This window comes from Rhodococcus sp. NPDC056960 (assembly GCF_042674125.1).
Taxonomy (GTDB): Bacteria; Actinomycetota; Actinomycetes; order Mycobacteriales; family Mycobacteriaceae; genus Rhodococcus_F.
On the sequence record NZ_JBHURF010000005.1, the window covers coordinates 228,553 to 269,005 of the forward strand.

General features: G+C 68.2%; 39 protein-coding genes (1 of these 39 cut by a window edge). 9 read left to right on the forward strand and 30 right to left on the reverse strand.

From position 1 onward, the window contains the following. Together ACFTWF_RS10080 and ACFTWF_RS10085 are read left to right on the forward strand one after the other, a co-directional pair. Nucleotides 1-21 carry the end of a hypothetical protein gene (locus ACFTWF_RS10080; protein WP_378461056.1) on the forward strand. 162 nt of this gene lie to the left of the window's left edge, so 21 of the gene's 183 nt are visible here — the last part of the coding sequence; its start codon lies beyond the left edge, outside the window; its stop codon occupies nt 19-21. Nucleotides 22-59: 38 nt separating this feature from the next. After that, a complete protein-coding gene (locus tag ACFTWF_RS10085; protein ID WP_378461174.1) occupies nt 60-290 on the forward strand; it encodes an ankyrin repeat domain-containing protein in 231 nt (76 codons plus the stop codon). Between the two features lie 10 nt (nt 291-300). Here the strand turns inward: ACFTWF_RS10085 and ACFTWF_RS10090 are convergent, their stop codons facing one another. The 19 genes from ACFTWF_RS10090 to mftA form a co-directional block, all read right to left on the reverse strand. Further along, the gene (locus ACFTWF_RS10090; protein WP_378461057.1) at nt 301-1,938 is read right to left on the reverse strand and encodes an AMP-binding protein; all 1,638 of its coding nucleotides are present in this window, start codon (nt 1,936-1,938) and stop codon (nt 301-303) included. 161 nt (nt 1,939-2,099) lie between these two features. Further along, a complete protein-coding gene (locus tag ACFTWF_RS10095) occupies nt 2,100-3,440 on the reverse strand; it encodes an MFS transporter (protein WP_378461058.1) in 1,341 nt (446 codons plus the stop codon). A 120-nt stretch (nt 3,441-3,560) separates the two neighbouring features. After that, a complete protein-coding gene (locus ACFTWF_RS10100; protein WP_378461059.1) occupies nt 3,561-4,106 on the reverse strand; it encodes a hypothetical protein in 546 nt (181 codons plus the stop codon). 78 nt (nt 4,107-4,184) lie between these two features. After that, nucleotides 4,185-4,952: an ethanolamine ammonia-lyase subunit EutC gene (gene eutC, locus ACFTWF_RS10105; RefSeq protein WP_378461060.1), complete on the reverse strand. Its 768-nt coding sequence runs from the start codon at nt 4,950-4,952 to the stop codon at nt 4,185-4,187. Further along, complete coding sequence (locus ACFTWF_RS10110; protein WP_185728836.1) at nt 4,949-6,361, reverse strand: ethanolamine ammonia-lyase subunit EutB; 1,413 nt, start codon at nt 6,359-6,361, stop codon at nt 4,949-4,951. The genes eutC and ACFTWF_RS10110 overlap by 4 nt, the downstream gene beginning before the upstream one ends. Continuing rightward, nucleotides 6,358-7,812 (reverse strand): ethanolamine permease, encoded by a 1,455-nt coding sequence (gene eat, locus ACFTWF_RS10115; protein WP_378461061.1) that lies wholly within the window; start codon nt 7,810-7,812, stop codon nt 6,358-6,360. The genes ACFTWF_RS10110 and eat overlap by 4 nt, the downstream gene beginning before the upstream one ends. 153 nt (nt 7,813-7,965) lie before the next feature. Continuing rightward, a complete protein-coding gene (locus tag ACFTWF_RS10120; RefSeq protein WP_378461062.1) occupies nt 7,966-8,508 on the reverse strand; it encodes a DUF779 domain-containing protein in 543 nt (180 codons plus the stop codon). Further along, nucleotides 8,508-10,031: an aldehyde dehydrogenase gene (gene adh / locus ACFTWF_RS10125; RefSeq protein WP_005239499.1), complete on the reverse strand. Its 1,524-nt coding sequence runs from the start codon at nt 10,029-10,031 to the stop codon at nt 8,508-8,510. Before adh ends, ACFTWF_RS10120 begins: the two co-directional genes overlap by 1 nt. A 78-nt stretch (nt 10,032-10,109) precedes the next feature. Then, the gene (locus ACFTWF_RS10130) at nt 10,110-11,426 is read right to left on the reverse strand and encodes a transcriptional regulator (protein WP_378461063.1); all 1,317 of its coding nucleotides are present in this window, start codon (nt 11,424-11,426) and stop codon (nt 10,110-10,112) included. 84 nt (nt 11,427-11,510) lie between these two features. Then, entirely contained in the window at nt 11,511-12,983 is a 1,473-nt protein-coding gene (mftG, locus tag ACFTWF_RS10135) for a mycofactocin system GMC family oxidoreductase MftG (protein WP_378461064.1), read from the reverse strand. Then, nucleotides 12,983-14,383: a mycofactocin biosynthesis glycosyltransferase MftF gene (gene mftF / locus ACFTWF_RS10140; RefSeq protein WP_378461065.1), complete on the reverse strand. Its 1,401-nt coding sequence runs from the start codon at nt 14,381-14,383 to the stop codon at nt 12,983-12,985. The genes mftG and mftF overlap by 1 nt, the downstream gene beginning before the upstream one ends. Before the next feature lie 106 nt (nt 14,384-14,489). After that, entirely contained in the window at nt 14,490-15,182 is a 693-nt protein-coding gene (gene mftE, locus ACFTWF_RS10145) for a mycofactocin biosynthesis peptidyl-dipeptidase MftE (RefSeq protein ID WP_378461066.1), read from the reverse strand. 59 nt (nt 15,183-15,241) lie between these two features. Further along, a complete protein-coding gene (locus tag ACFTWF_RS10150) occupies nt 15,242-17,200 on the reverse strand; it encodes a mycofactocin system FadH/OYE family oxidoreductase 2 (protein WP_378461067.1) in 1,959 nt (652 codons plus the stop codon). Continuing rightward, complete coding sequence (locus ACFTWF_RS10155) at nt 17,197-18,009, reverse strand: mycofactocin-coupled SDR family oxidoreductase (protein WP_378461068.1); 813 nt, start codon at nt 18,007-18,009, stop codon at nt 17,197-17,199. The genes ACFTWF_RS10150 and ACFTWF_RS10155 overlap by 4 nt, the downstream gene beginning before the upstream one ends. Before the next feature lie 9 nt (nt 18,010-18,018). Further along, the gene (locus tag ACFTWF_RS10160) at nt 18,019-19,986 is read right to left on the reverse strand and encodes a mycofactocin system FadH/OYE family oxidoreductase 1 (RefSeq protein WP_378461069.1); all 1,968 of its coding nucleotides are present in this window, start codon (nt 19,984-19,986) and stop codon (nt 18,019-18,021) included. A 16-nt stretch (nt 19,987-20,002) separates the two neighbouring features. Next, on the reverse strand, nt 20,003-21,184 hold the full coding sequence (gene mftD / locus ACFTWF_RS10165) for a pre-mycofactocin synthase MftD (protein ID WP_185728826.1): 1,182 nt from the start codon (nt 21,182-21,184) through the stop codon (nt 20,003-20,005). A 31-nt stretch (nt 21,185-21,215) separates the two neighbouring features. Further along, on the reverse strand, nt 21,216-22,433 hold the full coding sequence (gene mftC / locus ACFTWF_RS10170; protein WP_378461070.1) for a mycofactocin radical SAM maturase: 1,218 nt from the start codon (nt 22,431-22,433) through the stop codon (nt 21,216-21,218). A gap of 36 nt (nt 22,434-22,469) precedes the next feature. Next, nucleotides 22,470-22,772, reverse strand: a complete 303-nt coding sequence (gene mftB / locus ACFTWF_RS10175) for a mycofactocin biosynthesis chaperone MftB (RefSeq protein ID WP_378461071.1) — start codon at nt 22,770-22,772, stop codon at nt 22,470-22,472. A 2-nt stretch (nt 22,773-22,774) separates the two neighbouring features. After that, a complete protein-coding gene (gene mftA / locus ACFTWF_RS10180) occupies nt 22,775-22,870 on the reverse strand; it encodes a mycofactocin precursor MftA (RefSeq protein ID WP_005573048.1) in 96 nt (31 codons plus the stop codon). Between the two features lie 133 nt (nt 22,871-23,003). Here mftA and mftR point away from each other — a divergent pair, with 133 nt between their 5' ends. Together mftR and mftM are read left to right on the forward strand one after the other, a co-directional pair. Beyond that, complete coding sequence (gene mftR, locus ACFTWF_RS10185) at nt 23,004-23,627, forward strand: mycofactocin system transcriptional regulator (RefSeq protein ID WP_378461072.1); 624 nt, start codon at nt 23,004-23,006, stop codon at nt 23,625-23,627. 29 nt (nt 23,628-23,656) lie between these two features. Then, entirely contained in the window at nt 23,657-24,481 is an 825-nt protein-coding gene (gene mftM, locus ACFTWF_RS10190) for a mycofactocin oligosaccharide methyltransferase MftM (protein WP_378461073.1), read from the forward strand. Nucleotides 24,482-24,486: 5 nt separating this feature from the next. Here the strand turns inward: mftM and ACFTWF_RS10195 are convergent, their stop codons facing one another. From ACFTWF_RS10195 to ACFTWF_RS10205, 3 genes are all read right to left on the reverse strand, one after another. Further along, nucleotides 24,487-25,839 carry an HNH endonuclease gene (locus ACFTWF_RS10195; protein WP_378461074.1) on the reverse strand — a complete coding sequence of 451 codons (1,353 nt, stop codon included), beginning with the start codon at nt 25,837-25,839 and terminating at the stop codon, nt 24,487-24,489. A gap of 870 nt (nt 25,840-26,709) precedes the next feature. Beyond that, entirely contained in the window at nt 26,710-27,231 is a 522-nt protein-coding gene (locus ACFTWF_RS10200; RefSeq protein ID WP_378461075.1) for an SRPBCC domain-containing protein, read from the reverse strand. Next, nucleotides 27,228-27,530, reverse strand: coding sequence for an ArsR/SmtB family transcription factor (locus tag ACFTWF_RS10205; RefSeq protein WP_378461076.1), 303 nt, complete (start codon nt 27,528-27,530; stop codon nt 27,228-27,230). Before ACFTWF_RS10205 ends, ACFTWF_RS10200 begins: the two co-directional genes overlap by 4 nt. Before the next feature lie 136 nt (nt 27,531-27,666). Between ACFTWF_RS10205 and ACFTWF_RS10210 the strand changes: the two genes are divergently transcribed. From ACFTWF_RS10210 to ACFTWF_RS10220, 3 genes are read left to right on the forward strand one after another with little or no spacing between them, the layout of a single operon-like run. Next, nucleotides 27,667-28,557 (forward strand): alpha/beta fold hydrolase, encoded by an 891-nt coding sequence (locus ACFTWF_RS10210; protein ID WP_378461077.1) that lies wholly within the window; start codon nt 27,667-27,669, stop codon nt 28,555-28,557. Between the two features lie 58 nt (nt 28,558-28,615). Next, nucleotides 28,616-28,945 carry an ArsR/SmtB family transcription factor gene (locus ACFTWF_RS10215; RefSeq protein ID WP_378461078.1) on the forward strand — a complete coding sequence of 110 codons (330 nt, stop codon included), beginning with the start codon at nt 28,616-28,618 and terminating at the stop codon, nt 28,943-28,945. Continuing rightward, nucleotides 28,945-29,631 (forward strand): cation transporter, encoded by a 687-nt coding sequence (locus ACFTWF_RS10220; protein ID WP_378461079.1) that lies wholly within the window; start codon nt 28,945-28,947, stop codon nt 29,629-29,631. Before ACFTWF_RS10215 ends, ACFTWF_RS10220 begins: the two co-directional genes overlap by 1 nt. Nucleotides 29,632-29,635: 4 nt before the next feature. Here the strand turns inward: ACFTWF_RS10220 and ACFTWF_RS10225 are convergent, their stop codons facing one another. From ACFTWF_RS10225 to mdo, 6 genes are all read right to left on the reverse strand, one after another. Further along, a complete protein-coding gene (locus ACFTWF_RS10225; RefSeq protein WP_378461080.1) occupies nt 29,636-30,322 on the reverse strand; it encodes a response regulator in 687 nt (228 codons plus the stop codon). Further along, entirely contained in the window at nt 30,319-31,659 is a 1,341-nt protein-coding gene (locus ACFTWF_RS10230) for a histidine kinase (RefSeq protein WP_378461081.1), read from the reverse strand. Before ACFTWF_RS10230 ends, ACFTWF_RS10225 begins: the two co-directional genes overlap by 4 nt. A 4-nt stretch (nt 31,660-31,663) precedes the next feature. Further along, nucleotides 31,664-32,851, reverse strand: a complete 1,188-nt coding sequence (locus ACFTWF_RS10235) for an iron-containing alcohol dehydrogenase (RefSeq protein ID WP_378461082.1) — start codon at nt 32,849-32,851, stop codon at nt 31,664-31,666. 138 nt (nt 32,852-32,989) lie between these two features. Further along, nucleotides 32,990-34,528 carry a VWA domain-containing protein gene (locus tag ACFTWF_RS10240; RefSeq protein WP_378461083.1) on the reverse strand — a complete coding sequence of 513 codons (1,539 nt, stop codon included), beginning with the start codon at nt 34,526-34,528 and terminating at the stop codon, nt 32,990-32,992. Between the two features lie 2 nt (nt 34,529-34,530). After that, on the reverse strand, nt 34,531-35,637 hold the full coding sequence (locus ACFTWF_RS10245) for an AAA family ATPase (protein WP_378461084.1): 1,107 nt from the start codon (nt 35,635-35,637) through the stop codon (nt 34,531-34,533). Between the two features lie 105 nt (nt 35,638-35,742). Continuing rightward, nucleotides 35,743-37,014 carry an NDMA-dependent methanol dehydrogenase gene (gene mdo / locus ACFTWF_RS10250; RefSeq protein WP_095860959.1) on the reverse strand — a complete coding sequence of 424 codons (1,272 nt, stop codon included), beginning with the start codon at nt 37,012-37,014 and terminating at the stop codon, nt 35,743-35,745. A gap of 323 nt (nt 37,015-37,337) precedes the next feature. On the opposite strand from mdo, the gene ACFTWF_RS10255 reads away from it, so the two are divergent. Then, a complete protein-coding gene (locus tag ACFTWF_RS10255) occupies nt 37,338-38,393 on the forward strand; it encodes a 2Fe-2S iron-sulfur cluster-binding protein (protein WP_378461085.1) in 1,056 nt (351 codons plus the stop codon). Nucleotides 38,394-38,399: 6 nt separating this feature from the next. Here ACFTWF_RS10255 and ACFTWF_RS10260 read toward each other — a convergent pair whose 3' ends face one another. Then, on the reverse strand, nt 38,400-38,996 hold the full coding sequence (locus ACFTWF_RS10260) for a CHAP domain-containing protein (RefSeq protein WP_378461086.1): 597 nt from the start codon (nt 38,994-38,996) through the stop codon (nt 38,400-38,402). A 25-nt stretch (nt 38,997-39,021) separates the two neighbouring features. Further along, nucleotides 39,022-39,750, reverse strand: coding sequence for a DNA alkylation repair protein (locus tag ACFTWF_RS10265; protein ID WP_378461087.1), 729 nt, complete (start codon nt 39,748-39,750; stop codon nt 39,022-39,024). A gap of 173 nt (nt 39,751-39,923) precedes the next feature. On the opposite strand from ACFTWF_RS10265, the gene ACFTWF_RS10270 reads away from it, so the two are divergent. Then, a complete protein-coding gene (locus ACFTWF_RS10270) occupies nt 39,924-40,289 on the forward strand; it encodes an SPW repeat protein (protein WP_378461088.1) in 366 nt (121 codons plus the stop codon). Nucleotides 40,290-40,453: the final 164 nt, after the last annotated feature.

The following is a 40,453-nucleotide window of genomic DNA, read 5'->3' on the forward strand; positions in this document are numbered from 1 at the left end:
CTGATCCCGGCGGCGCGCTGATCCCGGCGGCCGAGCACGGCAACGTCGAGTCCGTGCGGATGCTGGTCGAGGCGGGTGTGCCGGTGAACCACGTCAACGATCCGGGCTGGACGGCACTCCTCGAGGCGGTGGTCTACGGCGACGGCTCCGACCGCTACCAGGACGTCGTCCGCCTGCTCCTCGGCGCGGGCGCCGATCCGGCCATCGAGGATGCCGACGGCCGGACGGCCCTGCAGCACGCGGAGCGACGCGGCCAGCACGCCGTCGCGGCGCTGCTACGGACCAGCTGACGGGGGCGGGTCAGGTGCGCCCGATCAGGTCGAGGGACTGCTCGCGCATCTCGACCTTGCGTACCTTGCCCGTCACGGTCATCGGGAACTCGTCGACGACATGCACGTACCTCGGGATCTTGTAGTGGGCGAGTTTGCCGGTGCAGAATTCGCGCACCTTCGCCGCGTCCAGGGGTTCGGTGTCCTCCTTCATCCGCACCCACACCATCAGTTCCTCCCCGTACTTCGGGTCGGGCACCCCGATCACCTGCGCGTCGAGGACGTCCGGATGGGTATACAGGAATTCCTCGATCTCCCGCGGGTAGACGTTCTCCCCACCGCGGATCACCATGTCCTTGATCCGCCCGGTGATCGCGACGTACCCGTCGGAATCCATCACCCCGATGTCGCCGGTGTGCATCCACCGGCCCGCGTCGATCGCCTCCGCCGTCTTCTCCGGGTTGTTCCAGTACCCGAGCATCACCGAGTACCCGCGGGTGCACAGCTCCCCCGGCTCACCCCGCGGAACGGTCAATCCCGTTGCCGGATCGACGATCTTGACCTCGAGGTGCGGGCCCACCCGGCCGACCGTCGACACCCGCTGATCGATGGTGTCGTCGAAACGGGTCTGCAGCGACACCGGCGACGTCTCGGTCATCCCGTAGCAGATGGCGACCTCCGCCATCCCCATCAGCTCGATGACGTGCTTCATCACCTCCACCGGGCACGGCGATCCGGCCATGATCCCGGTCCGCAGACTCGACAGGTCGTAGGAGTCGAAGTCGTGGTCGGCGAGTTCGGCGATGAACATCGTCGGCACCCCGTACAGCGACGTGCACTTCTCCGCCTCGACGGCCAGTAGTGTCGCCTTCGGGTCGAACGACGGCCCCGGAATCACCATGGTGGCACCGTGACTGGTGCACGCGAGGTTGCCCATGACCATGCCGAAGCAGTGGTAGAACGGCACCGGGATGCACACCCGGTCCTGCTCGGTGTAGTGGCACAACTCGCCGACGAAGTACCCGTTGTTGAGGATGTTGTGGTGACTGAGCGTCGCCCCCTTCGGGAACCCGGTTGTCCCCGAGGTGTATTGGATGTTGATCGGGTCGTCGGGTGACAGCGCGGCCTGCGCCGCCGGCAGCCGGGCCGGGTCCGCGGCGCGGGCGGCCGCACCGTCCGACGCCAGCCTGCTCCACTCCGCACTTCCGAGCAGCACGACCATCTCGAGGTCGGGGCACTGCGGCCGCACCTCCTCGATCATCGCCGCGTAGTCCGACGACTTGAACTGCGGAGCCGACGCCAGCAGCCGGATCCCGGCCTGGTCGAGCACGTACCTCAATTCGTGCGCCCGGTAGGCGGGGTTGATGTTGACCAGGATCGCGCCGATCTTCGCGGTCGCGTACTGGATCAGCGTCCACTCCGGGCAGTTCGGCGCCCAGATCCCGACCCGGTCGCCCTTCCCGATGCCCCGCTCGAGCAACCCCGTCGCCACGGCGTCGACGTCCCGCTTCAGTTCGGCGTACGTCCACCGCCGCCCCGACGGCCGGTCGACGAGGGCGTCACGATCGGCGTGGGCCGCCACCGCCCGGTCGAAGTTGTCTCCGATGGTCTCACCGAGCATCGGGGCGTCCCACACGCCGTGGGTGTAGCTGGGAAGCGGGGTCGTCATCACTCTTCCTCTCCAGGAGCCTGTTCAGGCGCCTACGGGACGGGCAGACCGGAAGGCCCTTCCGCGGTCGAACTTACTCTTGGTTGTTGTGATCCAGGGCATACTGCACGGCGAGGGGTGCCGGTAACTGTGCGAAGTCCGGACACCCCTCGCCTGCGCCGTCAGAGCGCGTCGTCTTTCGTTTCCACCAGGGCCTTCGTGCACACCAGGCTCACCACGCCGAGGACGGCGAGCAGCACACCGATCGCGGCGCTGCCGTACGCGGACGCCAGGGGCGCGGCGATCAGCGGCGGCACCGCGCCGCCGAGCACACCGGCGAGGTTGTAGCCGAGACCCGCACCGGTGTAGCGGTACCGCGTCTGGAACATCTCCGGGAGCAGGGCGCCGCAGGGACCGTAGGCGATTCCGAAGATGGCGAGCGTGATCATCACACCGACCGTGAACGCGACGGGCGAACCCGTGTCGAGCAGCGGGAACAGCACGAGCGCCCACACGACGGCCAGGCCGCAGGAGATCATGATGACCCGTCGACGTCCGATCCGGTCCGAGTACAGCGCGGAGACGACGATGGTGAATCCGAAGACCACCGCCGAGGCGATCCCGACCGTCAGCACGAACGGGCGGCTGAACCCGAGGGTCTTCGTGCCGTAGCTGGTGAGAAACGCCGTGCCCATGTAGAAGAACGCGAACAGGGTGGCCAGCGCACCGGCCGAGAGGAGGATCTCCTTGGTCTGGAACCGCCAGGCGTCCATCAGCGGGAGGGTCCGCGGGGCCGCGCCGGCCCGGTCGGCCTGCTGAGCGGCACGGAACACCGGCGTCTCTTCGATCGCCAGCCGCATGTAGAGGCCGATTCCGACGAGGACTGCACTGAACAGGAAGGGAATCCGCCACCCGTAGTCGAGAAAGACCTCGTTGGTGTCGCCGAGCAGGCTGCCGGTGACGAGGAACGTGGCACTGGAGAGGATGAAGGCCACTGCGGGCCCGAGTTGCGGGAACATCGCGTAGAGGCCGCGTTTGCCCGGCGGTGCGTACTCCGCCGTCAGCAGCGTGGCGCCTGCCCATTCGCCGCCGACGGCGAATCCCTGCCCGAAACGCAGCAGCACCAGCAGGATCGGGGCCGCGACCCCGATCGTCGCCGCCCCGGGCAGCAACCCGATCAGGAAGGTCGAGACGCCCATCAGGATGAGCGTCGAGATCAGGGTCTTCTTGCGTCCGATCCGGTCACCGTAGTGCCCGAACAGCATGGCGCCCACCGGCCTGGCGACGAAGGCCACGGCGAATGTCGCGAAGGAGGCGACGGTGCCCGCGGTGGAGCCGAGGGCGGGGAAGAACACCGTGGGGAACACCAGGGCTGCGGCGGTGCCGTAGATGAAGAAGTCGTAGAACTCGATGGTCGTGCCGATGCCACTGGCAATGGCGACCTTGCGGACGCTGGTACCGCCCTGTCGCACCGGCGTGGGGGCGTGGGGGGCGCCCGCACCCGAGTTGGAGACTGTGGTCACTCGATTCCTCCGTGGTCCGTGGGGAACGCCCTGGTGGGCGTATCCCGGATGAGAGGAAAAGTAGTGATCCGGCTCACTGCGTCACCACCCCCGAATAGGGGGGTGGTGACGCGGCTCACGTCACTCGGTGGCGCCGGACGCGCCGATCAGCTCCCTGCGCAGCTCGGTCCACACGGTGGCGTACGAGTCGATCACCGGTTCCGAGATCCACTTCGCCTCCCCTGCAGCGACTTTCGCGAGAGCGTCGGCAAACAGGTCCTGGTAGCGGGACAGCCGGGGCACGAACGCCGACAGGTCGTCGAACACGACGGATGCGCGGCGGTCCAGATCGGCCAGCTGATCGGCGTCGGCCGTGTCGATCAGTCCGACGAACTCTTCGTGGAACGGAACGAAGCTCTCGTACACCTCGGCGATGGAATCCTCGTCGATGGACACCCGCTCGGCGTCGAGCTGGTCCTCGAGCTCCGCCAGCCCGGCGTCGGTGAGCGCGATCCGGCCGTCCGAGACTTCCTGAGCCTTGCCCTGGGTCAGCAGCGCGTCGTAGGCGGCCTGCGCGGACGCGGCGCTCACACCGAGATGTTCGGCCAGCACCGCCGCGCTGACCTGCTCTTTCAACCGGACCGCCTGCAGCAGGGCCAACTCGTCCACATTGCCAGCGAAGGCCATAGATCTCTCCTCGTCACACCCCGTCCAGGGCGGTTCTCCGCAGGCCCGGTCGGACCTGCCGCCCTTTAGATAACACGACTACAGTTCGAGGATCTCCGAGGGGGCTGCCAGCGCATCCGCACGGGAAGTGTCCTTCAACTCCACTCCGGACCGGCCCAGTTTCCTCGCGCCGGACACGAGACCCGCCACGACGCGGGCGGCGAGTTCGTAGCCGAGCCCCTCGGGTGGGTGGATGTTGGACACGCAGTTCCGGTCCGCGTCGGTGCGTCCGGGACGCGGGAGGTGGGTGAGATAGACACCGACGCTGTCGGCCACCGACAGTCCCGGCCGCTCCCCGATCAGCAGGACGAGCGTCTGCACACCCAGGGCCTGCGCGATGTGGTCCCCGAGCGCCACCCGGGCCTGGGTCGCGATCACCGGTGGTGCCAGCGAATACGTTCCGCCGAATTCGTCGACCAGCGCGGACAGCAGCGACACCCCGTGATCGGTGAGCGCCCGGGGCGACAACCCGTCGGCGAGGACGAATCCCACCTCGGCGTGTCCCGCGGGAACCGCGGACAGGTCCGCGGGCGTGCGACCGAGGTCGGGCCTGCGGAGGTATTCGCTCCGATCCGACGCCTGACTCGTCACGACCACCGGCTTCCCGAGTCCCACGGCCTCGACCTGCTCGGCCAGCGCCTGCGCGTCGAGCGGTTGGTGGACGGCGTCGCGTGCCGCGGCGTGCGCCGACCGGAATTCGAGGACGCGCTGGGTGGGGAGGGCGTCGCCGGTGCGGCCGAGACCGATACGCGCCTGCGTGGTGGCCCGCAGTTCCGCCCAGAAGTCGTGCACCACAGGATCGCTCATCGTGCCCCCGTCAGCGCGCGAAGCGGCGACGCCGCGGCATCGACCGGCAGGACCCGGCCCGCGTCGTCGACCATGCCGAGCCGGCGCATCCACTCCTCGAATTCCGGCGCCGGCCGCAGTCCGAGCACTTGGCGGGCGTACAGCGCGTCGTGGAACGACAGACTCTGGTATCCGAGCATGACGTCGTCCGCGCCGGGCACCGCGATGACGAAGGCGGCGCCCGCGACACCGAGCAGGGTGAGCAGGGTGTCCATGTCGTCCTGGTCGGCCTCGGCGTGATTGGTGTAGCAGACGTCGACCCCCATCGGCAGGCCCAGGAGTTTTCCGCAGAAATGGTCCTCGAGCCCGGCCCTGATGATCTGCTTGCCGTCGTACAGGTACTCCGGTCCGATGAACCCGACCACCGTGTTGATCAGCAGCGGTTCGAGATCCCGGGCCACGGCGTACGCCCTGGTCTCGAGGGTCTGCTGGTCGACGGGCCTGCCGCCGGTGCCGAGGTGGGCTCCCGCGCTGAGCGCCGAACCCTGCCCCGTTTCGAGGTACATGACGTTGTCGCCGACGGTTCCGCGCTTCAGCGACCGGCCGGCCGCGTTGGCCTCACGGAGCAAGGCGATGTCGACGCCGAAACTGGAATTGGCGCCCTGCGTTCCGGCGATGGACTGGAACACCAGGTCGACGGGAACGCCTTCCTCGATCAGCCCCATCGTGGTCGTCACGTGCGACAGCACGCACGACTGCGCGGGAATGTCGAAGCGCTGCCGGATGTCGTCGAGCAGGTGCAGGAGTTCGGCGGTGGCGTGCGGCGAATCGGTGGCCGGGTTGATTCCGATCACGGCGTCGCCGCAGCCGAGCAACAGGCCGTCGAGCGTGGCCGCCGCGATTCCGCGCGGGTCGTCGGTGGGATGGTTGGGCTGAAGCCGGGTGCCCAGGTGCCCGGGCACACCGAGCGTCGTCCGGAATCCGGCGGTGACGGTGACCGCCCGCGCGACCGCGATGAGGTCCTGGTTGCGCATGATCTTGCTGACCGCCGCGACCATCTCCGGCGTGAGGCCCGGGGCGACGCGGCGGAACGTCTCGGCCGCGCCGTCCCGCGCCGCGACATCGAGCAGCCAGTCGCGCAGGCCGCCCACCGTGAGGTGGGAGATCTCGCCGAACGCGACCCGGTCGTGCGAATCGATGATGAGCCGGGTGACCTCGTCGTCCTCGTACGGCACGACGAGTTCGTTCAGGAACGTGCCCAGTGGGACATCGGCCAGCGCCCACTGCGCTGCAGCGCGTTCGGCGTCCGAGGACGCCGCGCATCCGGCGAGTTCGTCACCGCTGCGCAGCGGCGTCGCCTTGGCCATGAGGTCGACGAGGCCGTCGAACGTGTACCCGGTTCCGGCTATCCCGTGGCTGTAGGTGGTCATTCCAGTTCTTCCTCTGCCTTCGCAAGAACAGCAAACTCCTCGTCGGGCGAATTGGCAACGAGATGGTGGCGGCTGTACAGGCCGAAGTAGGCCATGAAGGCCGCGAACGCGCCGAGGGTCCACAGTGCGGCGACGGGATCGACGAGGAAGGTGGCGATCACGGCGGCGGCCGCGATGACGAGCGCGAACGACGTGGTGACGATGCCGCCGGGTGTCCGGTAAGGCCGCTTCATCTCCGGCTCGCGCCTGCGGAGGACGATGTGGCTGACCATCATCAGCACGTAGCTGACCGCTGCGCCGAGCACCGCCATGTTGAGGAGCATCGCGCCTTCACCGGTCAGAGAGAGGACGAAGCCGATGACACCGGGCACGATGAGTGCGAGCGTGGGCGCCTTCCGCGAGTTGGTGATCGACAGGTTCGTCGGCAGGTATCCGGCGCGGGACAGCGCGAACGTCTGTCGCGAATACGCGTACATGATCGAGAAGAAGCTGGCGACGAGGCCGGCGAGTCCGATGTAGTTGACGACCTTCGCCGCGGTGCCGTCGCCGAGCGCCTCGACCAGCGGGTTGCCCGACGTGGACAGGCTCTCGGCGCCCAGCGCACCGGTCGCGAGGAACAGGACCGAGGCGCCCGTGACGATGAGGACGAGCATGCTGATGATGATTCCGCGCGGAACGTTCTTCTCCGGTTCGCGCGCCTCCTCCGCTGCCAGCGGCACGCCCTCGACGGCCAGGAAGAACCAGATCGCGAACGGGACCGCCGCCCAGATGCCGAATGCGCCGAACGGCAGGAAACTCGATGCCCCCGCGGCGTCGGTCGCGGCGATGTCGGTGAGGTTGCTCGCGTCGAACAGGCCGATCGCGGAGATCGCGAAGATGACGAGACCCACCAGTGCGATCGCGGTGATCACGAACATCGCCTTGAGGGCCTCGCCGGCACCTGTGAGGTGGATTCCGATGAAGATGGCGTAGACCGCCAGGTACACCCACCACCCGTCGGTGATCCCGAACAAATTCAGCGATTCGACGTAGCTGCCGATGAACGTCGCGATGGCGGCCGGTGCGATCGCGTATTCGATGAGAATGGCCGTGCCGGTGGCGAATCCGCCCCACGGGCCGAGCGCGCGCCGGGCGAATGTGTAGCCACCGCCCGCGGCGGGAAGGGCCGACGACATCTCCGCCATGCCCAGGACCATCGTGAGGTACATTCCGGCGATGACGACGCCGGCGATCAGCAGGCCACCGAATCCGCCCTCGGCCAGTCCGTTGTTCCATCCGGCGTAGTCGCCGGAGATCACGTAGCTGACGCCGAGGCCGGCGAGGAGCACCCACCCCGCCGAACCCTTTCGGAGTGTGCGTTTTTCGAGATAACTACTATCTTCCGAGTGGAAGTCGGCAGCATCGTGATGTTGCCCGGTTCCGGAATTCTTGGATGGTTCTACGAGTGACATTCCGTCCCCTACGTCGATCCGAATGTTGCCTCGACGGCGCCGCTCGAAAACGGCGCCGAACGGCCGAGGCCAATGGTGAATGAGCTGTGTACACGTCGTGTCAGCGGAACGTGACCACGACGTAAAAACCGCGGTCGCAGTGAACTTCGGGCGCTAGGAGCCCGGGCGGCGAGCGGGCACGGGACATGCGTCGACGGCTTCTGCGACCACTTGCGGTTCGGGTGACGGTGCGGGCCTCCAGCCCTGCTCCCACCGCTCGCCCACGATGACGTCCTCCGAGGCGAGGATGGTGTTCTCCTCCGGGGTGAAGGCACGCGCACGGCTGAGGAAGCGCATGCCTTCCGGGCTTTCGAGGCTGAAACCCGATCCGCGACCGGGCACCACGTCGAGCACCAGCTGGGTGTGCTTCCACGCCTCGAACTGGGAACCGGAGATCCACACGGGCACCGCGTCGGCATCCTCGGGCCTGCTGGACGGGGTCTCCCCGACACCGAGTCGCAGGTCGAGGACACCGAGCAGCACGTCCCGGTCGCCGACGATGAATTCCCCGTCCGGGTAGCACATCGGCGCGGAGCCGTCGCAGCATCCACCGGACTGATGCATCATCAGCGCCCCGTGGGTACCGCCGAGGCGGCAGAGAAGCTCCACCGCCCCTGCGGTTGCCTTCAGGCGCTGAGGCGCCCGGGGTACGTCCATCAGAAGAAGCCCTGAGCCTTCTGGGCGTAGCTGACCAGCAGGTTCTTGGTCTGCTGGTAGTGCTCGAGCATCATCAGATGGTTCTCGCGGCCGATGCCCGACTGCTTGTAGCCACCGAACGCGGCGTGCGCGGGGTACTGGTGGTACGTGTTGGTCCACACCCGCCCGGCCTGGATGTCGCGACCGGCCCGGTACGCGACCCCACCGTCGCGGGACCACACGCCGGCCCCGAGGCCGTACAACGTGTCGTTGGCGATCTCGATGGCCTGGTCGTAGTCCTTGAACGACGTCACGGACACGACGGGTCCGAAGATCTCCTCCTGGAAGATCCGCATCTTGTTCTGACCGGTGAAGATGGTCGGCTGCACGTAGTAGCCGCCGGACAGGTCGCCGCCGAGCTCGGCACGCTCGCCACCGGTGACGACCTTGGCGCCTTCGCCCTTGCCGATCTCGATGTACGACAGGATCTTCTCGAGCTGGTCGTTGGACGCCTGCGCGCCGATCATCGTGTCGGTGTCGAGCGGATCGCCCTGACGGACCGCCTTGGTGCGGATGGCCGCCATCGCGAGGAACTCGTCGAAGATGTCTTCCTGGATCAGCGAACGCGACGGGCAGGTGCACACCTCGCCCTGGTTGAGAGCGAACATCGTGAAGCCTTCGAGCGCCTTGTCCTGGTAGTCGTCGTTGGAGGACAGGACGTCGGAGAAGAAGATGTTGGGGCTCTTGCCACCGAGTTCGAGGGTGACCGGGATCAGGTTCTGCGACGCGTACTGCATGATGAGGCGGCCCGTGGTGGTCTCGCCGGTGAACGCGATCTTCCGGATCCGCGGGCTCGAGGCGAGCGGCTTGCCTGCCTCGACGCCGAAGCCGTTGACGATGTTCACCACGCCGGCCGGGAGCAGGTCGCCGATGACGGAGATCAGATGCAGGATCGACGCGGGGGTCTGCTCGGCGGGCTTGAGGACGACCGCGTTACCCGCGGCGAGGGCGGGAGCGAGCTTCCACACGGCCATGAGGATCGGGAAGTTCCACGGAATGATCTGCCCGACGACGCCGAGCGGCTCGTGGAAGTGGTAGGCGACGGTGTCGGAGTCGATCTCCGACAGGGCGCCTTCCTGGGCGCGGATCGCGCCGGCGAAGTACCGGAAGTGGTCGATCGCCAACGGAATGTCGGCGTTCAGGGTCTCGCGGATCGGCTTGCCGTTGTCCCAGGACTCGGCGAGCGCGATGGACTCGAGGTTCTCCTCGATGCGGTCCGCGATCTTGTTCAGGATGATGGCGCGCTCGGCCACCGACGTCTTGCCCCAGGCCGGAGCCGCGGCGTGTGCGGCGTCGAGTGCGAGTTCGATGTCTTCCGACGTCGAACGCGCGACCTCGCAGAACGGCTGCCCGGTGACCGGTGTCGGATTCTCGAAGTACTGGCCCTTGACGGGCGCAACCCACTGGCCGCCGATCCAGTTGTCGTAACGCGATTGGAAGGACATGACGGCGTCGGGCGAACCCGGGCGGGCATACACGGTCATCGATAACTCCCTGGTGTCGTGAAACTCGGGTGAACTTTCTCGGTGTGACTCACAACACTAGGGACCGTACCGTTGCAACTACGTTGCGTACTGCCGATCGAACAGATCGATCCTGGACTTGACCTGCGCGTACAGGGGTGAACGCGGGTCGAGTCCGGCGAGATACGCCTCCCACGCGGCCACGTCCTCGCGGCCGTGGACCGAGGTGGTCCACTTGGCGAGCAGCCCGTGATCGCCCTCCCGCAGCAGCGCCGCCTGCACGCGGGCCCGCAGTTCGTCCCGCAGGTCCTCCACCCCCGGCGACTCCGACCCGGGGAGCACCGGGCCCGAGTAGACGTCGAGGGCGGCGGCGAGCTCACCCCGGTCCAGGGCGCCGCGCACCTGCCGGACGTCCGACGTCAATTCGGCGAGCAGTCGATAGGGTCGCGAGCCGAGGTTGGCGGGACCGAAAACCTTTCGCAGACGCGACATCTCGGCTCGAATGGTGACTGCGTCGAGTTCGTTCTCGTCGAGCAGGACCGCGAGGCGGTCGGAACTCAGCCCCTCGGGATGCTCGGCGAGGAGCAGGAGGATCTCCGCGTGCCGCTGCGACAACGGGATGCGGTCGGCTCCCCGCACCAACGTCGGGCGTCCCGAGCCCAGCACCTCCAACCGCAGCGCCGTCTCGACGAGCGGTTGCGGCGACCGCAGCAGGTGCAGGCGCAGTTCCGCCTCGGCGGCCGCGACGGTGGCCCTGATCAGCGACAGCACCTCGGGCACCGCCACCCGGGGACCCCCGGTGATGTCGATGGCGCCGACGATCAACCCCGTCGCCGGGTCGTGCACGGGCGCCGCCGAGCAACTCCAGTCGTGCACCGACCGGCTGAAATGCTCGGCGCCGAAGATCTGCACACAATGGTCGAGTGCCAGCGCGGTGCCCGGCGCGTTGGTGCCGACGGTGTCCTCACTCCAGTCGGCGCCCTCGACGAAGTTCATCTCCAGCGCCCGGTCCTTGGCCGACGAATCGCCCTCGACCCACAGCAACTGCCCCTTCTCGTCGGTGATGGCCACCAGCAGTCCCGTGTCGGCGGCATCCTCGACGAGAAGCTTGCGCACCACCGGGCGGATGATCGACATCGGGTGCGACGCCCGGTACGTGGCGAGATCCGCGGCCGCCAGATCGACCGCGCGGGCCGACCCGTCCGGGTTCACGCCCTTGCTGGTGCTCCGCATCCACGAGTCGAGGATGACGGAACGGACGGAATTTCCCTCGCCCTCCGGGGCACGACCTGCGGGTGCGTGCCGATCGACGAACAACTGGTGCGCCGAGGACACCCTGCGTGCCAGCATCGCGACGTCGTCTCCAGGGCGCACGGCAACCCACGGATTGCCCCCTGTGGGCGGTTGACTCTGCATCGAACTCCTCCACGGCGTCTCTGCCTACTGTAACCCGGGTCACACGGGGTTGGGTCGTCGCCCCGATCACTCCTTCGGCCCCGGTCACTCCCTCAGGAAGGTACCGACCCGCTCCGCGACCATGACCGCCGTGGCGTGCGGTCCACGGCTCGGGACCACCGGGAACACGGAGGTGTCGGCGAGCGTCAACCCCGTCACTCCCCTGACGTCGCATCGTTCGTCCACCACGGCCCCCGCGTCTGCGCTCTCCCCCATCCGGCAGCTGCCACTCAGGTGCAGCGACGTCCCCAGATGGGCGAGCACCGAGCGATCGGACACCTCCTCGGACAGCGGCACGAGGAGCGAGCCGAGCTCGCGCGAGTGGAGCAGCTCCAGTCCGATGGCCTGCCCCTCCCGGAGCGCCCGCCGATCGGAGGCGGATTGCGCGTAACGGTATTCGATCCGCGGACGGTCGTGCCGGTGTCGCGATGTGAGCCGGATGTCGCCCCGGCTCTCCGCCGCCATGAGCCCGATCCCGAGGATCGGATCGGGCTGCCCCGAACCGGGGACGAGCACGTCGAACGGCGCGGTGTACGGACGGATCTCGAGGTCGCCGACGTTCAGGACCGTCTCGACGACCGGGCTCGTGTCGCTGCGCCGGAGGGCGGTCCTGATGCGGTACGGCAGAGCGACTTCCGGGTGATCGCTGAAATCGGTGCCGACTCCCGGCAGGTCGACGATCACCGGAATGCCATTGTCCCTCAGGTGTTCCGACGGACCCACTCCCGAACGCATCAGCAGCACCGGCGTTTCGACGGCGCCGGCTGCCAGCACCACACGGCCCGCGTGAACGGTGCGCCGCACGCCGCCGGACTCGACCTCCACGCCGACGGCCTCCGTACCGGAGAACAGAATTCGGACGACGCCCGCGCTGGTCTCGACCGTCAGGTTGGGACGCTCCCACGCCGGCAGCAGATAGGCGGCGGCCGTGCCGACCCGGCGGCCGCCGTCGATATTGAGCGGGACGGGTCCGATCCCGCCGGCGCCTGCGCCGTTCTTGTCGGGTTCCTCCGGATGCCCGGCCCCGACCGCCGCTGCGCAGAACGCTGCGCTGATCTCGCTCAGTTGCTCCGCGGACTGCCTGCGCACGGGCATCGGCCCGGTGGTGCCGTGCCGATCGTCGTCGAAGTCGGCGTCGCGCTCGAGTGCCCGGAAGACCGGCAAGACGTTCTCGTACGACCACGACGCGGGCCAGTGCCGAAAATCCGCTTCCGTCGCGCGGACGAAGTAGGCGCCGTTGACGGCTCCCGAACCGCCGAGAACGCGACCGCGCACCATGGCCGAGGGCACACTCGGCGCCAATTCCACACCGTACGTCTCCGTGAACGCGCTACCCGGACCGACCGGCAACGTCCGGTAGTCGAGCACGGGACAATCGACGGCCGACCGGTACCCGGGTCCCGACTCGAGGAGGAGTACCGATCGTGCCGGATTCTCACTGAGCCGGGCGGCCACCACGCATCCACTCGAACCGCCGCCGACGACCACGACGTCGGCGGCGTCAATCGGATCGGCCACTACGACTTCAACCGGGGCTTCAACGCGTCGAGGTCACGGGCGGCGAGGGCACCCTTCCAGAGGCCGGCGCCGTACGCGACGTCGTCCAACCGCTTGAACACCGTGTGCCGCACCGGTCCCAGGCCCCCGGGTTCCCGGTGCGTCACCCAGTCGGCGACGCCCTCCGCGACGGCGACGGCGAAGGCGATGCGGCGAATCCGTTTCGACAGCAGCACCGCCGCGAGCGTGACGGGCCAGTAATGACGACACATCGCGGAGGCCAGCTGCCACGCCCCGCCGGCAAAACCCTGGGCTGCGAGGATGGCCGCGATGCGGGTCGGCTGGTCGAGACCGGTGAACATGCGGCGCAGGCGCACCACCATCATCGCGAGGGTGGCGACGGCGCCGAGGAGACCCAGCCGGGTGCACGTGGCGGCGGCGATACAGGCGAAGAACGTCCACGGCGACATCGACAGCGGCGGGACCATGCCCTCATGCCTCGCCGCGAGCGGCGCCGCACCGGTGCCGTAGAACAGCTTGCGGCCGAACCACTTTCCGAACATCACCCGGTGATCGTGCGCAACGTGGGCCACCGGCTCGTAGCGCAGGCGCCAACCGGACTCCTGGAGTCGCCAGCACAGGTCGACGTCCTCGGCCACGTGCATGGACTCGTCGAAGCCGCCGAACTCGTCGAGGACCTCACGCCGGGCGATCATCGCGGCGCTCGGGACATACGACACCGGACCGCCGGACTGGACCGCGGACTCCTTACGCCCCAGGTCGAGGGAGGACCGGGCGTGCTCGTACCGCGCGAGCGTGCTGGCCTCGGGTTCGAGCGCGACGATCCTCGGAGCGACCAGCGCGACCGCGGGATCGCTGAAGTGACCGAGCATGACCTCGATCCAGCCCGTTCGGGGCAGGACGTCGGAGTCGAGGAACGCCACGAACGGAGTTGCGGCGTAACGCAGACCGGTGTTTCGCGCCGCCGCCGGGCCCTTGGCCGTCTCGTGGCGAAGGACGGTGACCCGGCCACCGCACCCGTTCTGCAAAGCGGGGGCGACGATCGGGACGTCGGAGCCGTCGTCCACGACGACCACGTCCAGTCCGCGGAGTGACGCCAGTACCCGATGCAGTCCGGACGCATTGTTCTTCACCGGAATGACTACGGTGACGTCCCGCGGTGACGGAGTACTCATCGGTCGCGGGTTCGCGACACCCGAGTCGAGGAGGCGGCGTGCGACCACCGCGGACTGCGGATCCACGACCTCGAGGTAGCCGTCGCCGATCATGGCCGCGGCGGTGGGGGCCAGCTTCAACATCCGAGTCGGCGAACCGCCGATGAGCACTCGACCTCCGGAGTATGCGCGTACCTTGGGGTCGATTCGGATCCCGAATCCATCGGGAAGACGAGCTTGGCGCATCAGTCGATCGTATGCGGGTCGGAGACCGCTGGCAGGGCATGCCGGAAATAAAACGCGGGAACATGCCGGAAATTCGCCCTCGGCGACTCGAGGACGCCCGCGCGGGTCATTGGAGCCTCCCATCGTGGCCCGGTTCCCACCGGGCAAGTGCCTTGGTGACTGTGTCGACGAGTACGCCGAAGTTCTGCGCCCCCTCCGCCGCCGTTGCGCTCGTCGGGTCACCGAGCACGCCGTTGGCCGACACGGCGACCATACCGCCTTCGCGCAGTCTTGGCATCAACCTCGCGACCGGTTCCGTATTACCGGCTTCGGCCCTGGACAACCTGACCCGACCGGGTGAAAGGTGCAGCAACAAGGACGTTTCCGTACGTCCGGCATGCGCGTCGGCGCCGGGGACCGCGCAGGGCACCCAGGCCACGTCGCGGGCCTCGTATCGAAGCAAGGCGACAGCCTTGACCAGCGCGGGTCCGTTTCCCCCGTGGCCGTTGACGAAGAGCACCCGGTCGGCCCACCGGCACGCGGACCGTCCGTACTCGACCAGGACGGTCTCCAGTGCCTCCGCGCCGAGCGAGACGGTTCCGGGGAATCCCTCGTGCTCGCCGCTCGCGCCGTAGGCGATCGGGGGTGCCACCAGCACGTGGGGCAGCGCGCGGGACACGGCGTCGGCGATGGTGGTGTCCGTGTCGAGTGGCAGATGCGGGCCGTGCTGCTCGAGGGAGCCGACCGGGACCACGACCGTCGACGCCCGGGACACGAGTTCGGGCCACACCGCATCGTCGAGGTGTCCGGAATGAGACATCCTCCGATGCTAGGCGACGCGGATCCGGGTGCCGGCGCCAGGAGCCCGGAGCCGGCCGCTCAGAGCGCCAGGGCGACCCGCTCCCCCTCGACGACGGCGGAGTGCGCACGACGGGGCGCCAGGGCGTCGCCGACTCGGTACGCCTCGATTCCACTGTCGGCCAAGTCTTTCCAGAGACCGTCTTCGGGCTGCTGATGCGCGGAGGACACCACCCAGTCGACGCCGAGCTCCGTGAGCCGACCGGTCGGGTGGTGCAGCAACGTGATGACCGTCCGTCCGTCGGCGTCTTCGCACCCGGTCGGCACGACGTCCGTGACCTGGGTGATGCCCTTGCGATGCGCACGCCGCTTCCACCCCTCCAGGTCGAGCGTGATCCCGAGATCCTGGCCGACGATCATCCCGGGTGTGCAGATCGTGACCGCACAGCCCGCGTCGGCGAGGAACTCCGCGACGGACGTGCCCTGGTGGAATCCGAGTTCGTCGACCACCAGCACCGTCCCGGACGGATTGGCGCGGCCCTCCAGAACGTCGCGGACGTCGACGACCCGGTGCCGTGTACCCGCCCAGCGCGGACGCTGCGGGCGTGCCCCGGTCGCGACCACCACCACGTCGGGACGCTCCCCGGCGACGGTCTCCGCGGTCGCGTCGGTGCCGATGCGGACGTCGACCCCGTTCCGCCGGCATTCCGATTCCAGATCGGCGACCAGTTCGGCGAACTCGCGGCGCCCCGGCACGACCGCCGCCGTCCGGACCTGCCCACCGAGCACGGTTGCGCGTTCGAACAGCGTCACATCGTGACCCCGCTGCGCCGCGGTTGCAGCAGCCTTCAGCCCGGCGGGACCGCCGCCGACCACGACCACTCGCCTGCCGCGAACCACGGGCTCGGGCAACGGGATCGATTCCCGTCCCGCGCGCGGGTTCACGACGCACCCCAGCCACCGGCCCAATCCCATGCGGCCGACACATTCCTGATTGCACGCCAGGCACGTGCGGATCTCGTCCTCCTGGCCGGCGAGTGCCTTCGCCGCGAAGTCGGGGTCGGCGATCTGCCCGCGCACCACGCCGATCAGGTCGCAGTGCCCCTCGTCCAGCGCCCGGTCGGCCTGGTGTGGATCCGTGAACCGGCCGACACCCACCACCGGGAGGCCGACTCGTCGCCGGATCGCGTTCGGGACGAATAACGCGTACCCACGCGGGACGGCCATGGACGCCTCGATCATGTGCAGCGTCTCGGTGGCCATTCCGATCGACGTGTTGAGGTAGTCGACCCGGCCGTCCGCTTCGACGAGAGCGGCCACCTCGACCGCCTCGTCGAGACGCACACCGCCGTCGAACAGGTCCTCCCCCGCGAGTCTCACACCGAGCGCGTGGTCCGGGCCGATCGCCGCGCGCACGGCCGCGACCACCTCGAGAAGGAACCGGGCACGGTTGGCGAGAGACCCGCCGTACCGGTCGGTGCGCTGATTCGTCGCGGGGGCGAGGAAACTGCGCACCAGCGACGAATGGGAGCACTGCAATTCGATCCCGTCGAATCCGCCCCGGACGCAGTGCTCGGCCACGCGCGCATACCCGTCGACGAGCGCCCGGATCTCCCGCTGATCGACCGCCTTGGGAACTTCGCGGAACAGTGGGTCGGGGACGGCGCTCGGCGCCCACAGCGGACGCCGCGAGTACATGCTCGATCCCTGACCGCCGTTGTGATTGACCTGAGCCAGGATCGGGACACCGTGCTCGTGGACCGCGTCGGTGATCCGCCGGTACCCCGGGACGACCTCGGGCCGGTAGCCCGCGATCACCTTCTCGTACGGCCAGTCGCCGGGGTGCGTGGCGTGTTCCTCGGAGATGATCAGGCCCGCACCACCCTTCGCCCGCGCCGCGTAGTAGGCGGCGTGCTGCGGGGTGGGCAGCCCGTCCACGGCATACCCCGTGAGATGCGCGGAGAAGACCACCCGATTGCGCAGGGTCAGCGGTCCCAGACGCAATCGGGTGAACAGGTGGCGGTACCCGGACGTGCTCACACCTTCGTGTTGCCCATGTCGACGGCGACCTGACTGCCCGTCACCCGCCGCGAACCGTTTCCGGCCAGCCACATCACGGCATCGGTGATGTCGTCGGTATCCGCAAGCGGATGCTCGGTGAGGATGGTGCCGAAGCTCGACATGTAGTGCGGGTGCTTCTCGAGGATCACGAGGCTGCCGGGGTCCGTCCCCATCGGCGTCTTCACGCCGTACGGGTGAATGGAGTTGACCCGGATGCCGTATTCACCGAGCTCCTTCGCCGCGGTCTGAGTCAGCCCCACCAGCCCGAACTTGGAGGCGGCGTAATTCGCCTGTCCCGGAAGGGGCTTGATGCCGGCGACGGAGCTGATCACGATGATCGAGCCTCCGCGACCGCCCTCGATCAGTGCCGGGACCGCCGCCTTCAACGTCTTCCACGCGCCGGTGAGATTCACGTCGATCAGCGTCTCCCACTGCTCGTCGGGCATCTCCCAGAAGCGGTTCCAATTGCAGATGCCGGCGTTGGCGATCACGATGTCGAGGCGGCCGAACTGTTCGACGCCCCGGTCCACGACGGCCTTCAGCGCGGCGCTGTCGCGCACGTCCGCCTGCTCCGCGACGATCTTGCCGCCCTCGGATTCCACCAACCGCACCGTCTCGGCCAGGTCGTCCGCGGTCGCGGGCTCATACGTGTTGTACTCCGACACCGGTCCGCAGATGTCGACGGCGATGATCGCCGCGCCCTCCCGCGCCAATCGCACCGCATGCGTCCGCCCCTGCCCGCGGGCAGCCCCGGTGATGAACGCGACCTTGCCGTCGAACTGTCCCATGGAAGAGTCCTATCTCTCGGTGACGAGGGTGAGCGAATGGTGGTCGAAATCGGACCGTCTGCGTGCGGTCACGTTCTGCGCCTCGGCGCGGCCCTCCCGGACCGCCTCCAGCAGCGTGCGGGGGGCCACGCAATCGCCTGCCCGCACCGCGTCCGGGCGGGTCGAGGCGAGCGTGTCCTCGGGGAGTCGGTGCGAGCAGTCGATCAGCACGGCGCACGGCACCACCGACTCTTCCCCGGTATGGCGGTCGACCAGCCGCAGTCCGGCGTCGTCGACCGACACGATGCGGCTGTCGAGGTGGCGGGTGACCCCGGCCCGTTGCAGGCGGGCGTTGGCGTCGGCGAGGTCCCCGGTCATTCCCAGTCGCGAGCCGGCCACCGAATCCTGGGTCACGATGCTCACCGCCCGTTCCCGCGCCGCCAGCCATTCGGCGGCCGCCACGCCGATCGGTCCCCCCACCGGGTCGAAGACGACATGGGGGCCGGCCGGCAGCGCGGCGCCGTCCGTCAGTTCCGCTGCGCCCAGGCACCGGACGCTCCCGTCGACGGGGAACGGCAGCGGCCTCGGCCTGCTGCCGGTCGCGAGGACCACCGCCGCGCCCGCGCGTTCCGCGGCGTCCAATTCGGCATCCGAGACGGCGGAACCCAGACGGAATTCGACTCCCAGTCTCCGGCATTCGCCCTCGAGCCAGTGGGTCAGCGCCCCGAGGTGCCGCGCAGTGGCAGCGGCGGCCCGGACCATCCCGCCGAGACGGGCCGACGCCTCCGCCACGGTGACCCGGTGGCCCCGACGGGCGAGCACGCGGGCCGCTTCGAGCCCCGCCGGACCGCCGCCGACCACCAGCACCGCGCCGACCGCACCGTCCGCGGACTCGCCGGGAGGATCGACGGTCTCGTGTCCGGCGCTCGGGTTGCCGATGCACGTGACGACGGGATTGCGGGGGTCGAGAACCTGGCAGGTCTGGTTGCACAGGACGCACGGCCGCGGCGCGGCGCCGCGCCGGATCTTGACGACGAGGTCCGGATCCGCGATCTGGGCGCGCGTCATCTCGACGACGTCGGCGATCCCGTCGGCGAGCGCGTGCCGGGCGTCGGACGGATCGATCACGCTGCCCTGCAGCACGACGGGGACCGCGCCGGCAACCGCGTCACGGATTCCGCGGCACAGTTCGGTATTGAACGACGGCGGCCGGTGGAAGTCGGGACGGTAGGCGTTCGGCGACAGCGGGCCGCCCCGTACCACCACGAGCAGGTCGAGGGCGTCGGCCAGTCGGCGTGCGTGCCCGGCAGCGATCGACGGTGTGATCCCCGCCCACGACGTCTCCTCGTCGCAGCTCAGACGCAGGGACAGGACCCGGCCCGGTCCCAGCTCGTCCCGGACGGCGGCGAGGACGTCACGGGTGAGCCGCAACGGGTCCGCGCCGTAGGCGTCGTCACGCAGGTTGGTGAGGTCCGAATGGAACTGCCGCAACAGACTTCTCGGCCCGGCGTCGATCTCGACACCGTCCACGTCGGCGGCGACGGCCGCGGCGGCCGCGGCACGGAAAGCGTCGACGAGGCCGTCGATCTCCGCCTGCCCCATCTGCATCGGCATCTCACGGGAGATCACGTCGGCAACTGCCGACGGTCCCCACAGCACCGCCTGCGAGTACGCGCTCGACCCCTGCAGTCCGGTGTGCCCCAGCCCGGCCAGCACGAGTGTGCCGTGCGGGCGACACACCGCGACCACGTCCCGCCACCCGTCGGCGCAGTCGGACGCCAGCGGGGCCCGCTCGTACGGCCAGTCGGAGGCGTGGACCGACGCCACCTCCGTGACGACGATCCCGGCCCCGCCCCGCGCCCGCCGCCCGTAATACGCGACGTGGCGCGGTGAAAATGCTCTTCGCACACCCAGATTGGTGGTATGCGGACCCAGAAGCACCCTGGACCGGGCATCGCGTCCGGCCAGGGTGATCGGGTCTGTCAGTTGCGCAGACATCTACGCCGTTCGTGGATCAGGATTCGGCGCCGAGCACGCGAGCGAATCCGGGTGGGATCACGACGTCGGACGGGGTGAGGTCGTGGATGTTCGAGTGCCCCAGCCCCAGCAGTGCCGAGTCGATGCCGCCGCGGAGGACGTCGAGGACGTTCTCGACACCGGCCTGACCGTTGGCCGAGAGGCCCCACAGATACGCGCGGCCGATCATCACCGCCCGCGCGCCGAGCGCGACGGCCTTGACGACGTCGCTGCCGCGTCGGATACCACCGTCGAGGAGCACCTCGACCTGGTCGCCCACGGCCTCCGCAATGGCCGGCAACGCACGGATCGGCGCGGGGGTGCCGTCGAGGTTGTTCCCGCCGTGATTGGAGACGGAGATCGCGGTGACACCGGCGTCGACCGCGCGCTTGGCGTCGTCGATCCGCATGACGCCCTTGAGCATGAACGGGCCCCCCCACTGCTCCCGCAGCCACGCGATGTCGTCCCACGTCGGCAGCGGCGTCTGCATCCACTCGCCGTAGGCGCCGAAGAACGTGGGCGGTTCCTGACCGGGCTGCGCCAGGTTCGGGGTGGTCAGGTCGGGGATCTTGCGGGTCTTCGCGAACTCGTACAGCCACTTCGGGCGGGTGATGCCCTCCGGCGCGAATTGGAGCATCGCCTTGAGGTCCATCTTCTCGGGGATGGCCGGGCTGCCCCAGTCGCGACCGTACGAGAACGACCAGTCGGTGGTGATGATCAGCCCGGTCGCACCCGCGGCGCGGGCCCGTTCCATCCGCTGGATCAGCACGTCGCGGCTGCCCACCCAGTACATCTGGAAGAAGGTCTGCGGATTCGCCGCCGTGACCTCCTCGACGGACTTGCTGGCGAACGAGCTCAGACCGATCGCCGTTCCCCGCGCCGCCGCCGCGCGTGCCACGGCAACCTCACCGTCGGGGTGTACCGCCTGCACGCCGGTCGGGGATATCAGGACGGGCAGCGAAATCTGCTGTCCCATCACGGTCGTGGACAGCTCGCGCTTGTCGGACAGCCCGACGACGTGGGGGGCGAACCCCAGCTCACCGAACGCCGCGATGTTGTCGTCGACCGTCACACCGCGTTCGGAACCGGCGATCAGCGCCGCGTACACCGATTTCGGCAGGCGCTTCTTCGCGCGACGCTGAGCCTCGGCCACCGTTTCGAAGAACGGATTCTTACCCATGGGAATACCTCTCGTACCTGGCAGACGGTCGTTACGTCTGGTCCATGCCCGCAAGCGGGTTCTCGTCACAAATCTTTGCCGGGGGACGCACCATCAGCGTCAGCGGAACCGGCGCCCGCGGGGTCCGGCGCTGGCCGGTGCGGGAATGGTCGACACTCGATTTCGGGATCTCTCCCGCCGCGGCCAACGCCAGTTCGCCGTTGCCGATCACGCATTCGGGGTCCGGACCGTCCATCGGCAGCCCGGTGAAGAACTTCGCGGCCATGCACCCGCCGCGGCAGGAGTCGTAGTGGTTGCACTTGCTGCACGCGCCGCCGGTCTGCGGGGACCGCAGTTCCTGGAACAGCTCCGACGTCTGCCAGACCTGCTGGAAACCGCCGTCCGCCAAGATGTTTCCGGCGAGGAACTGATCATGGATCGCGAATGGGCACGCGTAGACGTCGCCGATCGGATCGATCAGGCACACCACCCGTCCGGCGCCGCACAGGTTCAGCCCGGGCAACGCGTCGCCGTAGGCGGACAGGTGGAAGAAGGAGTCGCCGGTGAGTACACCCTCGCCGTTGGCGACCAGCCAGTTGTACAGCTCACGCTGCTGCACTTGCGTGGGATGCAGTTCGTCCCACACGTCCGCGCCGCGCCCCGACGGCCGCAGGCGGGTGATGCGCAGGGTGGCGGCGTACTTGTCGGCCAGGGCCTTGAAGTCGTCGAGCTGGGACACGTTGTGCCGGGTGACGACGACGGAGATCTTCGCGTCCTTGAAACCCGCCTCGGACAGGTTCTCGAGGGCGCGCACGGCCATCGCGAACGAACCCGGACCACGGACGGCGTCGTTGACCTCCGCCGTGGCACCGTCGAGGGAAATCTGCACGTCGACGTAATCGCTGGCCGCGAGCCGGGCCGCGACCTTCTTGTCGATCTTCACGCCGTTGGTGGAGAACTTCACCCCCACCTGATGGGCAGTCGCGTAATCGACCAGCTCCCAGAAATCCGAGCGGACAGTCGGCTCACCGCCGCCGATGTTCACGTAGAACACCTGCATACGCTGCAGTTCGTCGATGATCGACTTGCACTGCTCGGTGCTCAACTCGCGCGGATCACGCCGGCCCGACGAGGACAGACAGTGCACACACGACAGGTTGCACGCGTAGGTCAACTCCCAGGTCAGGCAGATCGGGGCGTCGAGACCGAGTTCGAACTGGTCGACGAGGCGGCCGACCGGCGCGGAGGGCCTTTCGAGCATGGAGGTCATGGGCTGTGTCCTCTGGTACTGGGTGGAGAGAGCTGGTCAGGCGGGAACGATCATGTGCGACTCGGCCAACGTGCCGAGCGCCCGCGCGTACTGCGCGGCAGTGTCGTCCCCGATACCCTGCGCCCGCAGCGCGGACCGGGCATCGGCATGTGCGGGAAGAGCTTCGACCACCGCGACGATCGTGCGGTTCTTCAGGAACGACAGTTTGCGCGTCCCGAAGTGGTAGAGCAGCGCCCCGAAAGGTTCGGGACGCAGCGCCACCTGCGGATGAAGCTTCCAGCCCACGTCGAGATCGATACCGGCGCCGCCGGTCACCGAGGCAGATGCTGGAGCGGACATGATCAGTACACGCCGCACATGCCGTCGATCGAGACCTCTTCCACCAGGGATTCCTCGACCAAGTCGTTTTCCAGCACGTTGTTGTCGCGATCCGACATGATTTCCTCCTACTGTTCGGTGATACGGCGCGAGCCGGAGGGATGTTCCCTGTCATAGGGAACCATCTCTGTGACTCGCCTCACCACTGTAATGGCATCGAGTGCAGAATGACAGACCGGGAGGGTACGAAAGTTGAGAAGTCGCCGAAAACCATCCAGTCGGATAGGGCGGCGCCCGTCCACTACGCAGGATCGGATCAGCACCGTCGGGATCGAGTTGTTCACGGAACAGGGCTTCGACGCCACCAGCGTCGACGAAGTCGCCGAGGCGTCCGGCATCGCCCGGCGCACACTCTTCCGCTACTTCCCGTCCAAGAACGCGATCCCGTGGGGAGACTTCGACGCCCACCTCGACGAGATGCGGGCCCAACTCGCGGCGCAACCCGACGACATCCCGATCGTCGACGGGCTCACCGCCGCACTGTTGCAGTTCAACGCCTTTCCCGCGAGTGAGGCCGTCAATCACCGCAAACGCATGGGTCTGATCCTGCGAGTGCCCGCCCTGCAGGCGTATTCGGTGGTCATGTACGAGGGGTGGCGCAACGTCATCGCCGAATACGTCGCGAGCAGGCTCGGAGTCGCACCGACCGATCACGTTCCACGGACCGTCGGCTATCTTCTACTGGGCGTTGCCATGTCGGCGTACGAGCAGTGGCTCGACGACGATTCGCTCGAACTGAACGAACTACTCGCCAGCGGAATGCAATCGCTCTACGATGGTCTGAGTTCCCTCGGCGAGCCCGACACCCAATCCTGATCTCTCTCCTCCCGGCAAGGTTGCCACGAATGACTTCCACTCTCGACGAACAAGCTTTCGACTCTCTCGCGCCGTGCGAACCCGGGCGGTGGTCACATGGTCACGTCACTGTGCGGCGGGTCGACCGCGGTCCGCTCACGCTCACCCGCGACGGCGACCAGTTGCGGGTCACCCACTCGCTGACGCCGGGCGATCTCAGCGAGAGACTCGTCGCCTCCGTCACCGCATCCGTCGAAGACGCCGAATTCGGTCAGGACGAATTCGAGTCGACCATGGTCGGACTCGTCCGCTCGACCGTGGACGGTGCGCTCGAATCGTGGACCGTCTATTACCGGAACTCGCTGGCCGAACTCCTCGACGGCACCGCCGACTTCGCGCCCATCCACGAGAAGGCCGAACAACTGGTCCGCGGTTCCGTCCTCGATCTCGGATCGTGCTTCGGATTCCTCCCGCTCCGACTTGCCCGCGCAGGCCGGTCCGTCACCGCCACCGACATCCTTCCTGGCACCATGACCCTCCTCGACGCCGTCGCACCGGAACTCGGACTCGATGTGCGCACCCTCGTGTGCGATGCCGCGCACGTGCCCGTTCCCGACGACAGCGCGGACACCGTCACCGCAGTCCACCTCCTCGAACACGTCGACGAGAACATCGGTGCCGCAGTGATATCCGAGGCCCTGCGCATCGCCCGCGACCGAGTGGTCGTCGCCGTGCCGTACGAGGACGAGGCAACGGCGTGCCACGGGCACATTCGGACCTTCGACACCCCGAAGTTGCAGACACTCGGCGAGTCGACGGGGCGCCCGTTCGAGGTGTTCGAGCACCACGGCGGCTGGCTCGTCATCGACTGCTGACCACCTCACGACGCACGCAGCTGTGCGCTCAGGACCGTTTCGGCGACCGAATCTCGCGCCGGGGTCGGCAGCGGTGGTGCGGTGGATCGGTAGTGGTGACCGGTCGGGGTGCCGAGATCGATCGCATGCCGCCCGCCGGGGTGGGTGACCGGGCGGGCCACCCAGCCCGGTGCCTCCTTCGCGTAATTGCACGCCTCGCACACACCCGACCCGTTGCCCGCACTGGTCCGACCCATCTTGTCGTGTGAGCGGATGTGGTCGTGATGGCGGATCGGCGCATCACACCACGGCGTCCGGCACGTCCGATCCCGCAGGTCGATCAACCTCGCCAGACTCTTCGGAAACGTGCGGGACCGCGATTCCATCGCCGTCAACGCCCCCGACCCCGGGCACGCATACACCCGCCGCAACGCGGTCTCCGCGTCCGCACCCACCGCGTCCGCCACCAGGTGCCGGGCGATCCCCGCCGGCACCGGACCGAACCCCTGCACCTGCGCCGCCTCGGAACCCCCGGCGAGGAGGGTGTCGTCGGAGAGCACCAGATTCACCGCCACCGGCACCCCGGATGCCACGGATTGTCCGGTGCCGCGGTCGAACAGCAGGTCCACCATCAGCTGATTCCGGGTCCGGCCACCGCTCTGTCCGGTGGCGATCAGGCGGTCCGCGTCCCGCCCCAGGGTGGCCTGCAGACACACGGCCTGCGCGACCGGCATCAGCACACTCAGGTACGCCATGGTGTCCGGCGCCGGTCGTGTCGTCACCCGCCGCTCCGAGACCGCCTTGCGGTGCCGGCGGACGACTGCGGCGGCGTCGAGTTCGGCCGCCAGCGCCGTCGCCCGCGCGATCAGCCCGCGGTCACCGACCCCGTCCAGCACGCCGGGGTCGGCGCACAACCGGCGGTCCACGATGCCCCGATCGGATGCGGACAGGCACGCCGTTTCCCGCACCAACAGGGTGGCCCGCCATTCGTTCAACAGACCCGACCGCAGCAACGCCAGGGTGTGCGGCATCTCGTGCACCACCGCCCGAGCGAACCCCAGATGCCGGCCACCCCGGTTCGGGGATTCCCGGCGCGCCAACGCGATCTGCGCTGCGATCCCGCGATTCCACTCCGCCCGCGGCATTCCCGCGGCCTGCCGCTCCGCCCGAACACATGTCGCGACGTGGTCGGTGATCACCGCCTGCGCCGCACAGCCCACCGACTTCAACGCCTCGATCGCATCGAGCAGATCGATCCCCGCCCCGGCATCCCCACCTGCCTCGACGCACCGCAACCGCGCGGTGAACGCCCGCACCTCCGCCAGATCCGGTGCCACCACATCCCCGAACGCACCTTCCCCCAATGCAGCCTCCCCCACAACCAACCTCCCCCAAGGCGATTCGAAACTTTGTTCGAGTCTAGCAACCGATCCCGGACCAGGCAATAGCTCCCACTGCCCCTTTATCGTCGTTCGTGGTCCCGTTCCGTGGGGCTACGGTCTCCATGTTCGGAATGACTTATTGCCCTTATCTTTCGAATGATCCGGGGGTGTCGCCGAACCTGATGGCGGCGATTGGCCGCCGATTGACCCCTGATCGACGTAACGAGTCAAGCACCTGCCGGTTCCGCACTGGGGGCTCGCGGTCAGCACGCAACCCTGCATGGGCGCCCGCCTCGCCACCGAGATCGTCACCGCCTCGACGCACAGACACTGACTGCGCCCAGCAGCAAGCCCGCTGAGTTCGTCGTGCCGAAGCTCGCCGAATCCCTGAAAGAAGTCCTTCCGCAACAGAATACGATCGGAAAAGACACCGAAGGATACTCGACGACCACCCCCTTTCCCGAGTCCCAACCTCATTGCCCGGCATCGGTGCCTTCGACGACGGCACGGATCCTGCTCGGGGGTCGGCGAGGGTTCGGCATTCAAGTCCGCCGGACACCTCGCCACGGTCGCGGGCATTGCCCCGGTCACCCACCGACCCGGCTCCTCCAGCCGCGGCTACTACGACCGCAAACGCACCGAGGGAAGGAGCGTGGGCGCCGCCCTGTTCTGCCGCGCCCACGCAGATGCGACGTCCTCTACGCCATGCTCGAGAACGAAACCCGCCACAAACCCCCAGTAACCGCAGCCGCTGGACGAAACCCACGGTCCCGGTGAGCGAAACCTGTTGACTAACAAACTCACCCACGCAGCGCTCGAGCGAGTCGCTGCGTGGGTGAGTCCCGACCCCGAGTCGGACCTAGCGGATCATGATTCGCCGCCACGCTGAGCCGCGAGGAAGCGGCGTCCCGGCGTCGGGTCGACCCCGAAGCGCTCGGCGTAGCGTTCGTGCACTTTCTCCCATTCCGTCCACGGTTCGTGTGCGTCCTTTTCGGAGAGGAACCCGCCGGCGAGATGGGGTTCGAGCCGTGAGAAGTAGGTTTCCCACCCGGCTGCGGTCTGCGCCGCGAGCGAGCGGTCACCGAAGACGTGGGTGAAGACCAGCAGGCATCCGTCTCCCTGCGCGGTCAGTTCGAAGCTGTAGCTCTCTCCGCCGAAGTTCCACGCCAGGCGATGCGGTGCATCGACCTCGGTTACCTCGCCGGTCGCGCCGTAGGCCTCGAAGGTCTCCCCCGCTGCCGGTGTCCAGTCGGCGGCTGCGGGAAACCAGCGCTCGAGCTCCGCCGGCTCGCTGACCGCCCGCCACACGCGCTCGACCGAGTGGGCGAGTGTGCGCTCGAAGCGCAGCGTCGGGCGGCCGTCGATGGTTTCCAGGGTTCCGTCGGTCATGGGTTCTCCTCCAGGTGTCGTTCGAGGGCGTCGAGGCGGTTCGACCAGATCGCGCGGTACGGCTCCAACCACTGGTCGACCTCGGCGAGGGGTTCCGGGCGCAGCGCGTACAGGCGCTGCTTACCCACGGCGCGCGTGACGACGAGCCCCGCTTCGCGCAGCACCCTGAGGTGCTTGGACACGCCGGGCTGGCTGAGGTCGATGCGCTTCACGAGTTCCCCGGCAGGCTGCTCACCCTCACGCAGAAGGTCGAGGATCTGCCTGCGGTGAGGCTCGGCGAGGGCGGCATAGGCGCTCATATTCTCATATTACCAGCTGGTGATATGACGTCCGCGGAACAACGGGTCGAGCCTAATATGGACGAATCGGGCGAACAGCAGTGTCGGTACGAACCACCCCGCTGACGACGTCCGATCGACACCGTGAGGAGTCCCCGTGACGAGAGAAGGAAGCATCCGGGCCGGTGACCGGACCCTCACGTATCTCGAGGCCGGCGACCCGGACGGACCACTCGTACTCCACAACCACGGCGGACCGTCGAGCCGACTGGAGGCCGAGCTGTTCGATACCGCCGCGAAGGCCCGTGGATTGAGATTCGTCTGCGCGGATCGGCCGGGCATCGGCGGGTCCGACCTTCAGCCGGGCCGCACCTTCGAGAGCTGGACCGAGGACCTCCTGCTTCTCGCCGACTCCTTCGGCGCACAACGATTCGCGGTCACCGGCTGGTCCGAGGGCGGTCCCTGGGCTCTTGCGGCCGCCGCGTATCTCGACCCCGCGCGCCTCGTCAATGTCATGTGCATCGCCGGCGGCAACTACGGAACGTTCGGACCGAACTGGGCCGCGAAGTACCTCAGCAGCGTGGACGCGCTGGGCGGTCGCCTGGCGCTGCACTTCCATCCCGGTTTCACGCTCATGTACGAATTGCTCGGCATGAGTGCCACACATTTCGCGGATCGGTACGCGAAGGCGATCACGGAGTCGGCGTGCACCGCGGATCGGGAGGTATTGGCCGACGAGAAGGTTCTCGAGGCGTTCCTGGCGGCCGGGCGAGAATGTTTCCGGCACGGCGCAGACGGACTCGTCGCCGACGCCACGATGCTCTACGAGGCGTGGCCGTTCGACATGACCCGGGTGGAGCGCCCGGTGCATTTCTGGCAGGGCAGCGCCGACACGCTGGTGCCCGAGGTCATCAACAAGACAGTGGCGGACAGAACCCCGGGCGCGATCTGGCACCCGATCAGTGGCGGTGGTCATTTCATCGCCCTCAGTCACGCGAACGACATTCTCGCGCTCACCGCGAACGATCTCGCGTCGACAGCATCCTGAGCACAGGCACGAGAGTTCAGCCTTTCCTGAATACAGCAAACGTTGTACCGTTTGGGTCATGGAGACCGTGATCCATCACGAGGCGCTGGCTCGATTCGGGTATGCCCTGTCGGACACGACGCGGACGCAGATCCTGCTGAGCCTGCGGCCGGGGCCCGGATATCCGTCCGAGCTGGCCGACCGGATCGGGGTGTCGCGCCAGATCCTCTCGAATCACCTGGCCTGCCTGCGTGGTTGCGGGCTCGTCGTCGCGACCCCGGAGGGCCGGCGCACCCGGTACGAGCTGGCCGATCCCCGAATCGGGCGGGCATTGGACGATCTACTCGGACTGGTACTGGCGGTCGACCCGTCCTGCTGCCCGGATGCCGCAGCCGAGGGGTGCTGCTGATGGCCTCGGATCTCGGGATGCCCCATACGCGGCCGACTCTCACCGACCGGCGGCGGCAGGTCCTCGGACAACGGATCCGCTGGTTCGTGGCGGCGACGATCAGCTACAACGTGCTCGAGGCCGTCATCGCGCTCACCGAGGGCACCCGGGTCTCCTCGACCGCCCTGGTCGGCTTCGGTCTCGATTCGGTCATCGAGGTCTCTTCCGCCGCCGCGGTGGCCTGGCAGTTCGCGGGCAAGGATCCCGAGTCCCGGGAGAAGGTGGCGCTGCGGATCATCGCGTTCTCGTTCTTCGGTCTGGCCCTGTATGTCACGGTCGACGCGATACGCTCCCTGGCCGGCGTCGGCGAAGCCCAGCACTCCCCCGTCGGCATCGCACTGGCGGCGGTCAGCCTCGCGGTCATGCCGGTGCTGTCGTGGGCGCAGCGCCGCGCGGGCCGCGAACTCGGCTCACTGTCGGCGGTCGCGGATTCCAAGCAGACCCTGCTGTGCACCTATCTGTCCGCGGTTCTGCTGGTCGGCCTGCTGATCAACAGCCTGTTCGGGTGGTCCTGGGCCGACCCGATCGCTGCCCTCGTCATCGCTGCGATCGCGGTCAAGGAAGGCGTCAACGCATGGAAGGGCGACACCTGTTGTCCGGCACCGGCCACCGCCTCCGCCGCGCGTGACCACGACTGCGATTGCTGACCGATCAGATCAGACCGAGCTTGCCCGCCTCGTAGACGGCCTCCGCACGCCGGCTGACGTCCAGTTTGCGCATGATGTTGCTGACGTGGAATTTCACCGTCGTCGCCGAGATGAACAGCCGCTCACCGATTTTCGCGTTCGACAGCCCCTTGGCCAGGAGTTGCAGGACCTCCAGTTCACGCTCGGTGAGTCCTTCGCGCGGCGTCGTCTGACCGTTGAGTGAGCGGATGACCGCGGACGCACTACGCGAGTCGAACGCACTCTCACCACGGGACACGGCGCGGATGGCGCGGACGAGTTCGGTGGTGTCGACGTCCTTGACCACGTATCCGCGGGCGCCCGCGTGAATGGCGCGGACGACGAGTTGCTCGTCGAGGAACGTCGTGAGCACGAGCAGACCCAACGTGCTGTCGGCGGCGGACAACTGCCCGCACAGCGCCAGCCCCTCGTAGTCGGAGGCCGCCGACAGTTTCAGATCCATCAGCACGACATCCGGCGCGACTCGGTCGACGACGGCCAGCGCTTCCTGACTCGACGACGCCTCCCCCACCACCTCGAGATCCGGTTCCCGCTCGAGGACGGAGCGCAGCCCCTGGCGGAGAATCGCATGGTCGTCTACGAGCACGAGTTTCACCACCGAAGTGGGGCGCACGGACCCGGCCTGGTCACGCACCGAGGTTCGAATGGTCATCGGTCCACCTCACTGTCGGAATGTAACGGAATCCGGGCAGCAACCCGGACCCCGCCGATCCTGGCGCGCGCCACGTCGAGGGTGCCGCCGAACTCGGCTGCGCGGGCCTGCATGTTCGCCAACCCGCGGTGGTGCCCGTCGAGGTCGTTGTTCGCGGCCATCCGCAGCATCAGGCGCATGCGCTTGGGATCGCCGTCGCCGTCGTCGGCGACGGACAGCAGCACCGAGTTCTGCGAATACGTGAGCCGTAGGACGGCGCGGGTCGCGTTGGCGTGCACCGCAGCGTTGAACAGCGCCTCGCCGGCGATCCGCAGCAGCGCATGTTCCCGGTCGCTGGACAACTCGGCGGGGGTGCCGCCGACACGGACGGTGACCTCGAGTTCGTCGGGCATGTGCACCACCCCGAGTTGCTCGAGCATCTCGGGCAGCGATGTCCGGTCGGACCCGCCGGAGTGATTGAGCGCGTAGATGGCGGAGCGCAGCTGCTCCACGGCACGGCGCGTCAATTCCTTTGCCAGATCCAGTCGTTCGCTGCGTTCGTCGTCCGGGACCCCGCTGCGGCACACCTCGATCTGCATGCCCGCCGACAACACCGCCTGGGTGACGCTGTCGTGCAGTTCGCGGGCGATCCGGTGCCGTTCCTCGTCGAGCACCTGATGCCGGTGCGCCGCCCCGAGTTGACGCTGGGTGGATTCGAGTTCGGCGTTGCGCACCGCGAGATCCGAGGCGGTGCGGCGAGCTTCCGAGTATGCGTGCTCGGCCCGCTCGAGCAGGAGCTGGCCCCGCTGGTACAACGCCGAATTCTGCAGTGCCACCGCGGTCTGACTCGCGAGGATGCTGAGGACCGCACCGTCGGTGGTGTCGAGCGTGCGGTGCTCGGCGGTCCACGCGGCGAAGGCTCCGACGACGCCTCCTTCGAGGACGATCGGCACGAACGCGTGATGCGCGTCGATCACGGGAGCACCTCCGGTGCGCGCCGACCGGATGTCCGCCAGGCACGTGACCACCTCGTCCGGCAGCGGCGGTCCCTCCACGTTGTCGACGAGGAACGGCGTCGCGTCCGGGCCGAGCACGAGCCGGCGGGGACCGGCGTCGGGCAGCATGCCGTCGGCGAGTGCGAACGCGACCCACTGGGCATCCAGGTGCGCCCGAGCCGCCTCGGCGACCGCGCAGATGAGGGTCTCGGGGCCTTCCACCGTGCGGACGAGGGCCCGGGAGATGAGTTCGAGTGCGTGCACGACGCGTTCGAGACGTTCGGCGGCACCGCGATATTGGGGGTAGAACGTCGGCTTCCCGGACCGGAGTCCGGTGAGCGTGGACAGATCGGGGGCGTTCATGTGCTCACAGCGCCGACCGGAACAGCGCCACCATCTGTTCCTGTGTCGCCGTGCGCGGGTTGGTTGACATGCACGCGTCCCGGAGCGCGAATTCGGCGAGGCGCGAGAGATCCGCCTCACGAACCCCCAACTGCCCCAGACCTTTCGGCACCCCGACCTCCCGGGCGAGGCGCTCCACCCGGTCCGCGACCGCGAGGGCTGCCTCCTCGGGGGTTCCGCGGCGCTCCTCCAGACCGAGGGCGGCGGCGATGGCGATGAACGGGGTGGCGTCGTCGGTGGCGTTGAACCGGATCACGTGCGGGAGGAGGATGCCGTTGATGACTCCGTGCGGCAGGTCGAGCAGGCCCCCGACCTGATGGCTCATTGCGTGCGCTGCACCGAGGATCGCATTGGTGAACGCGAGACCGGCTTCCAGGCTCGCCTGGGCCATCACAGAGCGCGACTCCATGTCCATCGGCTCTTCGATGGTGCGGACCAGGGTGTCGGTGACCAGCCCGACCGCGCGGAGCGCATGGTGATCAGTGAGCGGGTTGTGTGCCAGCGACACGAAGGCCTCGATGCCATGGGTGAGCGCGTCCAGGCCGGTTGCGGCGTTGAGCCACTCCGGCATGGTGGTGAGCAGGCGCGGGTCGATCACGGTCACGTCGGGCACGAGGGCCCGGCCGATGATGGTGACCTTGGTGCCGCGCGTCGTGTCGGTGACGATGCAGAACTGGGACACGTCGGCGCCGGTGCCCGACGTGGACGGCACCATCACCAGCGGTGGGATCGGACTGGTCGCCTGGTCCACTCCCTCGTAGTCGAGGATGTTGCCGCCGTTCGCGGCAAGCACTGCGATGCCCTTCGTCGCGTCGATGACGGATCCGCCGCCCAGCGCGACGAGGACGTCGCACTCGCCCTCCCGGTACGCGTCGTGTCCGGCCGCGATCTCGTGGTCCTTGGGATTGGGGGTCAACGCGCTCCACACGACGGGGGTGAGGCCCTGTTCGCGAAGCTGCTCCTGCAGTTCGGAGGCCCAGCCGGCGTCGATCAGACCCGGGTCGGTGACGAGCATCGGCCGTGCCCCGCCGAGACGGAGTACGGCGTGTGCGGCCTCGACCATCGACCCGATACCGAACACGATCTCGGGTGCGTGGAATTTGACCAGCCTGCCCGGGGCGGTGGTGCGGGTGGACGGATAGGACACGGACAACTCGACACTCCTCCCGGCACCTGCTCGATTGTGATCCAGATTACAAGACCTTCACCTAGACCCTACGGCCGGGGACCTGCTCCCACACCCACCGAAGGTCAGGTGCGGGACCTACCCGATCGGATAGGTCGGCGTGAATCACCGCAGCGCGTGCCCCAGTTCGGCGGCGCGCGACATCAGCTGGGCGGCATCGCGCGCGACGACGACCCGATCGCAGATCTCGGCGTAGTCCGGCATCGCGCACGACGCCTGGCTCCAGTACCGCTCGGGTTCCGGGGTGATCCAGGCGAGCCGGTGAACCTTGCGCCGTAGCTCGGCGAATTCGTCGACACCCGGCGGGAGGCCGTTGCACCGCCCGTCCCCGACGACCACCACCGAGGTGCGGGAGTTCACATCGGTGCCGAACTCGGTCAACACGTCGGCGAACACCCGGCCGTAATCGCTGCTCGCCTCCAGATCGATGCGGGGGTCCGCGAGAACGGATGCCAGTGCGTCGTCGTCCGTCCCGGCGAGGAGAGTGTCCGTGACGTCGACGGGCCGATCCACGAACGCCAGTACCTGGCACCGGCTCGCGCGGCGATGCATGGCCTGCGCCAATCGGAGGGTGAAGGCGGTGACCGGTCGCACCGACAGCGACACATCGGCCAGGATCAGCACCCGCACCCGGTCCGGTCGGGGTGCTCGCACCATGAGATGGAACGGCACGCCGTCGGTCCGCAGGCTCGCGCGGACCGTCCGGCGCATGTCGAGCCGGCCGTTCGCCAGTTCGCGCGGGCGCGGGCGCGACGGTCCCCGCATCCGCCGAAGCACCTCGTAGCAGGCCTGGTTCACCTCGGCGCGCGACGTCGCAGACCCTGTTCCGCCCGCGGCCGCCGCCGGCGCCGCCGGGTGCCCCGCCGTCAGATCCCGGGCATCCGCCAGGGCGCCGACGAACGCCTCCACCGCCTCGGCCAGCCGGTTCAGCTGGGCCGCGGTGAGGGGTTCGGCGCCGCCCGTATCGGCGTAGACCTTGCTCGGGTCGTACGCGTCGAGCCACGCGAGGATCGACTCCGGGTCGTCCCAGGACAGCGATCCGACGACGGCGCCGCTCGTGGACGACGCCAGGTCTCCGACCGCGGTGCTCGCCGCCCTCTCGACCTCCACCGTGTACGTGACGCCGCGGCGGCCGGAGTCGGCTTCGGAATCGACGGACAGATCCGCGTCGCTCGACGTCATGCTGACGTCGTCGTCGTCCTTGTGCGGGTTGAAGCCCTTCCGCGCCTCGGGGGTGTCGAAGTGGTCGCCGACTTCGGCGGCGCGCTCGTTGTATTCCGCGTACCGGGCGGTGTCCCCGTTGTCCGCCACCTCCAGGGCGTCCGGAAGTCCCTCCGCGAACTCGACCCGTGACGGAGGGCGCTCGCCGGGCGCCGCATCGGTGACCGCAGAGAAGAACACGTCGAAGGCTCGCTCGTATCCCGGCTGCTCGTAGGTGTACTTCGCGCACACCGCTCGCAGCGATGCCCGCAGCGTGGCGAGATCCCGGCCGCCGATCAGACCGAATACCCGGCGGACCTCGATGACCTCGGCGGGCGAGGCGGCCACGCCGTAGCGGCGCAACACCTTTCCGAACGACGCGGCCAGCACGTCGAGGAGTTGCGCGGGCAGGGACGGGGCGGGGTCGGGCAGTGGGCGGAGCATCGTCAGCGCCTGCCCTGCCGACCCGCGCCGATGCCGCCGCGGTCGCGGCCACCGTGCCCGCGGAAGACGGCCGTAGTCGTGTTGGCGGGTCGCGACGCGACCGTCGCGCGCTCGACGGGCCCGGCCGAAGCGGTCTCGTCGTCGGCCACCGCGACCGGCTCGTCGCCGTCCAGCCGGGTACGGGCGAGTTGCACGTCGCTGGTGTACTTGAGCAGGGCGGTGAGCAGGATGTCGCGCACGGCGGCCTGCGAACTCACGGCCACCCCCGACGCCTTCAGGACCACTGCGGCACGGGCCGCGTCGATGACCTCCGCGATCGACGGGCTCTTGCGGAGCGGCAACTGACGCAGTGTGCGCGCCAGATCCACGACATCCGCAGCGACGGCGTCCTCGACCTCGGGCGCCCTGGCCGTCACGATGTCCCGCTCACGCTGCGGGGTGGGATATCCGAGGTGGTAGTGCAGGCACCGACGCTTGAGTGCGGGCGAGAGTTCCCGAGTGTCGTTGGACGTCAGTATCACCCATGGCGCCGAGCGCGCGGTGAACGTTCCGACCTCGGGAATGGTGACCTGGCCCTCCGCGAGAACCTCGAGCAGCAGCGCCTCCATCGACTCCTCGGTGCGGTCCACCTCGTCGACGAGCAGCACCACCGGTTCCGGCGACAGAATGGCCTCGAGCAACGGACGCACCGACAGGAATTTCTCCGAGTACAGCCCGAAATCCTGGGCCGCCAGGAACTTCGACGCATCGGCGATGTTGTCGAACCCTGCCATCTGCTCACCGATGCGGTCGCGCAACATCTGCACGTGCAGAAGCTGTTTCGCGTAATCCCACTCGTACAGCGCCCGGTTGTCGTCGAGTCCTTCGTAGCATTGCAGGCGAACGAGCTTGCGCCCCGCGGCCTCGGCCAGCGACTTCGCCAGTTCCGTCTTGCCGACACCGGCCGGACCCTCCAGTAGCAGCGGACGCTCGAGCGCGGTCGCCAGGTGGACGACCACCGCGAACTCGTCGTCGGCGATGTAGTCGACCTCGCTCAGCGCCTCCTTCAGTTCCGCGCCGTCGGTGAAGGTGATGTCCGCCGGTTCCGGGGCCGTGTGCGGTGCAGTCATGATCGGGGCATCCGTCCTTGGGTCGGGTGATGGTGGGAACGCATCCGGGGCGGGGCCAGGCTGGGGTGCGGCGCCCGCCCCGGACGCGAGTTTCGGCGGTTCGGGTCAGTACGCGCTGTTGATCGCGTGGTCGACGACGGGGATCATCGATTCGACCGTCACCTCGCGCGGGTTGCCCGGTGTGCACCAGTCGCCCTGGATGTGCTCGGAGATGGCCCGCACGGTCTTCTCGTCGCCCCGGATGGTGTCACCGCGACCCTCGTACTTCTTCGTGTTCATCTGGTTCTTCTCGTACGAGTCGGTGCGCACCTGACCGAAGTTGTCCGGAATTCCGACGTCCTTCGCCAGGCGGATCGCCGCCTCCACGGCCGCGTCCGCGGCCTGCACCGTGGTGAGGTTGCGGGTGTCGACCCCCAGCGCACCGGCCAGCTGGGCGTACCGCTCGTACCGCGACGGCAGGTTGTACTCCCAGACGCGGGGCAGCGCGATCGCGTTGTTCAGTCCGTGGTGGCTGTCGAAGAACGCGCTGACCGCGTGCGAGATGGAGTGCACGATGCCCAGGCCGCCGGAGTTGAACGCCTGGCCGGCGATGTACTGCGCGTTCATCATTCCCTCGCGGGCCTTCAGATTGCGCGGCTCGAACACGGCCTCGCGCAGGTTCTTCGCGACCAGTTCCACCGAGTACAGCGCGTTGCCGAGCGACGGCGCGAAGTCGAGCCGCGACACGTACGGCTCACTGCCGTGCGCGAGGACGTCGAATCCGCAGTACGCCGTGAAGTGCTGGGGGCAGGTGTAGTAGAGCAGCGGGTCGTCGATCGCGAGGGTCACGATGGTCGCCTCGTCGAATCCCACCCACTTGTGCGGGTTGTTCATATCCGACGTGTCGGTGATGACGTACGCCCACGACGTCTCCGAACCCGTTCCGGCCGTGGTGGATACGGCGATGTGCGGCGGGTTCTCCTTGTTGGTGGACTTGGCGAATCCCTCGAACTCGTTGATGTTGCGGCCGTCGTGCGCGACCACGACGCGGGCGCCCTTGGCGGCGTCGTGACTCGAGCCGCCGCCGACGGAGATGATCGAGTCGCACTTCTCCTTCTGGTAGAGCGCGGCCGCCTCCATGACGTTGTAGTCCTTGGGGTTGGACTCGACCTTGTCGTAGAGCACGACCTCGACGCCCTGGTACTCGATCTTGCCGACCAGTTCCTCGATGATGCCCGAGCCACGCAGACCGGTGGTCATGAGCAGGGCCCTCTTGAATCCGAGGTTCTTCGCCTCGACGCCGATGATGTCGTGGGCGCCCACTCCCATCAGTGCCCGCGGGAACGGGTGGAACTCCTTGATGGGGAAGTCCCAGATCTGGTTGAGCTCGATGGCCATGGCCGTCTCCTCGATTAGTCGATGTCGGATCAGAAGCGATGTGGAAGGGGACCCCATTTGATGTGATCGGCGTCTCACCTGGAACCCACTGTGACCCAGTCCGGGCCCCGGTTACAGACCTGCGGAGCCGAACCGTCCGACCGCGGCACACAAACTGCCCGAACGGACAGGTGCGGCCGGGCCGAGCCGGAGGGGACGGCACTCGATACGCTGGGCACTCCGCGCGGACTTCACCCGCTAGGCAAAAACTAGAACCTGTTCTATATTTGGGGCAGGCAAGCGAGCGTTCCGGCGCCACGAGGTACGGAAGGACTGCACATACGATGACGACTGTCGAGGTGCCGCACAGCTCACGATCGGTGGTGCTCACCGTCTCGGGCGTAGTCGAGGAAACCCCCGACTCCCTGTCGCTGGTCTTCGACGTCCCGGCAGAACTCGCCGACAAGTTCGCGTACAAGCCGGGACAGTTCCTCACCCTGCGCATCCCCAGCGACCGCACCGGCTCGGTCGCCCGGTGCTACTCGCTCGCCAGCTCACCGTTCACCGACGACGCTCCCAAGGTCACCGTCAAGCGGACGGCCGAGGGCTACGGGTCCAACTGGCTCTGCGACAACGTCGCCGTCGGCGACACCCTCGAGGTCCTCCCCCCGTCGGGTGTGTTCACGCCCAAGTCGCTGGACCACGACTTCCTGCTGTTCGCGGCAGGAAGCGGGATCACCCCGGTGATCTCGATCCTCAAGGCCGCCCTCACCGAAGGGTCCGGCAAGGTCGTCCTGTTCTACGCCAACCGCGACGAGCAGTCGGTGATCTTCGCGGAGGAACTCCGCACACTCGCGAGCCGGTATCCGTCGCGACTCGTGTCCATCCACTGGCTCGAGACGGTCCAGGGCCTGCCCGGCGTCGATCAGCTCGCCTCCGCCGTCGCGCCGTACCTCGGGCACGAAGCTTTCATGTGTGGACCGGCGCCGTTCATGGACACCATCCACAAGGCGCTCGCCGACGCCGGGATGCCACGCAGCCAGGTCCACGCCGAAGTGTTCAACTCGCTGGCCGGCGACCCCTTCCGCGACGCCGACGTCGTGGAGGTCACCGAGGACGAGGCCGCCGACGCGGCCACCGTGGAGGTGGAACTCGACGGCGAAATCCACAACCTGAGCTGGCCACGCAAGCAGACCCTCGTCGACATCATGCTGGCCGAGGGAATCGACGTCCCCTACTCCTGCCAGGAAGGCGAGTGCGGGTCGTGCGCGTGCACCGTGCTCGAAGGCAAGGTCGAGATGGAGAACAGCGAAATCCTCGACCCCGAGGACATCGAGAGCGGCTACATCCTGGGCTGCCAGGCGCGGCCGGTCACCGATCACCTCAAGATCGAATTCTGAGGGCGCTCACCCGAGCCGACCGAACCCGACGACCGCGGAATCGGTCGTCCAGTTTAGCGTGTGGACGCGGATGCGTCCGAACTCGTTACCGCCGACCGTCGTCGCCCTATCCCCGTCGACGGCCACGACGACGTTGGTGTGCTGGCCGACCCAGCTGCTGTTGTCGTAGAGAACCACGTCCCCGACCGTCGGCCGGTACCCGCCGCCGGCGTGCTCGAACCGGGACTGCGACTCGTAGTACTCCCGCAACGTGTAGACGCCGGGGATCCGCCAATACCCGGAATTCGGATTCGACAACGGCTGCCCGGCTTCCCGCATGATCCAGCTGACGAAATCCGCGCACCAGGCCTCCTCGACCCCCTCCGAGTAGAACGTGCCCGGTCGCTGCCTGCCGTGCTCGGCCTCGAGCAGCCCGACGATCCGCGCCTGCTGCGGAGACAACGCGCGCGTGTCGACGACCGGGAATTCGGCGGTGTCCCACGGCAGGTAGCGGTCCGGCGCCAGCCACAGCACCCCGCCCGCCACGACGACCATCACCGCGAGGACCGCGCCGACGATCACCCCTGCCCGTCCGCGACGGCGAGTCGGAGTGGGAGCTGTCATGCCACCGAATGTAGCGGGAATCCGGTCACCGCATCGCGCGGTAGCCCGCACGTTCCTCAGCGGTCAGGTGCTCGCACGCGTATGTCAGGGCCGTGCGGCCCATCGCCGCCGCGTGCCGGTCCAGGAAACCGGTGAGCATCGCGCGGTCCACCCGCTTGCCGACCTCCCGCAACATCCACCCCGTCGCCTTCTGAGTGAGGTCGCGGCGATCGGCGAGAACGGACTCCGCGACCTCGAGCGTTGTGGACGCGTCGCCCTGCCGGATGAAACCGAACGTGCTCAGCAGCGCGACGCGCCGGCGCCAGAGGTCGTCGTCCCCGGCCAGTTCGAACACCAGGTCCCGCGGCCGGTCGTACAGCCACGCGCCCAGGATCCGGTCGGCGGACGAATCCACCAGATCCCAGTTGTTCACCCGCCCCCGCATCACCAGGTCGAGGTAGAAGGACGCGATCTTCTCCCGCAGGGCGTCGTCGCCCGCCTTGCCCGCCCGGTCGAACTGCGCGACGAGCACCAGCAGTCCCGCCAGCCGATGCTCGTGCACCGGACTGTCGAGCAGCACCGTCACCTCCGGCAGATCCAGATCGGCATGGACGCGCACCACACTGCGCGTTCCGGGAACCCGCACGCCGAGGAAGACGTCGCCCTCCCCGTACTCCCCCGGACCGGTCTTGAAGAACCGTGCCAGATTCACCGCATCGGTCTCGTCCGAGAGGTCCGCGAGCGCGCGCTTCACGTCGTCTGCAGTGGAAGTCACGAACGCACTGTCCCACACGAGACCGACAGCAGGCCCACCACCGAGGACGGAGATCACAAAACATGCCCTGACCTGCGGTTCGCGTTATCCGAATGCAACGGTGGGCGTATTGATCGGGCGGTCAATCAGGCGTGTACTCGAGGTGGACACAATCCGTTCCCGAGGAGGTCGACATGAGATCGTGGAGTCGTATGCAGGATGTGGTGGCGATCGTGATCGGCGCCTTCGCGGCACTCTCGCCGCTGTGGCTCGACACCAACAACGCCGCGATGTGGTCACTCATCGTGCTCGGTGTGCTGGTGGCCCTCTCCGGTCTCGTCCACATGAGCCGCCCGGAGATGACCATGGCCGAATACGCAATGGCCGTCTTCGGTGTGCTGTTGTTCCTCTCCCCGTGGGTGATGAACTTCGACGCACTCAGGGGCGCGTCGTGGACCGCGTGGGTCGTCGGTGTGCTGACGGTCGTCGTGGCCGTCACCGGAATGCCGGTGATGAGTTCCCGGATGCACGGACACGGAGGGCTGGCGACGCATCACTGATCTGTGAACCAACAGCACCGAGAACATCGATTCGGGCGGGGGGGGCGCCGTCGGGCCGGGCCCCCCCCCGCCCCGGCGGGAAGGGCCCCGCCACCCCCCCCCCCAACGAAACCCCCGGGGGCCCCCCCCCCCCCCGCGCCAAACCCCCCAAAACACACCCCCCC

Excerpts from the sequence above, each read along its gene's own strand:
- ACFTWF_RS10270 (WP_378461088.1), top strand. The coding sequence starts at position 39,924 with ATGAGATCGTGGAGTCGTATGCAGGATGTGGTGGCGATCGTGATCGGC.
- ACFTWF_RS10225 (WP_378461080.1), bottom strand. The coding sequence starts at position 30,322 with ATGACCATTCGAACCTCGGTGCGTGACCAGGCCGGGTCCGTGCGCCCC.
- ACFTWF_RS10110 (WP_185728836.1), bottom strand. The coding sequence starts at position 6,361 with ATGACCACCTACAGCCACGGGATAGCCGGAACCGGGTACACGTTCGAC.
- ACFTWF_RS10160 (WP_378461069.1), bottom strand. The coding sequence starts at position 19,986 with ATGTCTGCGCAACTGACAGACCCGATCACCCTGGCCGGACGCGATGCC.
- ACFTWF_RS10085 (WP_378461174.1), top strand. The coding sequence starts at position 60 with ATGCTGGTCGAGGCGGGTGTGCCGGTGAACCACGTCAACGATCCGGGC.
- mftC (WP_378461070.1), bottom strand. The coding sequence starts at position 22,433 with ATGACCTCCATGCTCGAAAGGCCCTCCGCGCCGGTCGGCCGCCTCGTC.
- mftF (WP_378461065.1), bottom strand. The coding sequence starts at position 14,383 with ATGCGCCAAGCTCGTCTTCCCGATGGATTCGGGATCCGAATCGACCCC.
- ACFTWF_RS10200 (WP_378461075.1), bottom strand. The coding sequence starts at position 27,231 with ATGACCGACGGAACCCTGGAAACCATCGACGGCCGCCCGACGCTGCGC.
- mftA (WP_005573048.1), bottom strand. The coding sequence starts at position 22,870 with ATGTCGGATCGCGACAACAACGTGCTGGAAAACGACTTGGTCGAGGAA.
- ACFTWF_RS10090 (WP_378461057.1), bottom strand. The coding sequence starts at position 1,938 with ATGACGACCCCGCTTCCCAGCTACACCCACGGCGTGTGGGACGCCCCG.
- ACFTWF_RS10230 (WP_378461081.1), bottom strand. The coding sequence starts at position 31,659 with ATGAACGCCCCCGATCTGTCCACGCTCACCGGACTCCGGTCCGGGAAG.
- ACFTWF_RS10130 (WP_378461063.1), bottom strand. The coding sequence starts at position 11,426 with ATGCAGAGTCAACCGCCCACAGGGGGCAATCCGTGGGTTGCCGTGCGC.
- mftB (WP_378461071.1), bottom strand. The coding sequence starts at position 22,772 with ATGTCCGCTCCAGCATCTGCCTCGGTGACCGGCGGCGCCGGTATCGAT.
- eutC (WP_378461060.1), bottom strand. The coding sequence starts at position 4,952 with ATGAGCGATCCTGTGGTGCACGACTTCTGGGCGGAACTGCGGGCCACC.
- ACFTWF_RS10260 (WP_378461086.1), bottom strand. The coding sequence starts at position 38,996 with ATGACAGCTCCCACTCCGACTCGCCGTCGCGGACGGGCAGGGGTGATC.
- ACFTWF_RS10155 (WP_378461068.1), bottom strand. The coding sequence starts at position 18,009 with ATGGGACAGTTCGACGGCAAGGTCGCGTTCATCACCGGGGCTGCCCGC.
- mftE (WP_378461066.1), bottom strand. The coding sequence starts at position 15,182 with ATGTCTCATTCCGGACACCTCGACGATGCGGTGTGGCCCGAACTCGTG.
- adh (WP_005239499.1), bottom strand. The coding sequence starts at position 10,031 with ATGACCGTGTATGCCCGCCCGGGTTCGCCCGACGCCGTCATGTCCTTC.
- ACFTWF_RS10255 (WP_378461085.1), top strand. The coding sequence starts at position 37,338 with ATGACGACTGTCGAGGTGCCGCACAGCTCACGATCGGTGGTGCTCACC.
- ACFTWF_RS10245 (WP_378461084.1), bottom strand. The coding sequence starts at position 35,637 with ATGACTGCACCGCACACGGCCCCGGAACCGGCGGACATCACCTTCACC.
- ACFTWF_RS10215 (WP_378461078.1), top strand. The coding sequence starts at position 28,616 with ATGGAGACCGTGATCCATCACGAGGCGCTGGCTCGATTCGGGTATGCC.
- mftM (WP_378461073.1), top strand. The coding sequence starts at position 23,657 with ATGACTTCCACTCTCGACGAACAAGCTTTCGACTCTCTCGCGCCGTGC.
- ACFTWF_RS10205 (WP_378461076.1), bottom strand. The coding sequence starts at position 27,530 with ATGAGCGCCTATGCCGCCCTCGCCGAGCCTCACCGCAGGCAGATCCTC.
- mdo (WP_095860959.1), bottom strand. The coding sequence starts at position 37,014 with ATGGCCATCGAGCTCAACCAGATCTGGGACTTCCCCATCAAGGAGTTC.
- mftD (WP_185728826.1), bottom strand. The coding sequence starts at position 21,184 with ATGGGTAAGAATCCGTTCTTCGAAACGGTGGCCGAGGCTCAGCGTCGC.
- eat (WP_378461061.1), bottom strand. The coding sequence starts at position 7,812 with ATGTCACTCGTAGAACCATCCAAGAATTCCGGAACCGGGCAACATCAC.
- ACFTWF_RS10240 (WP_378461083.1), bottom strand. The coding sequence starts at position 34,528 with ATGCTCCGCCCACTGCCCGACCCCGCCCCGTCCCTGCCCGCGCAACTC.
- ACFTWF_RS10220 (WP_378461079.1), top strand. The coding sequence starts at position 28,945 with ATGGCCTCGGATCTCGGGATGCCCCATACGCGGCCGACTCTCACCGAC.
- ACFTWF_RS10120 (WP_378461062.1), bottom strand. The coding sequence starts at position 8,508 with ATGGACGTACCCCGGGCGCCTCAGCGCCTGAAGGCAACCGCAGGGGCG.
- ACFTWF_RS10100 (WP_378461059.1), bottom strand. The coding sequence starts at position 4,106 with ATGGCCTTCGCTGGCAATGTGGACGAGTTGGCCCTGCTGCAGGCGGTC.